The following is a 54,845-nucleotide window of genomic DNA, read 5'->3' on the forward strand; positions in this document are numbered from 1 at the left end:
CAACCCCAGCAGCAGAATGCCGGCCACCGCATAGCGCGCAGTGAAGCGCTTGAGCAGCAGGTAGCAGGCAATCAGCAGCCCGGCCAGCAGCGGATCGATGCTGACGCTGCTGAACGCACCAATGCCAAACTGCAGCAGAATCCCGGCCAGCAGCCCTGCTGCTACCCCGGGTGGAATCAGTGCAATGACCTTGTCGAACCAGCCGGAACAGCCCAGCAGCACGAAGGCCGCGGCACAGACCATGTAGGCGCCTACCGCTTCGGCATAAGGCGTAGTTGCCAGCGCGACGACCAGAAACGCCGCAGCCGGCGTCGACCAGGCGGTGATGATCGGTGCGCGATAGCGCCAGCTCAGGTACATCCCGGTAACGCCCACGCCAATGGACACCGACCAGACCCACGAGGCCGTCAGCTCAGGGCTCAGGCCGGCCACCTTGGCCGCCTGGAACACCAGGATGAAGGTGCCGCCATAGTTGACGATGACCGATACCAGACCGGCAATGATCGGGTGCAGCAGGTCGCTCGGGCGCAGTGACGAGCGAGAGGCATTGAGTGACATGGTGAACAGCTCCAGGCAGTGGCGAGGCGCAGAGTCTACGGATAGACTGGCCTGCCGCTTCAGGCCAATTCATGCAGCCAGGGCAGACCACATGGCAAAAACGTTCGAACTTGAAACCCTGCAGATGCGCTTGGCCGACAGCGAATTTGCCAGCCTCGATCTGCACCAGCGAATCCAGCGTTCACTGCGTGCACTGATTCTCGAAGGCTCGCTGAGTGCCGGCCTGAAGCTGCCCGCCACGCGAGTGCTGGCGCGCTCGCTCGGCGTGGCCCGCGACACCGTCGAGAACGCCTATGTGCAGTTGCAGCGCGATGGCTACATCAACCGCCGAGGAGGCGCTGGCAGCTACGTCGCGCAAACCCTGGGCAGCGAGTTGCATGGCGCCGCACGCCGGCGCATGCAACAACGCGACGCACGCCGTGCTCAAGCCGCCACGCAAGCGGCCGGGCTGAGCCAGCGCGGCCAGCAGATCCTCGCCAGCGGCGGCATCCATGACCAGCAGGCGATCAAGGCCTTCGCTACAGGCCTGCCGGAAACCCGCAGCTTCCCCACTGAGACCTGGGAGCGCCTGCAACGCCAGGTCATGAAGGACTACCGCGGCAACGTCTTGCTGCATGGTGACCCGCAGGGTGCCGAGCCGCTGCGCAAGGCCATCGCCACGTACCTCAACCTTGAGCGCGGCGCCAACTGCAAGCCCGAGCAAATTCTGGTGCTGAGCAGTACCCGCCAAGCGTTGTTCCTGTGCGCGCAGTTGCTGGTAGACGCGGGCAAACCCATCCTGCTGGAAAACCCCGGCTATTTTGGCGCGAAAAAAGCTTTCGAAGCGGCCGAGGCCAAGGTCGTGCCGATCGACGTCGATGAACAAGGCGTGCGCATCGACCTGCTGCGTGCCGATCGCAGCGCTGCCAATTGCCTGTACGTGACGCCGTCGCATCAATACCCCACCGGCGCCACCCTGCCGCTGGCGCGCCGGCTGGAGCTGCTCGGCTGGGCGGCCGAGCACGGCAAATGGATCATCGAGGACGACTACGACAGCGAGTTTCACTACGACGGGCTGCCCACCGCCTGCATGCAGGGGCTGGACCGCTACCAGCGCACGATCTACCTCGGCACCTTCAGCAAGACCCTGTTTCCCGGCCTGCGCATGGGCTACATGATCCTGCCCGAACAACTGGTGCAGCCGTTTGCCTGCGCCCGCAGCATCATCGACGGGCATACCCCGCAGATCCTGCAACTGACCCTGGCGCGCTTCATGGAAGACGGCCATTACAACGCCCACGTGCGCGCCATGCGCAAACTCTACAGCCGGCGCCGCCTGTACATGCTGGATGCCATTGCCAGGCACCTGCCAGGCATTGCCACCGCCCTGCACCCGCAAGGCGGACTGCAGATTCCCTGCCTGCTCGAGGCGGGCTGGAGCGAGCAGGACACCATCCGCGTAGCGGCCAGCGCCGGCGTGCAGTTGCCTGGCCTGAGCCGGCTCTACGCGGGCGAGCACAAGCAGCAAGGCTGGCTGCTGGGCTACTCGTCCCTGACCGAGCATGAAATCGAGACGGCCATGTCGCGTTTGGCCATGGCGTTGAAGTCAGGTGGCTGACCCAGTGCGCTGTCGCCACCTGGGGCGCAAGTCCGATACGGGGTGATTACCCTGCTGCAAGAGGCCTCGATCAGACGAGCACGCCATGCAGTAGCAGTGCAGCAAGCCGTGCCCTGATGAGTCACATGAATGAATATTCATGCAAGGCTGCGGCTCAGTGCTGCCGGGGCTGACGGGCCATCCGGGCAGGCTCGCCGGGGGCGGCTTGCTTGAGCAGCAGCGGGTGCTTGCGTAGCATCGCCGACCCGGTGACCTCTCCACCCCGAAGAACGCGCATGCCCCAACCCATCCCCCTCAAGGATCACGAACAGGAAAAGCAGCTGGTCAACCGCCGTCTGTTGGTCTGCGCCGTGCTGACCTGCAGCCTCGTTGCGGTGCTGATCGCTCGCCTGTACGTGCTGCAGGTGCTGCAGCACGACCAGCAAAGCGCCGTTTCCGAAAACAACCGCGTGCACGTGCTGCCGATCGCGCCTGAGCGCGGCCTGATTTACGACCGCAACGGCGTCGTGCTGGCCGACAACAAGCCCAGCTTCAACCTGACCATGACCCGCGAGCGCGCCGGCGATTCAGCCAAGGTGCTCGACAGCCTGACGCAGATTCTCGGCCTGGCCGACGACGACCGTCAGCAGTTCAACAAGGATCTGCGCCGTGGGCGTAAACCGTTCGAACCGGTGACCTTGATGGTGGGCCTGAGCGAAGAACAGATCGCCCTGATCGCCGTCAATCAGTTCCGCCTGCCGGGGCTTGATGTAGAGCCGCAGTTTATCCGTGAGTACCCGCTCAATGAGCACTTTGCGCACTCGGTGGGCTATGTCGGCCGGATCAACGAGAAGGAAGCCAAGACCCTCGACAGCACCGAGTACCGCGGTACCCAGTCGATCGGCAAGACTGGCGTCGAGCGCTTCTACGAGGATCAGTTGCACGGTCATGTCGGCTACGAAGAGGTCGAGACCAACGCCCAGGGCCGGGTCATGCGCGTGCTCCGCCATCAGGACCCGATCCCGGGCAAGGACATCATCCTCAGCCTTGACGTGCAGCTGCAGCAGGCCGCCGAAAAAGCCCTGGGCGATCGCCGTGGCTCGGTGGTGGCGCTCGACCCCGCCACCGGCGATGTGCTGGCGATGGTCAGCAACCCAAGCTTTGATCCTAACCTGTTCGTCAAAGGCATCAGCTTCAAGCAATACGCCGCGCTGCGCGATTCGATCGACCGGCCGCTGTTCAACCGGGTGCTGCGCGGTTTGTATGCGCCGGGCTCGACGATCAAGCCGGAGGTGGCCATCGCCGGCCTCGACAGCGGCGTAATGACGCCCGCCAACCGGGTGTTCGACCCCGGCTACTACGAGCTGCCCAACTACGACCACAAGTACCGCAACTGGAACCGCAGCGGCGATGGCTGGGTAGACATGTACACCGCGATCATGCGCTCCAACGACACCTACTTCTATGACCTCGCGCACAAGCTGGGCATCGACCGCCTGCATGACTACATGGCCGAGTTCGGCCTCGGCCAGAAGGTCTCGTTGGACATGTTCGAGGAAGCCGCCGGGCTGATGCCGTCGCAGCAATGGAAGCGCGCGACTCGCCGTCAGGCATGGTTCCCCGGTGAAACGCTGATCCTGGGGATTGGCCAGGGCTACATGCAGGTCACCCCGTTGCAGCTGGCCCAAGCCACCAGCCTGCTCGCCAGCAAAGGCGTGTGGCACCGCCCGCACCTGGCCCGGAGCATTGGTGGCGAGCCGCCGCAGGATCCGCACCCGATGCCGGATATCGTCCTGCACGACAAGCGCGCGTGGGACCAGGTCAGCCAGGGCATGCAGATGGTCATGCACGACCCGCGTGGCATCGCCCGCGCCTCGGCGGCTGGCGCCCAGTACCGAATTGCCGGCAAGAGCGGTACCGCGCAGGTAGTGGCGATTCGTCAGGGCGAGCGCTACGACCGCAACAAGACCCTGGAGCGGCACCGCGACAATGCCTTGTTCGTCGGTTTCGCCCCCGCCGAGCATCCCTCGATTGTGGTCGCGGTGATGATCGAAAACGGCGAAGCCGGCGGCCGCGTCGCCGGTCCGGTGGTGCGCGAGGTGATGGATGCCTGGCTGCTGGACAGCCAGGGCCATCTGAAGCCCGAATATGCCGGTGGCGAGCACGCTTCGCCGCATTCCTGACTCGCTGCGCAGACGGCCACGCATACAGAAACCCTATAAAGGAATAAGAGTATTCTTTCTTATTCCTTTTTAAATAACCCCAGTTCTTCTATAACTGTCTGCACTGTACAGCCGCCAACAGCTGGCCAACTGTCTGCAGCGCAGCACCCCATCAACAGTAAGCCCCAACAGCCTCGACGATTGCTCAAGCAAAGTCCCCCGCTCAATTGACCTGGAGACTCGCCCATGAGCAACCCGCTCGACAACGCTGCCCTGGCCGGCGGTATTGCCCGCCCCGCTCGCTCCTCGGCCCTTGGCATTGCCCGCGAGCTGGCTGAGCAGTTTGCTCAAACCGCAGTCGAGCGCGACGAACGCGGCGGCACGCCCAAGCGCGAGCGTGACGCCCTGCGCAGCAGTGGCCTGCTCGCGCTGACCATCCCCACCGCCTATGGCGGCCAGGGCGCCAACTGGCGCGAAACGCTCGAAGTGGTGCGCGAATTCGCCCGGGTCGATAGCTCGATTGCCCATGTGTTCGGTTTTCATCACTTGATGCTGGCCACCGTGCGCCTGTTCTCGCGGCCCGAGCAATGGCAACCATGGTTCGAGCAGACGGCGCGCAAGCATTGGTTCTGGGGCAACGCCCTCAACCCTCTGGACACCCGCACCGTGGTCAAGCACTTCGACGGCTGGTGCGAGTTCTCCGGGCAAAAGAGCTTCTGTTCCGGCGCCAGCGATTCAGAGATGCTGATCGCCTCGGCCGTGGACGAACGTGCCGGCGGCAAGCTATTGATCGCGGCCATCCCCAGCGCCCGCACCGGCATCAGCCTGCACAACGACTGGAACAACATTGGCCAACGCCAGACCGACAGCGGCAGTGCCACCTTCGAACGGGTGCGGGTCGAGCAGGACGAACTACTGCTCGATCCAGGCCCGCTGAGCACGCCATTCGCCGCCTTGCGCCCGCTGATCGCTCAGTTGCACTTCGCCAACCTGTTCCTCGGCATCGCCGAAGGCGCCTTTGCCGAAGCCCGCCAGTACAGCCTCAAGGAAAGCCGCCCCTGGTTCCGCTCCAGCGCGGCACAGGTCAGCGAAGACCCTTATGTGCTGCGCCATTACGGCGAGTTCTGGGTCGGCCTGGAAAGCGTGCGTTTGCTGATCGAGCGCGCCGCCGACCAGCTCGATGCTGCCTGGCAGCAGGAGCATGCGTTGAGTGCAGAGCAACGCGGCGACCTCGCCCTGGCCATCGGCACGGCCAAGGTCGCGGCAACCCGCCACGGCCTGGATATCTGCAACCGCCTGTTCGAAGTCACCGGTGCCCGCGCCACCCATGCCTCACTGCGCTTCGACCGGCATTGGCGCAACCTGCGCACGCAAACCCTGCACGACCCCGTGGATTACCGCATCCACGAGCTCGGCGAGTGGGCCCTCAACGGTAAGCGCCCTGTCCCGTCCTTCTATTCCTAAAGGCACGCCCATGCAATTGCTCACCCTCCCCCCGTCACCGTCACTGGCCACCTCGATCCGGGCGACCGCGCAGGTCTTCGAAGACCCCCGTTCGCAGGCGCTGCTGGCCCACTTGCAACAGGTTGCGCCAAGTGAGGCCAGCGTGCTGATCATCGGCGAGACCGGCACGGGCAAGGAGCTGGTGGCGCGCCATATCCACGACCTCAGCGGGCGCCGCAACGGGCCGTTCATCGCGGTCAACTGCGGGGCGTTTTCCGAGTCGCTGGTCGAGGCCGAGTTGTTCGGCCACGAGAAAGGCGCCTTTACCGGCGCGCTCGCCGCCAAGGCCGGCTGGTTCGAGGAAGCCAACGGCGGCACGCTGTTTCTCGACGAGATCGGCGACCTGCCCTTGCCGATTCAGGTCAAGCTGCTGCGCGTGTTGCAGGAGCGCGAGGTGGTCAGGCTAGGCTCGCGCAAGAGCATCCCGATCAATGTGCGGGTGCTGGCAGCGACCAACGTGCAGCTGGAAAAAGCCATCAATGCCGGGCATTTTCGCGAAGACCTGTACTACCGCCTGAGCGTAGTGACGCTGTCGCTGCACCCGCTACGTGATCGCCCCGGCGATATCATGCCGCTGGTGCGCCATTTCATCCGCCGCTACAGCGAGCGCTTGGGTTATGGCCCGGTCGAGCTCAGCCCACGCGCGCAGGCCAAGCTGGTCGAATACAGCTGGCCGGGCAATATTCGCGAGCTGGAAAACGTCATCCATCACAGCCTGCTGACCTGCGGCAACGGTGAAATCCAGGCGCAGGATCTGCGCATGTCCAACCTGCGCCTGGAGCGCCAGGAGGATGCCGCCGCCAGCCATGGTGGTTCGGCAGAAGAACTGCTGGAGCAAGCGTTCAGCCGGCTGTTTGAGGAGCACTCCGGTGAGTTGTTCGAGAAAGTCGAGAACGCCCTGCTGCGTTCGGCGTATCACTTCTGTCACTACAACCAGGTGCATACCGCGCAGTTGCTGGGGCTGTCGCGCAATGTCACGCGCACCCGCTTGATCGCGATTGGCGAACTGGTGGTGAACAAGCGCCGCAATCAGGAGGAAAGCGTGCATAGCCGTGTGGTGGGTTTGTCCATCTGACCTGCAGCCCGGCCCGCCAGGCTGCAGCCAGGGTCAGTCTGGGCTGACCCGCCCGAGTGAACGACAGACCTTGGCCAGCAGCTCGCCAATCTGGAACGGCTTGATCAGCATATCCATGCCCGAGCCGAGAAACGCCTGCCGATCCAGCGCGGTTTCGGCGTAGCCGGTCATGAACAGCACCGGTAAGCCTGGCCGATAAACCCGGGCCATATCAGCCAGCTCGCGACCGCTGATGCCTGGCAGACCGACATCGGTGAGCAGCAGTTCGATACTGCTGTCGTTGCGCAGATGGTCCAGCGCCTGCTCGATGGTTTCCGCCAGCGTGTAGCGGTAACCGGCGTCGGCCATCACCTCAGCCACCGACAGGCGCACCGAAGCCATGTCTTCGACGATCAGCACATGCTCACCTGCGCCTCTTTGATCGACGTGGGCAACCAGTGCTTCACTGACCGCCTCGCGATTGCTCGCAGGCAGAAGCAAGGTCACTTCTGTGCCCTGTCCCTGCACGCTGCGCAACGCAACATGCCCACCAGACTGACGAGCGAAGCCGTAGATGGTCGACAGGCCAAGGCCGGTGCCCTGGCCCAGCGGTTTGGTGGTGAAGAACGGATCGAAGACCTTCTCCAGCACGTCCGGGGCGATGCCACTGCCGTCATCGCGCACCGTTACGGCGATGTAAGCGCCATCCTGAAGATTGGGGTCGGCGCGGGCCACGACTGCTGAAGTAGTGACCCAGATATGCCCGCCTTTGATCAACGCATCGCGGGCGTTGATCACCAGGTTGAGCACGGCGCTTTCCAGTTGCACCGGGTCGACCAGCGCGGTCGCCGGGCACTCGCTCAGTTGCAACTGCAGATCGATGCGTTCACCGATGGTGCGGGTCAGCAGCTCTTGCAGCGAACGTATGCGCTCGTTGACGTCGACCGGGTGGGTATCCAGCGGCTGCTGCCGAGCGAAGGCCAGCAGACGATGAGTCAGCGAGGCCGCGCTCATCGCCGAGCTCAGCGCGGCATCAGCATAATGGGGGACTTTCTCGAGGCGGTTCTCGCCGACGCGTTTACGGATCAACTCCAGGCTGGTGATGATCCCGGTGAGCAGGTTGTTGAAGTCGTGGGCGATACCGCCAGTCAGGCTGCCCAGGGCGTCCATTTTCTGCAACTGCAGCAGCTGCGCCTCGGTGCGCGCGCGCTGGGCCATCTCGCGGGCCAGCTGAATGTTGGCATCGTCGAGCTTGGCCAGGTGCGAGCGCTCGCGATGGCGATGCTCGGTAACGTCTTCGACAAATACCAGGCACAGGCCCGGCGTGCGGTATGGCGACAACTGCCAGTCGGTGTCGCGCAACTGGCCTTTCACCGTCATGCCCAAGGTACCGCGCCAGCGCTCGCCGTCTGCCAGGTGCTGACGCAAGGCAGCCAGGGCCAGTTCCTGGCCCGGGGTGAAGCATTCCAGCAGCACTTCAGGCTGCTGATTATCCTGAATCAGCTGAGCGAATGCATGGTTGCACTCATGCACTTTGAACTGGGCATCCAGCACCGCAATCGGCGCCGACACGTTGCTGAAGATCTCGCGAAAACGCGCCTCGCTGTCACGCAGTGCACGCTCGGTGTCACGCACCCGCAGCAAGGTGCGCAGAGTCGCCTGCAGCACATCCGGGTCGACCGGGTGCACCAGGTAGGCATCGGCTCCGGCCTCAAGACCGGTAATGATGTCTCCGGTCAGGATCGACGCAGCCGAGACATGGATCACCGGCAGCAGCGCTGTCTCGGGATCGGCGCGCAACAGGCGTACGACATCGAAACCGCTCATGTCCGGCAGGTTCACATCCAGGATCAGCGCATCGATCTGTTCATTGCGGATCATCTCCAGGCCGTCGCCGCCAGTGCCTGCCTCGAGTACCTGATAGCCGTGCAGGGCCAGCCGCCGACGCAGCGCGTAGCGCGTGGTGGCGTTGTCGTCGACGATCAGCAGGCGGATCTCAGAGCTCATCGGCGCTCTCCTGGGCGATGGCAAGCGGGATGATTACAAAGAACGTCGAGCCGACCCCGGGTTCACTTTCTACGCCCACTTCTCCGCCCAACAGCGCAGCGAAGCGTTTACACAAGGACAGGCCCAAGCCAGTCCCGCGCAGGCGTTTCTGCAAAGGCGAGTCGACCTGGGCGAAATCTTCGAACAGGGCGCCGAGCAGTTCCGGGGCAATACCGATACCCGAATCACTGACGGCAAAGCGGACGCGGTCATTACCGTGCAGACGGGCCGACACGCGGATCTCGCCACGCAAGGTGAATTTCAGGGCGTTGGCAATGAAGTTGCGCAGGATCTGCGCCAGCTTCTTGTCATCGGTATACAGCTGCGGCAAGCCTTGCGGCTCCTCGAAGATCAGGTCGACCGCGCCCATGTCGACGATCGGCCGGAACATCCCGCGCAAGGCGGCGAACAGGTCGAGCATATCGAACCAGGCTGGCGAGATATTGATCCGCCCGGCCTCGATCTTGGCCAGGTCGAGCAAGTCGTCGACCATGTCGCTGAGCTCGCGGGTTGCCGAGCTGATAAATCCCACCTGCAACTGCTGTTCCTTGCTCAGCGGCCCGTCGATTTCGTCAGCGAGCAGGCTGGTGATGCTCAGGATCGAGCCCAGCGGCGTACGGAATTCGTGGCTCATGTAGGCCAGGAAGCGGCTCTTGAGGTCGGATGCCTGGCGCAATTGCTCAGCCTGCACGTCCAGCTCGGCATACAGTGCGAGCACGCCCTGATTGGTCTCTTCAAGCTCATCGCGCAACGCTTCGTTGTCGGCTTGCAAGCGGCTGATGAGGGCGGCCTGCTCGGCCGAACCGGGAATCTGTTCAGGCATAAGCAGCCTCCAGGTCAATGACCAATACGGTGACATCATCACGACCGCGGCAAAAATCCCGGTGCAGAATTCCAGCGATGATCGCCGGGTGGCGCGGGGCCAGGCCCGGATAGGCTTGCAGGTTCCAACGCGATTGCAGCCCGTCGCTGTACATGATCAACAGATTTCCCTGTACCTGAGCGTAGTTGAACACCTGACCCTTGCGGTATTGACCGCCGACGATGCCGGGATACGAGGTCAGCCCGCGCGGACGTTCGCCGCCTACCAGCGTCGCACCGATGTTGCCGATACCGATAAAGGCCAGGTTGTCCGCTGCAGCGTCATACTGGGCAATCGCCGCCGCGCCGCCGCGGGTGCCGCCCATGGCGTTGTGCATTTCGGCGAGCAACTGTTCGGGCTCGCTGAATGGGGTCCGAGCAAATTCCGTAGCGCCCGCCATGGCGGCAGAGGCAGCCTCGCTGCCATGACCGAGGCCATCGACCACCAGGGCACTCAGGCGCTGCTGATCGCGGGTGACATACCAGGTGTCGCCACAGGCTGGATCGTTATGCAATGAATGCTGACTGACGCCGATGCGTACGTCAGCGCCCTTGACATCGCGACGATGCAAACGCGCCAGCACTGCCGCGCCGCGCTCGTCCGCATACACGTCGAACACCTGCGCCTGGCGGCTGACAGCGCCAAGGCCGATGCCTTGGGTACCGGCTGTGGAATATCTGTCCGTCAGGCAGGCATGCACGTCAAAGCCAGGGCCTCGGTCGATGGCCAAGATCTCGAGTGCATGTGCCGCGCCATGCGGCAAAACACGCAGGTGCAGTTCGCCGCGTTCGGCATGCTTGAGCACATTGCTGGCAAGCTCAGTGGCAACCAGCGCCGCACGGCCTGCGTCGGCCTGATCAAAACCGTGGTCTTCGGCAAGCTTTTGCACGGTACGCCGGGCATGACCCACCTGGCTGCTGTCATCGAGCGTCAACACCTGGGTCAGGCTGGCCGCAAAAGTCATGTCCATCGAGTTATGGTCACCCGAGTGCCTTGCCCTGGGGCGGTATCCAACTCGAATTCGTCGACCAACCGGCGCGCCCCCGTCAGGCCCAGGCCCATGCCGTTGCCAGAGGTCCAGCCGTCGGTCAGGGCCAGCTTGGTATCGGGGATACCCGGGCCTTCGTCACGAAACACCAGACGCAGACCCACCCGGCCAAGGCCGTCGATGATCTCCCAGTCCATGTCGCCGCCACCGCCATACACCACGGTGTTACGCGCCAGCTCGCTGACGGCGGTGACCATCTTGGTCAGGTCGACCAGGCGCATGCCGCATTCGCTGGCCAGCTTGCGCGCCAGTTGCCGCGCAAGCACCACATCCTGCTCGATGCGTACCGGTTGACTGCCGCTATCGCGGACGTTCATGACTGGCCTACCCGCTGGCGCAGCAGGTGCATGCCGCGATCAACGTTCAGTGCCGTACTGACACCGGGCAAGGTCAGCCCCAGTTCGACCAGGGTGATGGCCACGGCAGGCTGCATGCCCACCAGCACCGTCTCGGCATCAAGAATGCGCGACAGGCCGGAAATGGTGGCGATCATGCGGCCGATGAACGAATCGACCATGTCCAGCGCCGAGATATCGATCAGCACACCGCGGGCGTTGGTCTGGTCGATGCGGCTGGTCAGGTCATCCTGCAGGCGCAGCGCCAGTTCGTCATGCATGTCTACCTGGATGGTCACCAGCAAAAACTGGCCCATCTGCAGGATCGGGATACGCTCCATCGTTTATGCCCGCTCGCCGATGTCGGTGCCCAGGCGCTTGAGCGCGAGTTTCAGTGCATCGGCCAGGTTCGACTTGGTGGTCAGGGTGCCCAGGTCCAGGCCCAGGTGCACGATGGTCTGGGCGATCTGCGGGCGCACGCCACTGATGATGCAATCAGCGCCCATCAGGCGGATTGCGGTGACGGTCTTGAGCAGGTGCTGAGCAACCAGGGTGTCCACGGTCGGCACGCCGGTGATGTCGATGATGGCGATTTCCGAACCGGTATCGACAATGCGCTGCAGCAGCGACTCCATGACGGTCTGGCTGCGGTGCGAGTCGAGTGTGCCGATCAATGGCAGCGCGAGCACGCCTTCCCATAGTTTGACCACTGGAGTGGACAGCTCGAGCAGCTCTTCCTGCTGGCGCTTGATCACTCCTTCACGGGTCTTTTGATAGGTGCGGATGGTGTGCAGGCCAAACGCATCGAACAGCTCGGAAATTTGCCACAGCTGTTCGGCAAGCTCGGCTGGCTGATCGCGGTACTGGGTTTGCAGCAGCGCAAACAGCGGGCCTTTCAGCGAAAAGATGAACGAGGCAGTCTGATGCGACTCCTGGCCGAGCTGGGCACGGCTGGCGGAGAGTTTGTCGAGGAAGCGGCGGGTTTCTTCCCAGCCCGCAGCCGCTGGGTTGTCACTGCCCTCATGGCGCAAGCCATCTACGATCAGTTGCAGAAACTCACGGGTTTGCTGACGCAGGTCCTGCTCTTTGACGTTACGCGAAGCGCCGCTGGCTTCAAGCGCTGTCTGCCAATCATTGAGCAACTTTGGCTGATTGCCGACGATCGCTTCCAGGGTGCTGCCTTGCAGTGCTGCCATATGCGGTTAACTCCGAAAACTTGCTGAGATGCCATCGATCATTCACATCGCATTGAATGACATCCGCGGATATGAATAGTTGAGAAAAACTGCAATAAATCGCTCGCATGCCCGCTGCGCTGCAGCTAACTCTAGGCCATGTTTGCCATTCATGGGCCAGCACGCCATGCCGACAAGCCACTTGCCCTGAACGACACCGCCGTGGCATAGATCTATAGGTGAGCTTTTTAACAGAAACCGCGCATTCTAGGAGAGTTCTTTGTGAGCGACTCACAGTACGTACCGCCCAAGGTCTGGCGCAACGAGCCCGCCAAGGCCGGCAAGTTCTCCAGCACCAACCGTCCGGTGGCAGGCGCCACCCACGAGCAGGCCTTGCCACAGGGCAAACAGCCGCTGCAGTTGTACTCGCTGGCGACGCCCAACGGCGTCAAGGTGACCATTCTCCTTGAAGAATTATTGGCACTCGGCCATAGCGGCGCCGAGTACGACGCCTGGCTGATCCGTATTGGCGAGGGCGAGCAATTTTCCAGCGGTTTTGTGGCGGTCAACCCCAACTCGAAGATCCCGGCACTGCTTGACTGCAGCCAACAGCCACCGGTGCGGGTGTTTGAATCGGGCTCGATCCTGCTGTATCTGGCAGAGAAGTTCGGTGCGCTGCTGCCGAGCGCCCCAGCCGCACGAACCGAGACACTCAACTGGCTGTTCTGGCAGATGGGCGCAGCACCCTACTTGGGCGGCGGCTTCGGCCACTTCTATGTGTATGCGCCGGAGAAGATCGAGTACGCCATCAACCGCTTCACCATGGAAGCCAAGCGCCAGCTGGATGTCCTTGAGCGGCGCCTGGCCGAAAGCCCTTATCTGGGCGGTGACGAGTACAGTATCGCCGACATCGCCGTATGGCCCTGGTACGGCCAGTTGGTGCGCGGCAACCTGTATGACGCGGCGCAGTTCCTCGCCGTCGAGGAATACCCCAACGTGCAACGCTGGGCCGAAGCAATTGCCCAGCGCCCGGCAGTACAACGCGGCACGCGGGTCAACCGCACCTGGGGCGATGAGGCCACGCAGGTTGCACAGCGTCACTCTGCGCAAGACCTGGATTAACCAGTAACCCGTGCCGGGGCTGCGCCCCGGCCAGTTACGTTGAGGACGAAGCTGCTTCGCCCTCGACCTCTTCCTTGCGGCTGGCATAACGCTGGGCCAGCACTGCACAGACCATCAATTGAATTTGATGGAACAGCATCAACGGCAGGATCATCGCGCCGATCCCGCTACCGACGAACAGCACCTGCGCCATGGGCACACCGGTAGCCAGGCTTTTCTTCGAGCCAGCAAACAAAATGGTGATGCGGTCTTCGACACTGAAGCCGAGCGCTCGGCCGAGCACCCGCACGCCCAACAGCACTACCGCCAGCAGTATCCCGCACACGGCGAACAGGCCGGCCAGATGTTGTGGCGACACGGTGTGCCAGAGCCCGGTGACAACCGCTTCACTGAACGCGGTGTAGACCACCAGCAGAATCGAGCCCTGATCGACGATCTTCAGCCAGCGCGCGTTGCGCTTGACCCAGTCGCCGATCCAGCGCCGGGCGATCTGGCCGGCCACGAATGGCACCAACAACTGCAGGGTGATTTTCAGCACCGCGTCCAGGCCCGAGCCGGTATTGCCGTCGGCACCCAGCAGCAGCATCACCAGCAGCGGGGTGAGGAAGATCCCCAACAGGCTTGAAGCCGCTGCGCTGCAGATCGCTGCCGGGACGTTGCCGCGCGCCAGCGAGGTAAAGGCGATTGCCGATTGCACCGTGGCCGGCAAGGCACACAAATAGAGCACGCCCAGGTACAGCTCGTTGCCTACCAACGGCACGAACAGCGGCTTGAACGCCAGCCCCAGCAGCGGAAACAGGACGAAGGTGCAGGAGAACACCAGCAGGTGCAGACGCCAGTGGCCAGCACCCTTGATGATTGCCTCGCGCGACAGCTTGGCCCCATGCAGGAAGAACAGCAGGCCGATAGCCAGGTTGGTCAACCAGCCGAACACCACTGCACCCTGGCCCGAGCACGGCAGCAGCGTAGCGATCAGCACCACGCCGAGCAGGGCCAGGGTGAAGTTGTCGAACAGCATGCGGAGGTACTTCATTACTCATTCCTTGTTGTCATCGTGCAGCGCACGACGATAAGGTCTGCGGCTTATCTGCGCTAACGCTGGAACGCCCGCCAGTGTCGCGCAACGGACACCGCATACGCTGAAGACAGGAATCCCATGCTCACTTCCCGCACACTTCTCACCCTGCTTGGCCTCACCTGCTCGCTGGCCAGTACGCACAGCCTTGCTGATGATCTGCAATCTCGGGTCGATGCCGTGGTCAAACCGTTGATGGAAAAACACGCGATCCCAGGCATGGCAGTTGCTGTGTTCGCCGATGGCCGAGAACATATCTTTACCTATGGCGAAGCTAACAAGGTCGACCACCAGCCGGTAAGCCGCGAGACCCTGTTTGAAGTCGGGTCGTTGAGCAAGACTTACACAGCGACACTGGTGGCGCTGGCCAGTGCCGAGGGTAAAGTCGATCTGGCCGCGCCAGCCAGCCGCTATCAACCTGCGCTGAGCAACACGGCCTTGGGCCAGGCCACCCTGCTGGAGCTGGGCGCGTATAGCGCCGACTGCCTGCCATTACAGTTCCCGGATGACGTCGAGAGCGACGCCCAGGCGCTGGTGTTCCTCCAGCAATGGCAACGCAAGGCTGCGCCAGGCACGCAGCGCTGCTATTCCAACCCCAGCCTCGGCTTGTTTGGCGACCTGGCAGCGCGCGCGCAGAAGCTGCCCTTCGCGAAGTTGATGGAAGAGTCGCTGCTGCCAAAGCTTGGCCTCAACCACACCTACCTGCAGGTGCCTGCCAGCGCACAAAGCCAGTACGCCCAGGGTTATGACGCGCAGCAGCGGCCAGTACGGGTCACGCCCGGCGCCTTCGCTGATGAGGCCTACGGCATCAAGACGACGATCGTCGACGCGCTGCGCTATGTGCGCGTGCAGGTACAGCCCGAGCAATTGACTGCACCACTCAAGCAAGCCATCGCCCTCACCCACCAAGGTTACTTTCAGGTGGGCCGCATGACTCAGGGCCTTGGTTGGGAGCGCTACCCTCATCCCGTGACTCTGCCCACACTACTCGCGGGCAACGGTGCCGGTATGGTCCGCGAGCCGCAGGCTGTAACCCGCTTGAGCCCGGCCAGCCCCGCCGACGCTAGCGCTTGGTACAACAAGACAGGGTCAACCAATGGCTTCGGTGCCTACGTTGCATTTATCCCCAGCAAAGGCCTGGGTATCGCCCTGCTGGCCAACCGCAATTACCCCAATGAAGCCCGTGTCGAAGCGGCCTACCAGATCCTTTCCGGGCAGTGACTGATGGATTGTCGGACATTATGTAGTGAGGGAAAATATTCACTACAAAACTGTTGACGCCGTTGATCGGCGTTGGGCATGATTAAGCCGTCTCCCTGATCGGGAGCGGTGGCAAGGGTATTCCAGACGGCTTGCGCGGTAACGCAAGTCGTTCGTGGAGAGGGAACTGTCCAAAAGGCAGCATGTGAAAAGCCCCTGTTGCAATGCTGCGGTAGCAGCCTTGGTAGCGCGCTACATCTGTAGAGCGCCAAGTGTGAAATCACTAAACGACGGGTAATAGGGGCTTTATGATGAACATGAATTTGAACGACAAACCGACTGTTGACCAATTGGCCGAGCTGTTCGCTGCACGCAAGGACAGCCTTGATGATCACCTGCTGTGGATCAGCCAGACTGGCGAGGTTCGCCTTGATCGTCTGCCGCCGAACAGCCTTGAAGACGAATTTGCAGCGCACCTGCCCAGCACCTGCGCCAGCTTCAGGGTCTACCGCCGCGGCCAGGGCTTTGTTGGCAAAAAGGCTGCAGCCGACACCGAGTTCGTTGGCCGCGTGCTGGAAACGCTGCAACAGGAATGGCCTGCCGCCCGTGAGCGGCAAGCAGCCAAGGTGATCGAGCCACTGAACTGAGCGGCCTCACTGTGGTGTTGAGCCCGGCCTGCAAAGGCCGGGCTTTTTCATGCGCGTAGCCGCTGCGGCTGCGGCGCAGCGTCAAGGCTCATGGCCCGCGCCCGATTGACACCCCACACCATCGCCCGCGTAGTCGTCTCGCCGGGCCGTGTCGGATAGTACTCTTCCAGCAATGCTGTGCCGTTGTCGCTGTACATGCCGATGAACATCTGCGTGGCGCCAAGCCGTGACAGGCGGACCTGCACGTCAATGGTAATACCGTCGCTGAGTTGTTCTTCATGGCTGCGGCTGGGCAGCGGTGACTGGGCCCAATGCCGGTAGGCTTCTTCCCTGATGCGCATTGCAGTCAATCCTCCTTTTCTGAAAGTGCAGCGCAAGCAGACCACAGCATTGTTACATCTGCGAGTGCAACTCACTGTTAACTTGCGCAGAATCAACAAAGCTCATCATAAGTGTGCCGTTGGGCGTAAATCCTGTAGGCCTTCCTGGTTTGGGACCGCTGCACGGTGCCAATGACACTGTTTTACTTGCGCGCCGGAATCCGCGGGGTGAAACGCCCTTTCTTGCAGCGCTGCAACGCCACCGGCTGCATCTGCTCGGAGTCATCCAGGGTCATATGGGCAAAACCCAGGCGAAACGCCGCTTGCCCGCAGCGCACCTGATTGTTGATCGGAAACACGTCATTAAGGTCTTCGACAAAAGCTTCGCTCATCGCCCAACTCCCTGCACAGTTAACCGCGCCGGCAAGCCCCTCGCTTGCCCGATAAAGCCCGGCTGTTGAACTGAGACTAGCCGGTCATTCTCGGACTGCTCGGGCGAAAAGCCCATAACTGACCAGTGGCACTTGGCCTTATCTGAGCCTGACTGCAGTGCCCGTGGCGAACACCACCACCATGCCACCCTGCACCGAGGGCATGCTGATTTCGAAGTCCACGCCAACCACTGCATCGGCATTCATCTGCCGCGCGCGGGCGATCAACTCAGCGGTAGCCTGCTCGCGGGCTTGCTTCAATGCACTTTCAAGGGTCTGCGAACGCCCCCCGAAGAAATCCCGAAAGCGCGCAAAGAAATCGCGGACGAAGTTGATCCCCTGCACCGATTCGGCGCTGACCAAGCCCAGGTATTCACCAATCGGACGGCCATCGAGTTGGCTGGTGGTAGAGATGATCATGCACATACTCCTGCTGCTGCCCGGCCTGCATGGCCGGGGCAAAAGAAGCGATCTTAGCAAAGCGCCGCGCGCAGGCGCTGGCTCAGCCGACTGCCAAACACATTGATCAACAAGCCGACCATTACCAGCAGCGCGCCCCAGCCCTGAATAGCGCTGAGCCGCTCACCCAGCAACCACGCCGATGAGCTCAGGCCAATTACCGGCACTAACAATGAAAACGGCGCAACCTTGCCGGCTGGATGGCGCGACAGCAGCGTGCTCCACAGGGTGTAGCCAAGCATGGTTGCCGCATACGCCAGAAACAGCAGCGCGCCCACTGAACTCCAGCTGATATGGGTCAACGCCTGACTGATTCGCTCGGGGCCCTCAAGCATCCACGACAAGGCCAGAAACGGCAGCGGCGGAATCAGCCCGCCCCACACCACCAGCGCCACCAGATTCACCGAGCCAAAGCGCCGCGTGATGATATTGCCCATGCCCCACATCGCACCGCCACATAGCGTCAGCAACAGCGCAATCAGCGGCACATGGCTGCTGTGCTCACTGCCGATCAATACAAGCCCGCCTGCCGCTACCAGCAAGCCAAGGACACTGGCCGGGCGCAAGCGCTCGCCGAGAAACAGCGCGGCAAAGCCCAGGGTGAAGAACGCCTGCGACTGCAGGATCAGCGACGCCAGCCCAGGCGGCATGCCGCTGTGCATGGCCTGGAACAAGAAGGCGAACTGGCCCAGGGAGATCGTCGCGCCATAGGCGATCAACCAGCGCCACGGCAGGTTCGGTCGCTTCACCAGCAGTACGGCCGGGAACGCCACCAGCAAGAAGCGCAAGGCGCCCAACAGCATCGGCGGCAAGCCATCGAGGCCTACCTTGATCACCACGAAATTGACTCCCCAGATGATGATCACCACCAGAGCGATCAACAGGTCCTTGAGCGGCATCATCAGGTCCTTATCCAAACTGTTATAGACATATTTCGTAACAGCATAAGGGTTTTTCGCCGCTCGTGACCCGCACAGTTGCAGGCCAGGGTTGCGCTACAGTCTGGCGCAGCATGGCTGAGCCAGCACCGTCATCTGCCAGTCATGCAACTGTCGTAATCTGCGGCGCATCACTGTGCCCCAGGTCTCCGGCATGCCGCGTCTGCTCTCACTCCTGCTGTTGTCGCTGCCACTGCTCTGCCTGGCTGAGCCGGTGCAACTGCGTATTCAGGGCTCCAACACGATCGGCACTGCGCTTGGGCCTGCGCTGGTTCAAGGGATGCTGCGCAGCAAGGGCGCGACGGCGATCGAGCATTCCGCAGGGGCTGTGCCCAACGAGATCGCCATTACGGCGCAGGGTCGCGATGGCGAACTCCTCAGCGTGCTGATCGCAGCTCACGGCAGCAGTACCGGTTTCGCTGCACTGGGCAGTGGCGCGGCAGACCTGGTTGCGTCCTCGCGACCGATCAGTGACGTCGAGGTAGATCAGTTGCAGGCGTTCGGCGACTTGCGCAGCGGCCGTTCCGAGCAGGTCATCGGCCTCGACGGTGTCGCCGTGATCGTCCATCCAGACAATCCACTGACCAGCCTCACCACAGCGCAGCTGGCCCAGGTGTTTGCCGGCCAGGTAACCCGCTGGGAGCAACTGGGCGTAACGGGCGGTGCTATCCGACTGTATGCGCGTGATGACCGCTCCGGCACCTTCGAGACCTTCAAGGCATTGGTCCTCGACCCTGTACGTAGCGCACTGAGTGGCGAGGCCCGGCGCTTCGAGTCCAGCGACGCGCTGGTCGAGCAAGTCCAGAGCGACCGCCAAGCGATTGGCTTCAGCAGCCTTGCGGCCGTGCATGGTGCCAAGGTCCTGGCCATTGCTGCCGGCGATGCGCCGGCCCTGCCGCCCAGCCGCGCGCTGGTTGCCAGTGAAGATTATCCGCTGTCGCGGCGCTTGTACTTCTACCTGCCGGCCAGTCCGCAGCCGCTGGCCCAGGCGCTGGCTGATTTTGCCCAAAGCCCGGCCGGCCAGGTCATCGTTGCTGAACAAGGCTTCGTCAATCAGCAAGTCAAAGCTTTGCCGATCCCTACCCAGACAGACATGCCAGCGCGCTACCGCAGCCTTGCTCTGGAAGGGCGTCGGCTGACGGTGAACTTTCGCTTCCAGGAAGGCAGTGCGAGCCTGGACAGCAAAGCGCTGCGCGACGTACACCGCGTCGCAGACTTCCTGCAGCAGGCCGGCCACGAGCAAACCAGGACGCTATTGGTCGGCTTCGGCGATCCCAAGGAAACACCGGGCAGGGCCGCCTTGCTCTCGCGCCTGCGGGCCATGGCAGTGCGCCGCGAACTGGCCCATGAAGGCGTGCAGAACATCGACGTGCTGGGTATGGGCGCCGAGCTGCCGGTAGCGGGCAACGAGCAAGAGCAAGGCCGCCACCGCAATCGCCGGGTCGAGGTGTGGGTGTATTGAGGAATGCAGATGGCCACGCAAAGAAATGTAACAGGCTGCCACTCGGCAGCTCTGGCATCTGGGTCTAGGCTCTAACCCATGTGATACCGGGCCCCTCTGACGGCTGCCACGCCGCCATGTCGGATCACTGTTGCCATGCAACGTCGACAATCAAGGAGGGGCTCATGACAGCTCTACAGACCTACCTCACTACTCCCGTACTCGGTACCAGCGCCTGGCTGTGGCTGGTTTTCGTCGTCATCGTGGTTGGGCTGCTGGTGCTTGACCTTGGCGTCCTGCACCGCAAAGAACGCGAAATCGAAATGCGTGAAAGCCTGCTGCTGTATTCAGGCTATTTCAGCGTGGGCGTACTGTTCGGCGCCTGGGTCTGGTTCGAGTTGGGGGCGCAGTCGGCGCTGGAGTTCTACACCGGCTTCCTGGTCGAGCAATCGCTGTCGATGGACAACGTGTTCGTCATGGCGATGATCTTTAGCTACTTCGCCATCCCACGCCGCTACCAGCACCGCGTGTTGTTCTGGGGCATCCTCGGGGTGGTGGTGCTGCGCGCGATCATGATCGGCGTTGGCGCTGCGCTGGTGCAGAACTTTGCCTGGGTGCTCTACCTGTTCGGCGCGTTCCTGCTGTTTACCGGGGTGAAAATGGCTTTGTCCAAGGAGGATAACCAACCGGACCTGGCCAACAACCCGGTGCTGAGGTATGTACGCCGGCATATGCGCGTCACTGACGACGTGCACGGGGCAAAATTCTTTGTCAGGCTGACGCCGCCCGGTGAAAGCAAAGCGCTGCGTTACGCCACACCGCTGTTTCTGGCGCTGGTGTTGATCGAACTGGCCGACCTGGTGTTTGCCGTCGACAGCGTGCCGGCGATCTTTGCCATTACTCAAGACCCGTTCATTGTCTACACCTCGAACATCTTCGCCATCCTTGGCTTGCGCTCGCTGTACTTCGCGCTGTCCGCCCTGATGCATCGGTTCGTCTATCTGAAGTACGCGCTGGCACTGGTGTTGATCTTCATCGGCTGCAAGATTTTCTATCACGGCCTCATCGGCAAGGTGCCGGCGCTGCTCTCGCTGGGGGTGACCTTTGCACTGTTGCTGGGCGGGGTCGTGCTGTCGTTGCTCAAGACCCGCAATGACGCGACAGCGGTTGGCCAGTCTGGTCATGGACCAGACCCCGTGGCTCATCACCGGCCAACACCACGCCCAACTCAGGAGGGAGCGATCACTGAAGATCCTGACTCGCTGAGGAACCGCTAGCCAAGTGCAGGTTCGGCGCGCTGCCCAGGCGCGTCACCCTCAGCGGCCCATGCGCAGTAACTCCGCCGGCACATACTTGCCGATTTCATATTTGCCGATGGCGGCCCGATGCACCTCGTCCGGCCCGTCCGCCAGGCGCAGGGTGCGCTGCATGGCGTACATATAGGCCAGCGGGAAATCAGCGCTGACCCCTGCCCCGCCATGGATCTGGATTGCCCGGTCGATGACTTTCAGCGCGACATTGGGCGCGACCACCTTGATCTGCGCGATCTCGCTGCGGGCGACCTTGTTGCCAACGGTGTCCATCATGTAAGCCGCCTTCAGCGTCAGCAGGCGGGCCATGTCGATCTCCATACGCGAGTCGGCGATCTTGTCGATGTTGCCACCAAGCCGCGCCAGGGGCCGGCCAAAAGCCGTGCGCTCGACCGAGCGCCGGCACATCAATTCCAGCGCGCGCTCGGCCATGCCCACCGAACGCATGCAGTGGTGAATCCGCCCCGGCCCCAGCCGCCCCTGGGCAATCTCGAAGCCGCGGCCTTCGCCCAGCAGGACGTTTTCATAGGGCACGCGTACATTGTCGAACAGCACTTCGGCGTGGCCATGGGGGGCGTCGTCGTAGCCGAACACCGGCAATGGCCGGACGATCTTCAGCCCGGGCGTGTCGGTGGGTACCAGAATCATCGAGTGCTGTTCATGGCGCTGGCCATCCGGGTTGGACAGGCCCATGAAGATCATCACCTTGCAGCGCGGGTCGCAGGCGCCGGAGGTCCACCACTTGCGCCCGTTGATCAGCCACTGATCACCATCACGCACGGCCGTGGCCGCCATGTTGGTGGCGTCGGATGAGGCAACATCCGGCTCAGTCATGGCGAACGCCGAGCGAATCTCGCCGCGCAGCAGCGGCTCCAGCCACTGACGTTTCTGCGCCTCGCTGGCGTAGCGCACCAGCACTTCCATATTGCCGGTATCGGGCGCCGAGCAGTTGAACGGCTCCGGCCCCAGCAGCGAGCGGCCCATTATTTCCGCCAAAGGTGCGTATTCAAGGTTGCTCAGGCCGGCGCCGTATTCCGAGTCGGGCAGAAACAGGTTCCACAGGCCTTCGGCGCGAGCCTTGGCCTTGAGCTCTTCCATCACCGCCGTCGGCTGCCAGCGGTCACCCTCGGCAACCTGGCGGTCGAATACTGCTTCGGCAGGATAAACATGCTGGTCCATGAACGCAGTGACGCGCTCTCGCAGGGCCTGAACCTTGGGCGAATAGGCGAAATCCATCGGGCTTACCTTCACAGGATGAAGAACATGGGCCTGAGCCTAGAACAAGCGCGCCAATCCACCTAGCCTATTTTCAGCGTGTATAAACATTCATAACCGATATATGATCCAGCGATAACACCACGTCGAGCGGCGCCCAATGAATCTCAGCAAGGTTGACCTCAATCTGTTCATCGTCTTCGATGCGATCTACACCGAAGCTAACCTGACCCGCGCCGGGCAGATCGTCGGCATTACCCAGCCGGCGGTGTCCAACGCATTGTCGCGGCTGCGCGAGACCTTCAACGATCCGCTGTTCGTGCGCACCGCCCAAGGCATGGTGCCGACGCCGATGGCGCAGAACATCATCGGCCCGGTACGCAACGCGCTGGCGCTGCTGCGGGTGTCGGTGCAGGAAAGCCGCATCTTCAATCCGCAGCAGGCCAATAAGACCTTCCGCATCAGCATGACCGACCTGACCGAAGCGGTAGTGCTGCCGCCGCTGTTCCAGCGTCTGCGCCGGCTGGCACCGGCGGTGATGATCGAAAGCTTCCTGTGCAAACGCCGCGAAACCACCAAGGAACTGGCCGCTGGCCGCCTCGATTTCGCCGTCGATGCGCCGCTCAACACCGACCCACAGGTGCGCCACGTCAAACTGATGCAGGACCGCTTCGTCTGCGCAATGCGTCAGGGCCACCCACTGGCCGAGGCCAAGCTGACGCTGGAGCAGTACCTGGGCATGAGCCACATCCATATCTCCAGCCGGCGTAACGGCCTGGGTTATGTCGATCTGGCGCTGGGCAAGATGGGCCTGCAACGCAAGGTTGCGCTGCGCTCGCAACACTACCTGATGGCCTCGCAGGTGTTGCAGCAGACTGACATGGTAATGACCGTGCCAGAGCGTTTCGCCCGCCGTCATCAACTGCGCCACTTGCCACTGCCGGTTGACGTACCGCCGTTGGAAACTCACCTGTACTGGCATGAAAGCACCGATCAGGACCCAGCCAATCGCTGGATGCGCGAACAGATCATCGAGCTGTGTGAGCGGGTTGTAGTGGAAGAGGAAAAAATGTTTGATCCTGCTTGAGAGGCTTTAGGAGAATTTTCTCCTACCAGACCGGGATTAGCGGGAAAACAAGGGAAAAAGTTTTTGGCTGTAGACCGATAGCATGTCGCTAACGTTCGCCACCATCAGGCGACATGCCCGGATCAGTCCATCATGCCCAGCGCCCCACTGTACTTTGACTACGCCGCCACAACCCCCGTCGATGAGCGGGTTATCGAAACCATGCTCGCCTGCCTCGGCCACCACGCCAACTTCGGCAACCCTGCCTCCAGCGGTCACGCCTATGGTCAGGCGGCACGTGCCGTGGTCGAGCAGGCCCGCCGGCAGGTCGCCGAGCGGGTTGGCGCGCAGCCAGATGAGCTGGTCTGGACCTCAGGCGCCACCGAGTCCAACAACCTCGCCCTGAAAGGCATTGCCGATGGCGCCGACAAGCCTGGGCACCTGCTTACCAGCGCGCTGGAACACAAGGCAGTGCTCGACACGGTGGCCGAGCTTGAGCGTCAAGGCTGGGCAGTGACCCGCCTGATGCCCGATCAGGCCGGGTTGATTCAGCCCGATGCGGTTCGCCAGGCGCTGCACGACGACACGCGGCTGGTGTCGCTGATGGCGGTCAACAACGAACTGGGCACCGTCACCGACTATGCCGCGATTGGCGAGATCGTTCGCGCCCATGGCGCGATACTGCATGTAGACGCTGCCCAGGCAGTCGGCAAGGTCGCGCTCGATCTGCGCGAGCAGGCCGTTGATCTGATGTCCTTCTCAGCGCACAAGGTCTACGGCCCGAAGGGCATCGGTGCACTGTATGTCGGCCCGCGAGCGCGGCCACTGATGCGTGCCCAGATGCATGGTGGCGGCCATGAAGGCGGCCTGCGCTCGGGCACCCTCGCGACCCACCAGATCGCCGGCATGGGCAGCGCCTTCGCCTTGGCAGGCGAACCTGCCGAGGCCGAGCAACAGCGCATCCATCAACTCAGCGAACGCCTGCTCAACGGCCTGCTGGCGCTGCCGGGTGTCGCACTCAATGGCTGCCCGCGGCAACGCATCGCCAACACCCTGAACCTGCGCATCGCCACCCCAGGCTTCAACAGCGCAGCGCTGGCCAGCGAGTTGGCGTTGTCGACGACTTCAGCCTGTAACTCCGCCAGCAATGCTGCGTCACATGTGCTGCTGGCGCTGGGCCTTACCGATCAACAAGCTCGCAGCAGTGTGCGCATCAGCCTAGGCCGTTACACCACAGAGACTGATGTGGATGCTGCAATCAAGGTGTTTACCCGCGTGCTGGCGACCGCTGCGCCGACCTTCTGGTAACCACACGCGACATGTTCAGGCGCGCGGCCTCGCGCCTGCCATCAACAGCAGCGTGGCCAATACGGCCAAGCCAGCCACCGCGCTGGCGACGTAGCCCAGCGCTGCAGTGCCGTACCATTGAATCACCAGCCCGCCCAGCGCAGCGCCAACCGCGATGCCACCGTTTGCAGCAGACACGTTCAATGTGCCGGCCAGGGCCTGAGCCTTGGCGCCGGCTTGCATGACGCGCACCTGACACACCGGGAACAACGCCGTGTAGGCAACGCCCCACAGCGCCAGGGCGATCAGCAGCAGCGCTGGATTGCCGACCACGGGAGCAACCGCGCCCATGCCAGTCGCGAGAATGACAAGCAACAGTACCGTCGCCCCGAGCGGGCTACGGTCAACGATGCGCCCGGCCAGGCTGTTGCCAAGCATGCCGACCACACCAAAGCCCATCAGCCACCAACCGACCTGAGCCGCAGGCACGCCCGCCACCTGTTCGAGGATTTCTGCCAGGTAGGTGTAGGCGGTGAACATCGCGGTAAACACCAGCACCGACAACAGCACATGGGCAATAAAGCGCCGGTCACGCAAGATCACTGTCTGCCGTTCGCCTTGCGCCCGCTGCGGCGCGGGCGGCAACTTCGGCAACCAGGCCCACATCAGCAGCGCGACCAGCAGGCACAACCCGGCCAGCAGCCAGAAGCTGCCACGCCAGCCGACCAGCCCGGCGGCGACGGTGCCCAGCGGAATGCCGAAGACAAACGCCGCAGTGATGCCCAGGTAGACCTTGGCCACTGCCCAGCCCTCACGGCCGGGCCCTGCCAACTGCCCTGCACTCTCGCTGGCGGTACCCCAATACACCGGCAACGCCAGTGCGCCGACGACCCGTGCCAGCGCCAGCACCCAGACGTTTGGCGCCACTGCGGCGAGTGCGTTGGAAGCGGCAAACACCAGCACGATGGCAATGAACAGGGTCTTGCGCGGATAGGCTGACAACCAGGCGGTGAGAAACGGCCCGAACAGCATGACAGTCACCGCAAACAGGGTCACCAACTGGCCCGCTGCTGCAATCGACAGGCCCAAGTCGCGGGCCAGCCCCGGCAGCAAGCCAAGGATGATGAATTCAGTGGTCAGCAGGGCAAAGCCGCCGACCGCGAACAACAGAATGGACAGCCCGGTGCGCTGCCCGGAGTCGGCGACTGCGGGAGCAGTCAGGGAAGAATTTTGCATCGTCTATCGCTCGGAAACTTTCAGCCGCGAAGCTTAATATGGAATTACACGCCTATTACGGGTAGATTTTCCGTAATTTGCTGAACCATTTTCACCAATCAAGGCCCTCCTCCATGCCTGTAGCCGAGCATCTCAAGGACATCGACTTCTTCGTCAATGTCGCCAACGCAGGTAGCTTCATCGCCGCCGCCGAGCGCATGAATCTGACCAGTTCAGCCGTCAGCAAGGGTGTGGCGCGCCTGGAGAAACGCTTGCAGGTCAGGCTGTTCGAGCGCACTACCCGGCGCCTGCTGCTCAGCGACAGCGGCGCTGCATACTTGCGAACCTGCAGCCGAGTGCTGGCCGAGATCGCCGAAGCCGAGATGGCCCTGCATGATGAACTGAACGAGCCATGCGGGCCGCTGCGGGTCGATCTGCCCGCAAGCTTCGGCCGCCTGCATGCGCTGCCCGCCGTGCTCGACTTCGCCCGGCGCCATCCGCGCCTGCAGCCGCACATCACTTTGTCCGATCGCTTTGTCGACATGCTCGAGGACGCCATCGACGTCATCGTTCGCATTGGCGGCCCGCAGGTGTGGCCGGCTGGTGTCGAGCATCGCTATCTGGGCAGCCAGCGCACGGTGTTCTGCGCCGCCCCCAGCTACCTCGCCGAGCACGGCACGCCGCATGATGAGCGCGACTTGCAGGCACTTGGTTGCGTGCTGTACGCCTGCGCCGATGGCAGCACGCCGCCCCTGCATTTCGCCAGTGGCCGGCAAGGCGCGACGCAACTGAAAAGCATCAGCGGCCGCCTGGCCATCGGTGACGCCGAAGGCCAGGCGATAGCGATCATGGCCGGCCACGGCATCGCCCAGTTACCGACCTGGCTGGTTCAGCGCCAATTGGATGAGGGCAGCCTGGTCGAAGTGCTGCCAGAGTTCGCCAGCGAGGGCCTGCCGATTCACCTGGCCTGGCGCCGTAATCGGCGCCATTTGCCCAAGGTCAGCGCATTGGTCGAAGCGCTCAGCGCACAGCTGATACCGGTGCTGGACCCGCAGGTCAAAGGAAGGTGAATACACTCGATGCCGGCAAGCGCGACTTGCCCAGCCCAGCGTTGAAGTCGTCGGCACTGCGGTAGCCCAAGCTGAGCAGCACCACACTGGTGAAGCCGCGCTCGCGCAGGCCAAGCTCGGCGTCCAATAGTTTGCTGTCGAAACCTTCGATCGGCGTGGCATCCAGCTCCAGCGCGGCAGCGCCCAACAGCGCAGTGCCGAGGGCAAGGTAGGTTTGTTTTTCCATCCAGTGCTGCAGGTCTTTCTGATCGAAGCGGTGCAGGTCGACATAGCTGCGCCGGGTCAGGTCCTGGCCGGCCTTGGCCTGCTCGGTGTGAAAACGGCCGTCACGGGCTTCCTGCTCCAGCAGGGCCTGCAGATGCGCTTCAGGCATTTCGGTGCGCGCGGCAAATACCAGCACATGCGAGGCATCGCGAATCTTTGCGGTGTTGTAGGCAAACGCTTCGGTGCTCTTGGCTATCCGCGCCTTACCTTCAGCGCTGTCGGCAACGATGAAGTGCCAAGGCTGGGTATTGACCGAAGACGGGCTGTGGCGCAATTGCTCGAGCAAGGTATCGATGGTCGCTTGCGGGATTCTGCGGCTGGCGTCGTAGGCTTTGGTGGTGTAACGGCGCTTGGCCAGGGTAACGGTGTCCATCGAAAAGCTCCTGAGGTGTGCGGATTCGACGCGCATCTTAGCGCTGTTGCAGCCAATAGAAACCGCTGAAAATACAGCAACACTTTCATGCCAATGACGAAAATGCTGCGCAACCTGCTGCACATCCGTTCTAAACCTGACCAGCCCTTGTGGGTTAAGGTAGTGGGCCCACTCACCAGCAGCTGCCGCCCATGACCAACTGGATTGATCTGAGCCAGGACGCCGATACCGGCATCGAGTCGGTGCGCGCGCATTTCACCGGGCACGCCTACGACCCGCACTGGCATGACAGCTACCTGGTCGGCGCCACCGAGCAAGGCGTGCAGCAGTTCAACTGCCGCCGCGCACGCCATGTGAGTACGCCCGGCCAGGTATTTCTGCTCGAACCTGGCGAGATCCACGATGGCCTCGCGCCGACTGCCGACGGCTTCACCTACTTCACCTTGTACCTGGAGCCAGACTGGCTGCAGGCCGAGCTGCCGAGCTTGTTCGAACAAGCGCCGGCCAATAGCCTGCCCAGTTTTGCCGACACCCAATGCAACGATGTGCGCTTGAGCGGGGCGATCATGCGCGCCTTCGACGCCGTGCACAGTCAGGACCTGCGCATCGTGCGCCAGACGGCCATGGACGACATGCTCGCCTGCCTGACCCAGCACCTGCACTGGCGCAAGCGGCTCAATCCCGACCCACGCCTGCCGTTGACTGCGCAGCGCGCGCGGGACTACCTGCACGCGCATATCGATCAGGATATCGGCCTGGTCGAGCTGGCCCAGGCCTGCGGGGTCGATCGTTTTCGTCTGAGTCGCGCGTTCAAGGCGGCCTTCGGCCTGGCCCCGCACGCCTACCTGATTCAGCTGCGCCTGGCTCGGGCGCGGCGCCTGCTGGCCTTGGGCGAGAGCCCCGCTGCAGTGGCCACGGCGCTTGGCTTTGCCGACCAAAGCCACCTCGGCCGCTGGTTCCGCCGGGCCTATCGCCTGACCCCAGCAGCCTACCAGCGGCGCTGCTCAAAGCTTCCAGACTGAGCCGGCGGCGGCAGCGACCATGGTGCTCCATCCCTCTGGAGTTACCGTTGATGCTGCAGTCCCTGTTGCCCTTTACCTTGTTTGCGCTGGTCACCAGCATCAGCCCCGGGCCGACCAACGTGCTGATCCTCGCCCATAGCGCCCGCGCCGGGCTGCGTGCCAGCGTGGCGCCGATTGTGGCGGCCTCCACGGCTGCGGCGGCGATCGTCTGGGCGGTTGGCCTGGGCCTGGGCGAAGTGCTGCTGCGCTATCCGCTGGCGCAGCAAGTGATGAGCTGGCTCGGCGTGATCTGGCTGACGTGGCTGGGCTGGCAGTTGCTGCGCAGTGCCGGCGAGCCGATCCAGAGTGCCGAACAACAGCCCTTCGGCGCGCTCAGTGCCGCGTCGCTGCAACTGATCAACCCCAAGGTCTGGTTGCTGGCCGTGGCGGTGATCGGCGTGTATACAGCGCCGGGCCAGCCGGTCTGGCAGCTGGCGCTGGTGCTGCTGCTGGTGGCCCTGCCGAGCATGACCAGTTGGGCCCTGCTCGGTGCTGGTAGCGCCCGCTGGTTGCAGTCGCCGCAGCGCCTGCGCCGGTTCAATCAGCTGCTGGCGTGCTTGCTGATTGCCTCGGCGTGGTCGGCCCTGCTGCTGTAGCGGCCGATGTAGAGGCCGACTCAGCCGAGCGCAGGCGCCTCGCGCAAGCGCTTGAGGCTGACCAGCGCCAGGATCAGGCCGAGCACAGCCACCGAGCCACCAGCCAGGCCGATGTAAGCCACGCCCAACTGGCCGCTGACGATGCTGCCAAGCAACGCGCCGCCGCCGATCCCGATGTTGTAGATGCCAGAGAACAACGCCATGGCCACATCGGTGGCGTCCGAGGCCAGCTTGAGGGTCTTGGACTGCAACGCCAGACTGAAGCTAAGGATCGCCACCCCCCAGAACATGCTCAATACGGCGAATACAGTGAAGTTGCCCGAGAGTGGCCAGAGCAGCAGCAGGCAAGCGGCCAGGCACCCCATCGAACCGAGCAGGAACAGCTGCGGGAAACGCTCGCTGTAGCGGCTGAACAGCACCGAACCAATCACCCCGGCACCGCCAAACAGCAGCAACAACAAGGTGGTGCGATCGCCGCCGATCTGCGCGACATGCAAGGCAAATGGTTCGATATAGCTGTAGGCGGTGAACTGTGCGGTGATCAGCAAGGTCACCAGCAGGTAGGTAATCACCAAGGCCGGCCGCTTGAACAACACCGGCAAGCTGCGCAGCGAGCCGGAGTTCTGGCTCGGCAGCAACGGCAGCGACTTCATCAGGCAGAGCATGGTCACCAGTGCCACGCCGGCGATGCTCAGGAACGTCACCCGCCAGCCCAGCGCCTCGCCCACCACCCGGCCAAGCGGAATGCCCAGGACCATCGCCAGGGTGGTACCGGTCGCGAGCAGGCCCAATGCCTTGGCCTGCTTGCCTGCTGGCGCCACGCGCACGGCCAACGAAGCGGTAATTGCCCAGAACACCGCATGCGACAAGGCAATGCCGATACGGCTGAGCACCAGCATGGTGAAACTTTGCGCGAGCCACGACAGCAAGTGGCTGACGATGAATACCAGAAACACCCACAGCAGCAAGCGGCGCCGCTCGATATTGCGCGTCAGCAACATCATCGGCAGCGACGCCAGCGCGACTATCCAGGCATAGATGGTCAACATCAGGCCGACCTGAGCAGTGCTCATGTCGAAACTGCGGCCGATGTCACTGAGCAGCGCCACCGGTACGAACTCGGTGGTATTGAAGATAAACGCAGCCAGGGCCAACGCAATGACGCTGAGCCAGCTGCCGCCGCCCACCGGTGCGGGCATGGATGTAGGGATCGGACCATTCATGGATGGGAATTACAGCTCCTGAAAAAAGACGACAAGCACGCAACCCAGCCCGCTGCGAAAGCATGCGGCAGGTGCGGATAGATATGTATCAAGGATGCCGGCCATGGTACGCGCCAAGCCAGGGCCTCACAACCGCAGTGCAGGCGGAGTAACATGTGCACTCTAGAGACAGACCGCGGAACAAGGAGTCCGATCCGTTCATGGACAAGCAGCACGCCCAGCAACAATGGCAGCAGGCCGTAATCGCCTATGCCAAGGCCATCAACCACTACGTCGCGCAAGGCCGCACGCAGGGCTGGGACAACCTCGAGGAGCCGGTCGCGCCTGCCACCGAGCACCTGCTGCCGGCCTGGCAGGCGGCGCTGCAGGCGATCAATCAGCCCTATGTCGATGAGCAGCAACGCCGCGCATTTCGCAGCGACTGGCCGCCCGCCCACCTGCCGCTGGTACCGTTGCTGGAGCAGCACGGCCAAGGCATCGCCAGCGTGCTCATGCTCGATGACGGCAGCCTGCTGGCACGGATTGGCATGCCTCACGAAAAAGGCCAGGTGGTACGCATCGATGGGCGCACGGTGACCCCGGTGATCGGCGTCGAGCACTTTGGCCGCTGCCCGCAGCGGCGTTATTTCGCCCTGGCCAACGCCGAGGGTATCCGCGTCACTGACGGCTGGGGTGGCCCGCAGGTGGCGCGGATGGCCTGGCCCCATGGCCTTGAAGGTTTGCCCAGAGGCTATCCGTTCGAACCGTTCGATTTGCCGCCCACACCGAGCGCGCTGATCCCCTTCCCGGATGGGCAGCGGGTATTGCTGGTCAGCGGCGAAGGGATATTTGTGCTCACCGGCGAACGGGCGACTCGCCTGTTGCCGCAGCAGCAGACGATTCTCGATGATCTGGCAGAAGGGATCGACCCCGACGATATCGCCCTGGGCCTGTCGATGGAGCATGGCGCAGTCTCGCCCGATGGCCGCCTGCTCGTCATCGGCGAACAAGGCGTGCGCCATCTGGTGCTGGATGATCAACTGCAGGTGGTCGCCGAAGTCGGCCCCGTCGGTGAATACCCACACTTTGCCTTGTTCAATCAGCGCGGCGACCATTTGATCCTGAATGCCTGCCATTTCTACAACGGCAACACCCTGGGTGTGCGCACGGCTGACCTGCCCGGGCTCGATACCGACTACTACAGCGAAGACCCGCGCACGCCGCTGGTCGAGGATGGCGCGCGGATCTACGCTGGCGTAGCCCGCGCCGGCGAGTACATCGTGGGTGATGCGCACGGCTATCTGCGGGCATTTGGCGAAGACGGTCAGGAGCACTGGCAGCACTACCTGGGCTCGACCTTGTGCGCCATGGACATCAGCGCAGATGGCAAAACCCTGGTCGCCGCCAGCTATGCCGGCATCATCTCGCTGATCGCCCTCGACAGCGGCCGACCTGACTGGCAGATCGGCACTGGCGAGCACGGCGAGCTACGCCGCTGGCTGTTCTGGAAGGGCCTGGACAAGCCACTGGCCTGGTGAGCCTTCACCTGCCAGTCAGGCTTTCAGCGTGGCCATGTCGATGACGAAGCGGTATTTCACATCGCCAGCGATCACCCGCTCGAACGCTTCGTTGATGCTGCGGATATCGAGCATCTCGATGTCACAGGTGATGCCATGCTCGGCGCTGAAGTCGAGCATTTCCTGGGTTTCAGCGATGCCACCGATCAACGAACCGGCCAGTACGCGACGCTTCAGCACCAGGTTGGCTGCATGCAGTGGTGGCTCGACCGGCTCGATCAGGCCGACCAGGATGTGCACGCCATCAAAAGTCAGGGTGTCGAGGTAGGGGTTGAGGTCGTGCTGCACTGGGATAGTGTCGAGCAGGAAGTCGAAACGCCCGGCGGCGGCGCGCATCTGCTCGGCATCGCTGGACACGATGACGTGATCGGCGCCCTGGCGGCGAGCTTCTTCAGCCTTGGCTGCGGAGCGAGTGAACAAGGTCACTTCAGCGCCCAGTGCCTTGGCGAACTTGATGCCCATGTGGCCCAGGCCACCCATGCCGAGAATGCCGACCTTGTGGCCAGGGCCGACGCCGTGGTGCTTGAGCGGCGAGTAGGTGGTGATGCCCGCGCACAGCAGCGGCGCGGCGCTGGCCAGGTCCAAGCCTTGCGGCATGCGCAGGACGAAATGCTCGCTGACGACGATGCTGTTGGAGTAGCCGCCCATGGTGTTGCTGCCATCGACCCGGTCCGGGGTCGCGTAGGTCATGGTCGGGCCGGCCAGGCAGTACTGCTCGAGGTCCTTGGCGCAGGCCTGGCACTCGCGGCACGAGTCGACCATGCAGCCAACCCCGACCAGGTCGCCGACTTTGTGCTTGCTGACGTTGGCACCGACCGCCGTCACCCGGCCGACGATTTCGTGGCCCGGCATCAGCGGGTACACAGCGATGCCCCACTCGTTGCGCGCCTGGTGAATGTCGGAGTGGCAGACGCCGCAATAAAGAATCTCGATGGCGACGTCATCGGCACGCGGGCTGCGACGCTCGAAGCTCATCGGCAGCAGCGGGCTGGTCGGGGTTTGGGCGGCATAACCGATTGCGGTATACATGGCGAAGACCTCTCTAGTGAAACGATTCAATGCCAGCCATTCTCCTGCCAGATGGCGAGCGAGACCACCGTGAATTCTCCGGCATGCTTGCCTGATTCTCCGAAACCGCCACATCCGATATGGCGCCAGGCTATCAATCTGCGAGAATGCCAGTGTCTGATTCTCTGCCCAGGCCCTTTATGCAGCTTACCCGCCACGTCGACGCCAACGCCCCGCTCTGCGACCTGATTCGCCGCCTGGCAACGCGCCCGGGGTTTGTCCCCACCCATCTGCCGCAGGTGCAGGTGCTCAGCTGGGATCACTACGTCGCCAGCAGCCCGCAGATCTATGAACCGAGCCTGATGATCCTCGCCCAGGGCAGCAAACTGGCAAGGCTGGGGCCGCGTACCCTGGAGTACGGCGCCGGTCATTACCTGGTGCAGGCGCTGTCGGTGCCGTTCATGTGCGAGACCTTCGCGACTGCCGAAGCGCCGCTGCTGGGCGTGGCCGTGGATATCGACCGCAGCGTACTCAGCGAACTGGTGCAGAGCATGCAGCTGGCGCCAGATGCCCGTGTGCAGGCGCAAACCCCGCAGTCGATGACCTCGGCGGCACTCGATGCGGCCATGCGCGATAGCGTCGAGCGCCTGCTGCAGTGCCTGCAGGACCCGCTGGATGCCCAGGTGCTGGGCCCGGCGCGGGTGCGCGAAGTGCTCTACACCGCTTTGCGTGGGCCGCAGGCCGGTGTGCTGAGGGCCTTGGTCGAGCAGCAAGGGCACTTTGCCCGAGTAGCTGCCTCGCTTGCTTATCTGCGCGAGCATTACGCCGAGCCGCTCAGCGTCGAAGCCTTGGCCAGCTGCGCCAACATGAGCGTGTCGACCTTCCATGAGCACTTCAAGCGCTGCACCGACATGGCGCCAATGCAGTACCTCAAGCGTCTGCGCCTGCTCAAGGCGCAGCAGATGCTGATCGGCGAAGGCCTGGGCGTGGCACAGGCGGCGCACCGGGTCGGTTATCAGAGCACCTCGCAGTTCAGCCGCGAGTACAAGCGCCAGTTCGCCCAGAGTCCGGGAGATGAGCAGCCTTATCAACGCTTTGCTCCGGGCAGCCTGAACGATCTGTCCGCTTCGGTCTGAGCAGCTCAGCCAGGCAGCGCGCTGCAAAGCGTTACTGACGCAGGACCATGTCGACAATCGTCGCCTGCAACTCCTGCCTGGCCTGCTCTGGTTCAAGCGCGCCGGTTGCTGCGGCCTGCGACAAGGCATCCGCCGCTCCCACCAGCACGCGCAACCCTGCCGCAGCAATATCGCCACTCGGCGCGAACGGCGCCAGCGCGAGCCTGCATTTGTCCAGAAACGGCGCTTCGCACTGGTTTTTCAGCGCTTCCATCTCGGGCGAACCGGTCAAGGCTGCACTGACGCCGGGAATCTCCCGCCCCTGGCTGATCACGCAATCGATATACGCCGCGGCAATCACCCGTGCGCGATCCGCCAGCGTCGGTTCACAGCTCGCCAGCAATGCATCCAGCATCGTCGACTGACGCGCGTCGTATTCCTGATAGAGCGCAACCAATAAGCCGTTTCGCGATACGAAATGGTCGTAGACCACTGGCTTGGTCACACCGGACTGCTGTGCCAGCCGGCCGAGGCTGAGCGCATCGGTGCCCTCCAGCCTGACTATTTCCCGAGCCACTTCCAGCAATTGGCTCCGGCGCTGCTCCCGCGACAGGCGCTTGCGCGACTGCGGATTTTGCTCACTTGACATCACAACCTACCAAAAGTAACTTACCTGCGGTAACTTACCGAAAGTATATAGCGACACCTGGCGTCTCGCAGCCCTTTGTGGAGAAACTTCATGCACGCACTGATCGTCATCGGCCACCATGATCCTGAGTCCCTTACCCATGCGCTTGCCGCCCAGATCGCGGAGGGCCTTGCCGACGCAGACCACAGCAGCAGCCTTGCTGACCTGGCCACTGAGAGATTCGACCCGCGCTTTGGCCTTGCTGACCACGCCGTGCATCGGCGCCTGGCGACAGCCCCGGCTGATGTCCTGCGCGAACAGGCCCGGATCGACCGCGCCGATGCTCTGGTGCTGGTCTACCCCGTTTATTGGTGGTCGATGCCAGCTTTGCTCAAGGGCTGGGTCGAGCGGGTATTCAGCAACGGCTGGGCCTTCGATTATTTGCCAGACGGGCGGCTGATCAAAAAGCTCAACGGCCTCCCGGTACAGCTGGTTGGCCTGGCTGGCGCCGACGCGGGCACGTTCGTTCGGCATGGTTACGGCCATGCCATGGCGACTCAGATCGAGCATGGAATCTTTGATTATTGCGGTGCTCGGGTGCTTGGCTCGGCGCTTCTGGATGACAGCGAGAGCGGCCAAAGCCTTGCCCATCTGGCGAGCGCTCGCTTGATCGGGAACAAGCTGTTCGACAAGGTTGCGGTAAGCGCCTGACTTCCCAAATCCCGAAATGGCAGTGAGACGCCAGCACTCTGTCTGCGGTTCTGAGTCGTCGCTCAAGCCTCCAGCGGCCACTGCGCCAATGGCCAATAGCGGCCCTTGCGTGACTCGTACAAGGTGAAGTGCCGCGCACTGAGGTAAAAATCCGCCGGCACGCTGGCCTCCGGCACCTGCCCCTGAAAGTCCCGCGCCAGGGTCAGGTGCGCGCGGTACTCACGGCTGCTGCGGGCGATGCCCAGGCCCAGCGCGGCCTGTTCCAGGGCGTACACCAACTGGCGCAGGGCGGGCGGCGCATCACTTGCCTGCAACACCAGCGCTTGCGCCCGTGGCCACACCTGCAATTGATCGAGCAGCACGCGTAACGGCGCGGCCGGCCGTTTGATCTGGTCGACCGCAGCGCACAGAGCGGGTAACTGCGCACTGTCGACATCCCCGAGAAACAGCAGGGTCAGATGGAAGTTGTCGGCGGGCACTGGCTTGCCGCTGCGCAACTCAAGTTCACGGCGCCACTGAGCGACACTGCGGCGCTGGTCATCACTGACTGGCAGGGCAAAAAACAGTCGCTTGAACGGGCTGCCGCTGTGGCGCGTTTCCTTGGCCATGTTCGCTCCGGATTAATGAACGGATTAGTCGAGTGTACCGGCCTCGCGGATCGGAGATGAGCCGAAAATCCTAGCGGAAACGTTTGCGCGACACGTAGGCAATGCCACCAAAGTACCGTCGATCAAATGTAACAATAAGTACAAAGTCGTACGCGGTTTGTTTATGCTGGCGCGCTCTAGCCATGGCTCATGGCCATTCTCTACAAGTGTTTGTCGATGAAAATTGCTTTCGTACTAATCTTCGTCCTCTCGATTGCCTATGTGCATCTGCGTGGTCGTGTGCGCCACAAACTGACGCGCCAGCTGGGCGATCATTCGAGTTTCCTCGCGCCGATCAACAGCTTCCTCTACCTGTTTTCCAGGCTGCCGGCCAAACCCTACCTGCCGGTCGATGCCTTCCCTGAGCTGCAACCACTCAAGGACAACTGGCAGGAAATCCGCGCTGAAGCCCAGCAACTGCTGCACGTTGGCGAAATCAAAAAGTCCGACAACCATGACGACGTCGGCTTCAATTCGTTCTTCAAGACCGGCTGGAAGCGCTTCTACCTGAAGTGGTATGGCGAGACCCACCCGTCGGCGATGACCCTGTGCCCGCGCACCACCGAGCTGCTGCAAGGCATCGGTACGGTCAAGGCGGCCATGTTCGCCACCCTGCCCCCAGGCGCCAAGCTGGTTCGCCACCGTGACCCGTATGCCGGCTCCTATCGTTATCACCTGGGCCTGGACACGCCGAACGACGATGGCTGCTATATCGATGTCGACGGCGAAAAATACGCGTGGCGCGACGGCGAGGCGGTGATTTTCGACGAAACCTACATCCACTACGCCGCCAACACCACCGAGCACAACCGCATCATCCTCTTTTGCGATGTCGAGCGGCCGCTCAAGTACCGCTGGGCTACCGCCTTCAACCGCTGGTTCAGCCGCAAGGTGATGGCCGCGGCTGCAGCGCCCAACAACGCCAATGACAAGACTGGCGCGATCAACCGCCTGTTCACCCGCATCTACAAAATCCGCGAGCGTGGCAAGGCGTTGAAAAAACGCAACCGCATGCGCTATTACCTGGAAAAGTGGCTGGTGGTAGCGGCCCTGGTGCTGGTGTTCATCTACATCTGAGGCAGCCTGGCAAGGCGCCGTCATGCCGGCGGCGCTGAATGCTTGCTACCTAAGTGCAACACGCTTTCGACTATTATCCCGCTCGCCAACGCTCTCCACTCGACTAGCCTGAAAGCTCCTGCCGCAACCCTACAAGGTGAAGACAATGAGCATGATGGACTGGGACGCCTACCGTAAGCAGCTGATGGCTGGCATCGGCGACCTCAAGCAACTCTCACCGGACACCGTCGCGGGCTACATGACCGCCAGCGGCGCCGGGGCCAAGACCAACCACCTGGATGCCAAGACCCGCGAATTGATCTCGCTGGCGGTTGCCGTCACCACCCGCTGCGACGGCTGCATTGCCGTGCACTCCAAGGAAGCCCTCAAGCAGGGCGCGACCCGCGAGCAGATCGCCGAGGCGCTCGGTGTCGCCGTGGCGATGAACGCTGGAGCTGCGCTGGTCTATTCGACCCGAGCTCTGGATGCGCTGGGCACAGCCGACGAGTAAGCCTGTCGGCGTCGCCGCACTTGCGCGGCGGCGCCTGCACCACCAGACTTGCCGGCTCAGCCCGTGCAGGTACCGCCATGATCCACATTCGCCCCATGACCGCCGCCGACTTCGAGGCCTTCTGGCCCACTATGCAAAACATCGTCCAGGCCCGCGAAACCTACGCCTTCGACCCGCAGATCAGCTTCGAGCAGGCGCGCCAGCTGTGGCTGGAAGCACCGCTGCATACGCTGGTGGCGGAGCAGGACGGCGAGCTGCTTGGCTCGTATTACCTCAAAGCCAATGCCGCCGGACCCGGCGCCCATGTGGGTAATTGTGGCTACATGGTCTGCCCGGCTGCACGCGGGCGTGGCGTGGCCAGGTTGATGTGCGAGCACTCACAGAAGCTTGCCCGCCAGGAAGGGTTTCTGGCGTTGCAGTTCAATTCGGTGGTGGCGAGTAACGAGGTGGCCGTGGCGCTGTGGCGCAAGCTTGGCTTCGATGAGGTCGGCCGCCTGCCCAAGGCCTACCGGCATGCCCGGCTGGGGCTGGTGGATTGCCTGGTGATGTACAAATGGCTGGCGGATGAGCCAGTGGTGGAGAAACCTGCGCTGCTGATCGGGCGCAAGAACATTGAAGCGCGGGTGTCGCGGCGGCGTGGCAAGTAGCCGCGGATCTGCGTAGTAAACGGGGACCGCTATGCGGCCCCCTGCTAACGCGCTGAATCAGAACGCCAGACCTACCTTCACGCCGAACTCATCACGCTTGAGCTTGGTATTGTCGGCTGCATCCGACTCTTCATCGAGTTTGTACTCGGTGCGGGTGTAGTAGACGCTGCCGTAAATGGGCATACCGCCCTGCTGGTTCATCAGCAGGCTGACTTCGGCATAAGGGTTGGTGCGGTCTTTCATATCGACGGTGTCGCTGCCGAAATCGTCGACCTTGAGCTTGGCGCGGCCGTCGAGGGTGCGGCGGGCACCGACTTCCACGCGCAGCGTCGAAGCATCGAACTGGTGGTTGTAGCCGACGGCAGCCTTGGCGAACGGCGACTTGTAGGTCAGCTCGGTATCCAGGTCGTTGAGCTCCGGTTCGAAGCGCGACCAGTCATAACCACCGCCCACGGTGAAGTCGAGGAAGTTGCGCGCGTCCATCGCAGCACGCCAGCCCAGGTCCAGATCAACCTTGGCCTCCTTGAGCTTGTTGTCGCTCTTCTTGCCATACTTGGCGTCCGCGCCAATCTGGTAGATGAAACCGGATTCGGCGGTCATCTTGTTGCCATAGTTGGCGAACAGGCCACCTTGACCGAGGTGATCGGTCTCCGATTCAGAACCGCCTTCGAACTTGAATTTGTCGTAGCTGCCGAGCAGGCCGAAAGTGAACAGCGGATCGGTACTTGGCGCAGCGCTGGCAGCAAGCGGGGCAGCGATCAGGGCCAGCAGGCAAGAATGACGCAACAGGTTACGGGTGGACATTGGTAAAGGTCTCCATGACGTGGGTGTTTCTGTGACAATCGAGCGGTTCGATGCACACCAAATGTGAAAAGTTCGAAAAAGAATCAGTAAAAACTCGCAAACCTCTAATGCGTCACAAATTTTTCTTAGCGCCAAGGTTTGACTAAGGCCACTTTCGATGCTCAGATGCGCGCCAGTTTCAGGTGTCCTGCGCCGCCGTGCGCAGGGTGAAACGGGAAGCCGGTGCGTCATCTGCATGACTAGTCCGGCGCTGCCCCCGCAACGGTAAGCGAGTGAAACCTTCGACAAACCACTGTGCCCGTGCACGGGAAGGTGAAGGTTTCCAGCCCTCGCAAGCCCGGAGACCGGCCTGCAACTTTACAGTTGGCAAACCCGCGGTGGGCGGGCGCAGGCCGGTTTGCGCGTGCGCCCAGCGTTCGTGCCCGCTTGTCTTTGCGTTGTTTCCACCGGGATCCTTACTTCCTGCATCAGTGGAACGACATGTCCCGTACCAATACCTTTACTCTTCTGGCGGCCTGCATTGCCGCCGCTTCGCCAGCCGTGGCCGCAGAGCCGACGAGCAAGGTCGTCGCCCTGCCCTCTATCGCGATCAGCGAACGCCGCGACGCAAGCGCCGACCTCACCAGCAGCAGCGAGACCGGCTCGCGCCTCGGCCTCACTGCCTTCGAAACACCAGCCAGTGTCAGCAGCCTTAGCGCCGAACAGATCCAGCAGCGCAGCAACCTCACCGTGCAGGATGCGGTCACCCGCACCCCGGGTATCACCTCCATCGGCACCCCAGGCGATGGCGGCACTGGCCTCAGCGCACGCGGCTTCAACGGCCATGGTTCGGTGATGACCCTGTTCGACGGCGCGCGCCTGTACACCGGTGCCGGCACCCAGACTTTCCCGGTCGACCCATGGCTGGTCGAACGTATCGAAGTGCTGCGCGGGCCGGCTTCGGTGTTGTACGGCGAAGGCGCCACCGGCGCGGTGGTCAACGTCATCCCGAAAAAGCCCGTGCAAGGCGAGATCCACAACCAGCTGCGCCTGGGCTACGGCTCATGGGACCGCCAGCAACTGGGCCTGGACAGCGGCGGCAGCCTGAGCGAGCGCCTCAGCTACCGTGCCACCATCAACCAGCAGCAAGGCAATGGCCATATCGACCGCGGCGACTCACGCAGCATGGCCCTGAGCCTGGCACTGCGCTTCGATGCCAACGAAGACCTGAGTTTCACCCTCGCCCACGAACGCGGCGACGCCGAGCCGATGAACTACTTCGGCACACCGCTGATTGCCGGGCACTACCGTGACAGCCTGCGCGACAAGAACTACAACGTGCGTGACGCCGAATTGCGCTACCACGATGAATGGACCCGCCTGAGCAGCGAGTGGGCTATCAGCGACAACGTCAGCGCCAGCAACCAGCTCTATTACATCAAGAGCCGTCGCCACTGGCGCAACGCCGAAAACTACAACTGGGACGCAGACGTCGGCCAACTGCTGCGCAATGGCTTTCTCGAGATCAAGCACAACCAGGAGCAGATCGGTGATCGCCAGAGCTTCACCTTCCAGCACAGTCTGTTTGGCCTGGCCAGCACGACCGTGGTGGGCGCCGAATACAACAAGATCCGTTTCCGCCTGACCAACAACTGGCCCTACAACGATATCGGCAACGACTACATTGACCCGTGGCAGCCCGCGCCCGGCCAGTTCGTCAGCGCCACGCCGCTGCAACCGCGCTCGTTCAGTACCACCCACAGCGCAGCGCTGTTCGCCGAAAACCGCACGCAGTTGACTGAGCAGCTGTCGCTGGTCACCGGTATTCGCCGTGATCAAAACCACATCGAGCGCGATAACCTGGTCGACGGCAGCCGCACCGACCGCAGTCTCAGCGGCGGCAACTGGCGCGCAGGGCTGGTCTATGCGCTGACGCCGGACCTGTCGCTGTACGGCCAGTACTCGACCAGTGAAGACGGTGTGGAAAACCTGGTCAGCCTCAGCCCGGCACAGATGAACTTCGACCTGACCGAAGCGCGCCAGACCGAACTTGGCGTCAAGCAGCGCTTTCTTGATGGCCGTGGCGAGTGGACCTTGGCCGCTTATCACATCGTCAAGAAAAAGCTGCTGGTCGACGACCCTGTCAGCCATCAACCGCAACAGGCCGGCCAGCAGACCTCCGATGGCCTGGAAGCGACCCTCGAATTCGCCCTGGCCAACCAGTGGCAGCTGTCGGCAAACGCCGCCCTGCTACGGGCCAAGTACGACGACTTCAATGAAAGCGTGGCAGGCGTTGCCACCGACCGCAGCGGCAAACGCCCGGCCAATGTGCCGCGACGCAGTGCCAACCTGTGGCTGAGCAAAGGCTTTGGCCAGAACGTCGACGCGGGCGTCGGTCTGCGTTATGTCGACACACGTTACGCCGACACCGGCAATAGCCAGAGCATCCCCAGCTACACCGTGGTCGATGCCAACCTGGGCTGGCAAGTGCTGCCTGATGTGCGCCTGGGCCTGCAGTTGAACAACCTGTTAAACCGCAACTACGTGACGGCCGCCTACAGCGGCGAGCAGTGGCTGCTGGGCGCACCACGCTCGTATTTCGCCACGCTGGACTACAGCTTCTAAACCCGATTTACCCTGGCTGGCCGCGCAGCAACGGGCTAGCCAGGGCCTTCATGGGCACTACGCTCACCGACAAAAGACTTTCAACAGGAAAACCAATAGTTATAAGATAACGTTACACAAAACTTCACCAGCGAAATTTCATGACAAGCGCTCTGACCTCCCCCACCCTCGTCAGCCAACGCCTGCAGAGCATCGATGCCCTGCGCGGGCTGGTCATTCTGTTCATGCTGCTCGATCACGTACGCGAGACCTTCTTCATGCATCATCAGGTGGTTGACCCGATGACCATCGAAAGCACCGAACCTTCGCTGTTTTTCAGCCGCACCCTGGCGCATCTGTGCGCCCCGGTGTTCGTCCTGCTGACCGGTCTTTCGGCCTGGCTGTATGGCGAGAAGTATCAAGGCCGCGGCGCCACCTCGGCGTTCCTGTTCAAGCGCGGGCTGTTTCTGGTGGTGCTGGAATTCACCCTGGTCAACTTCGCCTGGACCTTCCAGTTGCCCCCGACGGTGATCTACATGCAGGTGATCTGGGCGATCGGCGTGAGCATGATCGCGCTGTCACTGCTGGTCTGGCTGCCACGCCCGGCGCTGATCGCGCTCAGTGCGCTGATCATCGCCGGGCATAACCTGCTCGACGGCGTGCACTTTGCGCCCGGCTCGGTCATGCATGTGCCGTGGGCGATCCTGCATGACCGCGGCTGGCTGGAGGTGTCCGACAGCCTGCGCATGCGCACTTCCTACCCAGTGCTGCCGTGGATTGGCGTGATTGCCCTTGGCTACGCCCTCGGCCCCTGGTTCGCCCGCAGCAGCGTCGCCAGCGTGCGCCAACGGCGCTTGCTGCTGGCGGGTGTAGCGGCCCTGCTCGGCTTCGTCGGCCTGCGCCTGCTCAATGGCTACGGCGAAGCGCCCTGGAGCAGCTACCCGAGCCTGATGCAGACCGTGATGAGCTTTTGCAACATCACCAAGTACCCACCGTCGCTGCTGTTCCTGGCGCTGACGCTGGGCGCCGGGCTGCTGTTGCTGCGCGGTTTCGAACGCGCCGGCCAGGCGCGCTGGATCAGTGTGTTGGCAGTGTTCGGCGCGGCGCCGATGTTTTTCTACCTGCTGCACCTGTATGTGCTCAAGCTGCTGTACCTGGCCTGTGTCGCGCTGTTCGGGCTCAATCAGGGTGGTTATTTCGGCTTCGACAGCATCGGCTTCATCTGGCTGACTGCAGGCTTGCTGGCGGCGGCGTTATACCTGCCGGTGCGCCAGTTTGCCCAACTCAAGGCGCGCCGCCGCGACATCAGCTGGCTCAAGTATCTCTGAAAAGCGTTTTCCCCCGGCGGCGTGATGGTCTACCATGCCGCCCGCCGGTTTCCATCACGGAACTAACAGGGAATCCCAGGCCTGCCCTTGAATGCAGGCGAAACGGAACTGCCCCCGCAACTGTAAGTGCCGAGCCTGCTCCATCGATGCCACTGGGTTGCTGACCCGGGAAGGCTGGAGCCAGGCCATGACGCACCAGTCAGGAGACCTGCCGGCAAACATTTACCAACCGGCGGGGTGTCCGGGCTGGCCATCTCCACCCTTCCCAGGGTGCTGCCTATTGCCGTGCGCAATGGGCAAGGCGATGCCTGTCCGTGGGTTCATTCCCCGCATTGTTCGATAGGAGATCGCCCACCCATGCTGCCCCGTTTCGTGACCCTGCTGGCAGGCCTGAGCCTGTCTGGCCTGGCCCAGGCCGCCGCCACCCACTATCCGCTGACCATCGACAACTGCGGCGCGGTGCAGACCTTTGCCCAGGCGCCGCAGCGCGCAGTGACCATCGGCCAGGCCGGTACCGAAATGCTCTATGCACTGGGCCTGGGCGACAAGCTGGTGGGCACCTCGCTGTGGTTCAACAACGTGCTGCCCGAGTTCAAGGCGCAGAACGACCAGGTCGAGCGCCTCGCTGACAACGACCCAAGCTTTGAAGCAGTGGTCGGCAAGCGCCCGCAACTCGTAGCTGCGCAGTTCGAATGGATGATCGGCGCACAGGGTGTGGTCGGCACCCGTGAGCAGTTCAACGAGCTGAACGTGCCGACCTATGTGCTGCCGTCCGATTGCGAAGGCAAGGACAACCTGGTCGGTGCCGACGGCACCCGGCTGCAACCGTTCCAGATCGCCAGCATCTACAAAAGCGTCAGCCAACTGGCCGCGATCTTCGACGTGCAGGCGCGTGGCGAAGCGCTCAACAATGAGCTCAAGCAGAGCCTGGACACTGCCCGCAAACAACTGGCCGGCCACGACCTGTCGCAGACCTCCGCCCTGTTCTGGTTCTCCAGTGCCGACCTCGACATCGACCCCTATGTCGCCGGCCGCCAGGGCGTGGCCGACTTCATGCTGCAGACCCTGGGGGTGCGCAACGTGGTCGAGTCCAGCGAAGAGTGGCCAACGGTTGGCTGGGAAACCCTGGCCAAGGCCAACCCGACCTGGCTGATCATCGCCCGCATGGACCGCCGCCGCTTCCCTGCCGATGACTACCAGAAGAAGCTCGAATTCCTCCGTAGCGACCCCGTCACCAAACACATGGACGCCGTTCGCGAGGGCCGCATCATCGTCCTCGATGCCGACGCGATGCAGGCCGGTATTCGCCTGTTCCGTGGCCTGGAAACGCTGTCCAACGCGTTTGTTTCGGGGAAAGCCGAGCAACCATGATGCGTCTGCTGCCCTACTGCGCCGCTGCCCTGCTCGCCTTGCTGGGGGCGATGCTTGCCGGTATCGCCATTGGTGAAACGCCAGTGGCGCCCAGCGTGGTCGTGCAGGTCCTGGCCAACCACCTGTGGGACGCCGGTTACCCAGTCGACCCGATCGACGCGGGCATCATCTGGAACTATCGCCTGACCCGTACCCTGGTGGCTGCCGCATGCGGCGCGGGGCTGGCGACCTGCGGGGTGATCCTGCAGGCGCTGCTGCGCAATCCGCTGGCCGAGCCGTATCTGCTTGGGTTGTCGGCGGGTGCTTCGACGGGTGCGGTCGCGGTAGCCCTGCTCGGGCTTGGTGGCGCTGCGCTGTCGATGTCGGGCGGCGCGTTCATTGGTGCACTGGCAGCGTTCGGCCTGGTCCTGTTGCTGTCGCGGGCCAGCAGTGCTGGCGGCGGCAATGCCCAGGTGATTCTGGCCGGGATCGCTGGCTCGCAGTTGTTCAGCGCGCTTACGGCATTCTTGATCACAAAGTCGGCGACTGCCGAACAGGCGCGCGGCATTCTGTTCTGGCTGCTGGGTAACCTCAGCGGCGTGCGTTGGCCGTCGGTGTGGCTGGCGGTGCCGGTGGCGCTGTTGGGTTTGGCGGTATGCCTGTGGCATCGGCGCACCCTCGACGCCTTTACCTTCGGCGCCGACTCGGCGGCCTCGCTGGGTATTCCGGTGCGCCGCAGCCAACTGCTGCTGATCAGCTGCGCGGCGCTGGTTACGGCAGTGATGGTATCGATTGTCGGCGCCATCGGTTTTGTCGGCCTGGTCATTCCGCACGCACTGCGCCTGCTGCTCGGCACCGGTCACAGCCGCCTGCTGCCGGCCAGTGCCCTGGGAGGTGCGCTGTTCCTGATCAGCGCCGATATCCTCTCGCGGACCTTGATTCCTGGGCAGGTGATTCCGGTCGGCGTGGTCACTGCGCTGATTGGCGCGCCGCTGTTCGCCTTGATTCTGGTAAGCCGCCGGGGGCGCGCATGAGCAACCTCAACAGCGTGAGTCTCGCGCCGCTCAGTTGCCGAGGCCTTGGTCTGCGTCTGGGTGGCAACGATGTGCTCGAAGCGGTCGAGCTTGAGGTGATCGCCGGGGAAACCCTCGGCGTGGTTGGCCCAAATGGCTCCGGCAAATCGACCCTGCTCAAACTGCTTGCCGGCCTGCTCAAACCGAGCAGTGGTGAAGTGCAACTGCTCGGCCAGCCACTGGCGCGCATGCCCCGGCGGCAGATCGCCCAGGCCTTGGCTCTGGTCGAGCAGCAAGCCGACACCAGCGATGCCATCAGTGTGTATGACGCCGTGGCCCTGGGCCGCACACCATGGCTGTCGGCGCTGGCGCCGTACTCCCCCGAGGATCGGCGCATCGTCGAGCAGGCCCTTACCGATCTTGACGCCCTGCACTTGCGCCAGCGCCTCTGGCACAGCCTGTCCGGCGGCGAGCGGCAGCGCGTGCACATCGCCCGCGCCCTGGCCCAGCGGCCGGGCGTATTGCTGCTCGATGAGCCAACCAACCACCTCGATATCCAGCACCAACTGAGCCTGCTGCAACAGGTCCAGGCACTGCCGGTGACGACCTTGGTGGCTTTACATGATTTGAACCAGGCGCTGACCTGCGACCGCCTCGCGGTGCTCGATCAAGGCCGCTTGGTAGCCCTCGGCAAGCCGCATGACGTGCTGACCCCAGAGCGCCTGCTGCTGACCTTCGGCGTGTACGCTCACTACCTGACCGATCCTTATGACGGCGCCCGCATACTGCGTTTTCGCGCCCCTTGAACACGGATGTTCCCACTATGTTTTCGCGCCCTCTCGCCTTGCTGCTGTGCAGCGCCCTGCTCGCCCCGCTGGCTCACGCCGAAGTCCACGAAGTAAAGATGCTCAACCGCGGCAGCGACGGCGCCATGGTCTATGAACCGGACCACCTGCACATCGCTCCCGGCGACAGCGTGCGCTTTGTGCCGAGCATGAGCGGGCACAATGCCGCGACCCTGGCCGAGCTGCTGCCAGCCGGCGCCGAAGCCTTCAAGAGCAAGCTCAATCAGCCCCACGAGCAGCAGTTCAGCGTGCCGGGGTTGTACGCCATTCAGTGCATACCGCACCTGGCGATGGGCATGGTCATGTTGATCCAGGTTGGCGAACCGGCGGTCGATATGCCGGCCCTGCCGGCGACCTTGCCAGCCCGGGCCAAGGCCCGTCTGCAGGCACAGTTGGAGAAACTGGGAGCAGGTCAGTGAGCCATTTCAAGCGCGCTGTTGCTCTGCTCCCGCTGATCACTGTCTCCCCTCTGGCAGTCGCCGAGTCTGCCCAGGCGAAGGCCAACGGGCTGATTGAAGACAGCAGCTGGAGCCTGCTCAACCGCAGCGTATTCGACCAGCGCGATTATCGTCACGGCGCCAGCAACAGCGGCGCACGCAACGCCTCCAAACCGCGTAGCGAGCGCAGCGGCAAAGCCGAAGAGTGGGGCTATGGCCTGATGGGCACCTTGCAGTCAGGTTTCACCCAGGGCCTGATCGGGGTTGGCGTCGATGCCCACGCTTACCTCGGCGTGCAACTCGACAGCGGCGGCGGCCGCGCAGGCAAGGCGCGCTTGCTCAGCGTGGACAATCAAGGCCACCCGAAAACCGAGTACAGCCGCGCTGGCGCCGCACTTAAACTGCGGATGGCCGATACGGTGCTGAGCTACGGTGAACAACGGGTAAAAACGCCGGTATTCAACGCCTCCGACAGCCGCCTGCTGCCAGAGACTGCAACCGGGTGGTTGTTGACCAGCAACGAAGTTGACATCTTGAAACTGGTTGCCGGGCACTTCACCGAGAGCGCCGACCGTAACGCCAGCAGCCACAACCAAGGCCTGGTGGTGAACTACTCGAATGCCCTCAAGGGCGACAGTTTCGACCTCGCCGGCATGGTCTGGAACCCGAGCGACTCCGTCAGCGCCAGCCTGTACACCTCGCGCTATGAAGACACCTGGAACCAGCACTACCTGGGCAGCACCCTCAGCCACGCGTTGAGCGACCAACGCAGCGTCAGCCTCGACCTCAACCTGTACCGCACCCGCGACACCGGCAAGGCCTTGTCCGGGCAGATCGACAACACCACCTGGAGCCTGGTCTCGCGCTACAACCACGGGCCACACGGTTTCAGTCTCGGCTGGCAGCAAGTGCACGGCGACACCCCGTTCGACTACGTCAGCCGCGGCGCCATTTTCATCAGCAACGCGGTGCAGCTGTCCGACTTCAACGCCCCCAATGAGAAGTCCTGGCAGGCGCGCTACGACCTGGACATGGGCGCCTACGGCGTGCCTGGGTTGAACCTGACGGCGCTGTATGTGCGCGGTTTCGATATCGACGGCAGTCGTGTCGATCCACGCGGCGGTTATGCCTATCTCGGTTATGGCCGCGGCGGCAAACATTGGGAACGCGACCTGGAAGCGCGCTATGTAGTACAGAGCGGCAAGGCCAAAGGCACGGTGTTCTCTCTGCGGCATGACCTGCATCGTGGGAACACGGCGCAAGCTGAGCTGGATGCGGATCAGATTCGGGTAGCGGTGGAGTATCCGCTTACGGGTGGGTTTTGAGGCAGGCAGAGCGAAGCTGATCAGAACGAGAAACTCTGACTGCGTCTGCGCTTATCTACCTCAGTCGGTTCGCCAAACGGTCCCGGCAACCTGCCGACGGCGACGCCTTAGCTCAACCCCCACAGTGCCTTCTCACCCACTACACCAGCAGCAACTGCATATGCGTCGTTTGCCATACAGGGTCCTGTTCAATATCGGTGACGACAAACCCTTGCCGCTCCCAGAAGCGAATCGCTCCTGGCAGAAACGGATGCGTATGCAGATACAAACATTCGATTCCAGCAGCCTTGGCCCGCAACCGCAGCTCTGCAAACAGCGCTGCGGCCAGGCCACAGCGGCGGTACTCGGGCAAAACGAACAGCCGCACCACTTCCACCACAGTGAAGTCGTGATAATTCAGCTGGCTAAAGCGGTGGTCGTAAGGCAGGAAGCCGATGGCTGCGACCAGCCGGCCGTTGTCGCGCGCGGTCAGGAAACAGCCGCCACCTTGCAGGTAGGTATCGCTGAACCGGGCAAGGTCAGCAGGCAGCGGTGCGTCAGCCAGCAGCGGAAACAGCTCCCGCCGCGAGTCGTTGACGAACGCGACCACCTCGTCGATGGCATCGGCGGCTACCGAAGTGATGATCCAGTCTGTCATTGCGCTCAGGCCTTGAAGCGAGGTGAAAGCCAACTTCTACCCGATCGCCAGCCCGTGCGCAATTGCACGGGAGTGCTCAAGCTGACTGGCGAAACGGCAGGCGCTGCGGATCAGTCCGCAACGTCGCGGCAAAACTGTTCTTGAGGGGGTATTCAGCTGCAGCTGGGCAGCCGCTGTCAAAAACGATGTGTTTACCTTCCGGACATCTGTGCAGGCCGTTTCCCACGCAGCGCAACTGCCACGCAGGCCCTGGAAAAACGGTAAACTTGCCACCCCACTGTGCCCAAGGGCTGCTCGATGAATCGCTTGCTCAACCTGCTGCTGCCCGTGCTCTTGCTCGGTGCCCTCGCTGCCTGCGACCAGCAGCCCAGCCGCGAACAACAGATCCTCGCCAAGCTGCCCTTGCAAGCCGCCTACGAGCACAACATCGGCAGGATGGCCTCACTGCTGGCCATGACCCACCCGCAGGTCCCCGAAGAGCAGATCAAGCAGGTACTGCGCAAACACCTCACCGTCGAGGACCAGCGCAACGACCTGTTCAAGCTGTACAGCACAGCCAACTTCAGCGATGCCGAATTCGAGACCATCGTTGAGGCAACGCAAAATCCCGAGAAAGCCAAGGCACTCGGCGATACCGAGCAGGGCAAACGCCTCAGCGAGAAGCTCACCGGTCTGATGCGCGCCAGCGCCCAGGACAAAGCGGTACAGGCCCTCGCCGCGCAACGTATGCAGCAGGTCGAGGACGATCTGCAAGCACTGCCTTGAACAGCCCGGTTTAGCTGTAGCTGTAATCACGCGAAACGCATAAGGTATTTCGCAGTAACCCGTCAGTGAGGTCAGGATTGCCACACGCCAAGAAAGGACTGCGCCTGGATCTGCGCACACTCATCCTCGTACTCTCGGCGCTGACTGCAGTGACCATGCTGCTGACCAGCTATTTCGCCAGTTACCGGGTACAACGCCAACTGCTGATCGACCATTCACTGGAAGCCAACCGGGTCTACGCGGCAAAACTTGCAGCAATCACCGATACGTTTCTGGGCAACGCGCTGCAGCAACTGGGCTTCAGTGCCGGGGTGCAGGCGCACAACCTGAACGATGCGCCCTCGCTGCTGGCCGAGACCGAGCGGGTGCTGCAGCAGAGCATCGCCTTCAACTCGACCTTTCTGGTCGATGCGCAGGGGTTTCTGCGCGCCGTGTCGCCCGCGCCACTGCGCCACCTGATCGGCACGCATGTGCAGACGCCAGGCTCGCAAGAGGCCCTGCGCGAACGCCGCCCGCTGGTATCAACACCTTTTCTGTCGGCAGCCAATAATCTGGTGGTGGTGCTGTCACAGCCGATCTTCGATGGGCAAGGCCAATACCTGGGCTATGTCGGCGGCAGCGTGTACCTGCGTGAACGCAACTTCCTCAACAGCATGCTCGGCGAGCACTACTACAAGGATGGCTCGTACCTGTACGTGGTCGACCGTAACCGGCGTCTGCTCTATCACCCAGACCCGGAGCGGGTCGGGACAGTGGTCGAGGGTAATTCCCTGATCGATCAGCTCCCCGCCCTGTCTGAGGGCACTCGGCAGATCCACAACAGTGCCGGCGTGGAGATGCTCGCCGGTTTTGCCACAGTGCCAAGCACGGGCTGGGGCGTTATCGCGCAGCAGCCGCTGAGCCAGACAGTAGCGCCAATGCGTCAGCTGATTCTGAATGTGGTGCTACTGTCGGCGCCGTTGGCATTGCTTGGTTTTCTCGCCCTGTGGTGGTTTGCCCTGGCCATCACCCGGCCCCTGTGGCAACTGGCGGCGGGCGCGCTGGCGCTGGACCGCCCTGGCACGGCCGAACATCTGCACAAGGTGCGTGCTTGGTACTTCGAAGCGGCCGAGTTGAAGCGCGCTTTGCTGTTTGGCCTCAATCTGCTGCAGGAGCGCATCGGCCGGCTCAACCGGGACGCGCAAACCGACCCCTTGACCGGGCTCGGTAACCGCCGCAGCCTCGAATACAACCTGTCGCTGCTCAAGGCCGAGGAGCGTAACTTCGCCGCTGTCGTGCTCGACATCGATCACTTCAAACGGATCAACGACACTTACGGCCATGCAGTGGGTGATCAGGCCCTGCGCCAGTTGGCCGAGCTGATGCGCAGCTGTTGCCGTGAAGTCGACGTGCTCTGCCGCACCGGTGGCGAGGAGTTCATCATGATCCTGCCTGGCGCCAGCCTGGAGATCGCCATCGTGGTTGCCCAGCGGTTGCGCATTTGCGTGCAGGACACACCGCTCGCTGCGGTCGGTGCGATCACCGTGTCGCTGGGCGTAGCCCATTGGCAGGCCAACTCTGGCAGCCTGCCGGCCGAGGTGCTCAGCGAGGCCGACGCTGCGTTGTATGTGGCCAAGCAGAACGGGCGCAATCAGGTCCAGGTCGCGCACAGTGGCGAGGCGGCGCACAGCTGAACTGAGCGTTTGCCGCGGCGCTGATGTCCAAGCTGCAGCCCCATCGACCCGGAGATGACCATGCCCCGTCTGGGCTTTGCCTGTATGTACCGCCACCCGCATCGCAGCCTGGCGATCAAGGAACTGGAGGCCATCGAAAAGGCCTTCAATCCACGCACCACGACCTTGCGCTGGCTCAACAGCGCCAGCGTCGAAGCCGCTGCGGCAAAGCTGCTGGAGCTGGTCGAGCACAATCTCGATGCCCAGTTGCGCCTGCTGGCGTACGTGGCGGAGCTGCCGCCAACCCTGCGCATGGTGCGTTTGAGCAGCGACCTGCTGCCGCTCTACAGCCACCCGCAAGTGGCGGAGTTCTACCGTAACCCGAACGTTCAGGCTGACCTGCAGACACGCCTCGGCGCGATTGGCGCGTTTGCCCGCAGCGCGGATCTTCGCCTGTCGTTTCATCCCGGCCAGTACTGCGTACTCGGCTCGGACCGCCCCGACGTAGTCGAAAACAGCCTGGCCGAGTTCGAGTACCACGCCGACATGATCCGCATGATGGGCTACGGCCAGCGCTTTCAGGACTTCAAGTGCAACGTGCACATCGCCGGGCGTTTGGGTGCCGCTGGCGTGCGTGCCGTATGGCCGCGCCTGTCGCAGGAAGCGCGTAATGTCATCACCTTCGAGAACGATGAAAAGACCTACGGCGTCGACGATTGCCTGGGCCTGGCCGACCTTGCGCCGGTGGTGCTGGATATCCATCACTGCTGGATTCACGAGAACGACTACATCGCCCATGACGACCCACGGCTGGCGCCGATCATCGCCAGCTGGCGCGGCGTGCGCCCGGTGATGCACTACTCGCAGCCGCCCGAGCGCCTGCAGGAACTGGGCTTTACCGCGCAGCAGAAGCTGGAGATTCCAGCCTTGCTGGAGCAGGTCAACAAGCGTGATCTGTACCAGCACAGCGAGCGCATGTGGAACGACTGGACCAACCGTTACGCGCTGGGCTTCATGGGCGACTTCGACATCATGTTCGAGGCCAAGCACAAGAACCTCGCCACCCTCGACTTCTATCAGCGCTACGTTGATGGCGCTGCCGCCGGCATTTGATTGGAACACCGTCCGTCAGTCCCGGGGCACCCTCATCGACGAGGCAAGGCCCAATGCATGTACTCACATGAACGGGAGATACACCATGAAGCGGATGCATGCACTTTGTCTCGCAGTCTGCCTGGGCGCCACCGCGCCACTGGCCATGGCCGCGACCAACATGAATGGCAACGACGCGCCAAGCACTCAGACCGGCGGCGCTACCGGCGTTGGCCCGGGCACCATGAACAGCGACGGCACGGGCACCGGCACCATGCAGCGTGACGGCACTGGCAGTGGCACCATGAACGGCAGCGGTACCGGTGGCATGGGCGGCAGCACCACTGACAGCGATGACAACCAAGGCGGCACCGGCGGCAGTGGCATGGGCGGCTCAGGCAGCGGCACTGGCTCGGGCAGTTCCGGTAGCGGCAGCTCCGGCGGTGCAGGCGGTGCAGGCGGCGGTGGCGGCGGCTAATTCACTGGCCGTTGCACGTTAAACGCCGGCATGTTCGAATTGCGATTCGTGCGTGCCGGCTTCGCTCAGGATGCGGGTTTCAAGCACCGGGCAAAATGTAACAACCCTTGTCTTAATACTGTCATGTTTACTTCATAGGATTGTCTCTGAACTGCCATCTATGGCCCCACGGCTTATTTCAGGGATGAACCGCAGCATGCGTCGAGTCGTATTCAATCAAAAAGGTGGCGTGGGCAAATCGAGCATTGCCTGCAATCTCGCCGCCGCCAGTGCTGCAGAGGGTTACCGCACGCTGCTGGTCGATCTCGATCCCCAGGCCAATGCCACCTACTACCTGACCGGTTTGAGCAACGATCAGATCCCCCCCGGCATTGCCGACTTCTTCAGGCAGACCCTCAGTACCAGCCCTGAAGGCAAGAAGAACCGTGTGGCCATCAGCGAGACACGCTACGCCAACCTGCATCTGGTCACTGCCAGCCCTGAGCTGGCCGATTTGCAGACCCGTCTGGAAAGCAAATTCAAGATCAACAAGCTGCGCAAGCTGCTGGTCGCGCTGTCGGAAGATTACGAGCGGATCTATATCGACACCCCGCCTGCGCTGAACTTCTATACCTTCAGCGCCCTGCTTGCCGCCGAGCGCCTGCTGATTCCGTTCGACTGCGACAGCTTCTCGCGCCAGGCGCTGCTCAACGTCATGGCCGAAGTTGCAGAGCTGCGCCACGACCACAATGCCGAACTTACCGTCGAGGGCGTGGTGGTCAATCAGTACGCCGGGCGTACCGCACTGCACCAGACCCTGGTCGAGCAACTGCGCGGTGAAGGCCTGCCGATTCTGCCGGTGTACCTGAGCGCCTCGATCAAGATGCGCGAGTCGCACCAGGCGGCCGTGCCGCTGGTCCATCTGGCACCCACGCACAAATTGGCCCGCGAGTTCGTCGACCTGCTCGATGTATTGGAACGCGCCGCCTGACACCCAGGTGCGACAATCCACCACAGCCAGTCAGCACTCAGGCGATGCTGAGCTGATGGTAGATTCACCGCCATGAAAATCCCCCGCCAGAGCCGTGCGCTGACTGCCTGGGCGCTGTATGCCAGCGTCCTCTTCAGCCTATTGATCTGCGGTTTGCACCACGGCCAGATGAGCGGCCTGCAACTGTCCGGGCTCAACGGTGGCTTCTGTTCGCTGTCCAGCGAGCACGGGCCGGCGGTCGACCTTGGCGACTCCAGCGGTGATCAGCACATGGCGCAGCTGGACTGCCCGGTGTGCTCATCGTTTGTTCAAGCGGTGGCACCGAGCAGCACCGGCTGGTGGTTCGAGCGCCAACGCGGCAGCGCGCCGTCGCCGATGGTCCAGCGCAGCTGGGCCCAACCGCCGCCACGCTATGTGCGCCCTGCCCTCAACCCACGCGCCTCCCCTGCCATCCACGCAGCGCCAGCAACCTTCGTCTGAGCCGCCCGGGCCACTTGCCCGCAGGTGTGTGCTCAGCCATGACTTTTGCGTGGAAACCACAACAACATGATCCGTCAGACTTCCCTGGTGCTCCTGGCGAGCACCTGCAGTATCGCCTGGGCCGACCACTCGGCCATCGAACTCACCGCCACCAGCATCGACGCCAGCCGCGCAGCGCCCTCGGGCGTGCAACTGGACGAGCCGATCCGTACCGGCTCCAAGCTCGGCCTGACCGCGCGGCAAACGCCCGCCTCGGTCAGTGTTTCCGACCGCAGCGTGATCGAACAACGCGGGGCCAAGGACACCCAGGACGTGATCAACGCCATGACCGGCGTAAATGCCTCGGCCAACCCCGGCTACGGCGGCTTTGTCAGCTACCGCGGCTTCACCCAGAACCAGGTCACCCAGCTCTTCAACGGCATCAACCTCGGCTATAGCAGCGCTACTCGCCCGGTGGACGCCTGGGTCATTGATCGCGTCGAACTGATCGGAGGGCCGTCGTCGTTCCTGCATGGTGCCGGTGCAGTCGGCGGCTCGATCAACTACATCAGCAAGCTGGCCAGCCGTGATCAGCA

General features: G+C 62.9%; 55 protein-coding genes and 2 riboswitches (2 of these 57 running past the window's edge). Of the genes, 34 read left to right on the forward strand and 21 right to left on the reverse strand.

Features of this window, described 5'->3' with window-relative positions; genetic code table 11:
• Window positions 1-558, reverse strand: the start of a protein-coding gene (locus CXQ80_RS12525) for a benzoate/H(+) symporter BenE family transporter (RefSeq protein ID WP_101319898.1). It extends 672 nt beyond the left edge of the window; the window shows 558 of its 1,230 coding nt (coding positions 1-558); it begins with the start codon at window positions 556-558; the stop codon falls past the left edge of the window.
• Between the two features lie 91 nt (window positions 559-649).
• Between CXQ80_RS12525 and CXQ80_RS12530 the strand changes: the two genes are divergently transcribed.
• The 4 genes from CXQ80_RS12530 to CXQ80_RS12545 all read left to right on the forward strand — a co-directional run bounded on the left by CXQ80_RS12530 (window position 650) and on the right by CXQ80_RS12545 (window position 6,874).
• Entirely contained in the window at window positions 650-2,155 is a 1,506-nt protein-coding gene (locus tag CXQ80_RS12530) for a PLP-dependent aminotransferase family protein (protein WP_101319900.1), read from the forward strand.
• Window positions 2,156-2,430: 275 nt separating this feature from the next.
• The gene (mrdA, locus tag CXQ80_RS12535; protein ID WP_101319902.1) at window positions 2,431-4,317 is read left to right on the forward strand and encodes a penicillin-binding protein 2; all 1,887 of its coding nucleotides are present in this window, start codon (window positions 2,431-2,433) and stop codon (window positions 4,315-4,317) included.
• A gap of 225 nt (window positions 4,318-4,542) precedes the next feature.
• Window positions 4,543-5,760 carry an acyl-CoA dehydrogenase family protein gene (locus tag CXQ80_RS12540; protein ID WP_101319904.1) on the forward strand — a complete coding sequence of 406 codons (1,218 nt, stop codon included), beginning with the start codon at window positions 4,543-4,545 and terminating at the stop codon, window positions 5,758-5,760.
• Window positions 5,761-5,770: 10 nt separating this feature from the next.
• Entirely contained in the window at window positions 5,771-6,874 is a 1,104-nt protein-coding gene (locus CXQ80_RS12545) for a sigma-54-dependent Fis family transcriptional regulator (protein ID WP_101319906.1), read from the forward strand.
• Between the two features lie 33 nt (window positions 6,875-6,907).
• On the opposite strand, the gene CXQ80_RS12550 is transcribed toward CXQ80_RS12545, so the two are convergent.
• Genes CXQ80_RS12550 through CXQ80_RS12575 form a run of 6 tightly spaced genes read right to left on the reverse strand, consistent with a single transcriptional unit; the run spans window position 6,908 to window position 12,340 of the window.
• The gene (locus CXQ80_RS12550; protein ID WP_101319908.1) at window positions 6,908-8,860 is read right to left on the reverse strand and encodes a response regulator; all 1,953 of its coding nucleotides are present in this window, start codon (window positions 8,858-8,860) and stop codon (window positions 6,908-6,910) included.
• The gene (locus tag CXQ80_RS12555) at window positions 8,850-9,722 is read right to left on the reverse strand and encodes a sensor histidine kinase KdpD (protein WP_101319910.1); all 873 of its coding nucleotides are present in this window, start codon (window positions 9,720-9,722) and stop codon (window positions 8,850-8,852) included. The genes CXQ80_RS12550 and CXQ80_RS12555 overlap by 11 nt, the downstream gene beginning before the upstream one ends.
• On the reverse strand, window positions 9,715-10,731 hold the full coding sequence (locus CXQ80_RS12560; RefSeq protein ID WP_371918872.1) for an ATP-binding protein: 1,017 nt from the start codon (window positions 10,729-10,731) through the stop codon (window positions 9,715-9,717). The genes CXQ80_RS12555 and CXQ80_RS12560 overlap by 8 nt, the downstream gene beginning before the upstream one ends.
• The gene (locus tag CXQ80_RS12565; protein WP_101319912.1) at window positions 10,722-11,126 is read right to left on the reverse strand and encodes an anti-sigma regulatory factor; all 405 of its coding nucleotides are present in this window, start codon (window positions 11,124-11,126) and stop codon (window positions 10,722-10,724) included. The genes CXQ80_RS12560 and CXQ80_RS12565 overlap by 10 nt, the downstream gene beginning before the upstream one ends.
• Entirely contained in the window at window positions 11,123-11,485 is a 363-nt protein-coding gene (locus tag CXQ80_RS12570) for an STAS domain-containing protein (protein ID WP_101319914.1), read from the reverse strand. The genes CXQ80_RS12565 and CXQ80_RS12570 overlap by 4 nt, the downstream gene beginning before the upstream one ends.
• Window positions 11,486-11,488: 3 nt before the next feature.
• On the reverse strand, window positions 11,489-12,340 hold the full coding sequence (locus CXQ80_RS12575; RefSeq protein ID WP_101319916.1) for an STAS domain-containing protein: 852 nt from the start codon (window positions 12,338-12,340) through the stop codon (window positions 11,489-11,491).
• Window positions 12,341-12,601: 261 nt separating this feature from the next.
• Between CXQ80_RS12575 and yghU the strand changes: the two genes are divergently transcribed.
• Window positions 12,602-13,441: a glutathione-dependent disulfide-bond oxidoreductase gene (yghU, locus tag CXQ80_RS12580; RefSeq protein WP_101319918.1), complete on the forward strand. Its 840-nt coding sequence runs from the start codon at window positions 12,602-12,604 to the stop codon at window positions 13,439-13,441.
• A 34-nt stretch (window positions 13,442-13,475) separates the two neighbouring features.
• On the opposite strand, the gene CXQ80_RS12585 is transcribed toward yghU, so the two are convergent.
• Window positions 13,476-14,474 (reverse strand): bile acid:sodium symporter family protein, encoded by a 999-nt coding sequence (locus tag CXQ80_RS12585; RefSeq protein ID WP_101319920.1) that lies wholly within the window; start codon window positions 14,472-14,474, stop codon window positions 13,476-13,478.
• A 123-nt stretch (window positions 14,475-14,597) separates the two neighbouring features.
• On the opposite strand from CXQ80_RS12585, the gene ampC reads away from it, so the two are divergent.
• Window positions 14,598-15,737, forward strand: coding sequence for a class C beta-lactamase (gene ampC / locus CXQ80_RS12590; RefSeq protein WP_101319922.1), 1,140 nt, complete (start codon window positions 14,598-14,600; stop codon window positions 15,735-15,737).
• A gap of 296 nt (window positions 15,738-16,033) precedes the next feature.
• Complete coding sequence (locus tag CXQ80_RS12595) at window positions 16,034-16,363, forward strand: hypothetical protein (protein WP_101319924.1); 330 nt, start codon at window positions 16,034-16,036, stop codon at window positions 16,361-16,363.
• A gap of 47 nt (window positions 16,364-16,410) precedes the next feature.
• Here the strand turns inward: CXQ80_RS12595 and CXQ80_RS12600 are convergent, their stop codons facing one another.
• From CXQ80_RS12600 to CXQ80_RS12615, 4 genes are all read right to left on the reverse strand, one after another.
• On the reverse strand, window positions 16,411-16,704 hold the full coding sequence (locus tag CXQ80_RS12600; protein WP_101319926.1) for a hypothetical protein: 294 nt from the start codon (window positions 16,702-16,704) through the stop codon (window positions 16,411-16,413).
• Between the two features lie 182 nt (window positions 16,705-16,886).
• The gene (locus CXQ80_RS12605; protein ID WP_101319928.1) at window positions 16,887-17,075 is read right to left on the reverse strand and encodes a hypothetical protein; all 189 of its coding nucleotides are present in this window, start codon (window positions 17,073-17,075) and stop codon (window positions 16,887-16,889) included.
• A gap of 138 nt (window positions 17,076-17,213) precedes the next feature.
• Window positions 17,214-17,534: a YbjQ family protein gene (locus CXQ80_RS12610; RefSeq protein WP_101319930.1), complete on the reverse strand. Its 321-nt coding sequence runs from the start codon at window positions 17,532-17,534 to the stop codon at window positions 17,214-17,216.
• Window positions 17,535-17,587: 53 nt separating this feature from the next.
• Window positions 17,588-18,472, reverse strand: a complete 885-nt coding sequence (locus CXQ80_RS12615; protein WP_101319933.1) for an EamA family transporter — start codon at window positions 18,470-18,472, stop codon at window positions 17,588-17,590.
• A gap of 193 nt (window positions 18,473-18,665) precedes the next feature.
• Here CXQ80_RS12615 and CXQ80_RS12620 point away from each other — a divergent pair, with 193 nt between their 5' ends.
• A complete protein-coding gene (locus CXQ80_RS12620) occupies window positions 18,666-19,973 on the forward strand; it encodes a substrate-binding domain-containing protein (RefSeq protein ID WP_101319935.1) in 1,308 nt (435 codons plus the stop codon).
• 164 nt (window positions 19,974-20,137) lie between these two features.
• A complete protein-coding gene (locus CXQ80_RS12625) occupies window positions 20,138-21,229 on the forward strand; it encodes a TerC family protein (protein WP_256585561.1) in 1,092 nt (363 codons plus the stop codon).
• Window positions 21,230-21,268: 39 nt separating this feature from the next.
• Here the strand turns inward: CXQ80_RS12625 and CXQ80_RS12630 are convergent, their stop codons facing one another.
• Window positions 21,269-22,498 (reverse strand): acyl-CoA dehydrogenase, encoded by a 1,230-nt coding sequence (locus CXQ80_RS12630; RefSeq protein ID WP_101319938.1) that lies wholly within the window; start codon window positions 22,496-22,498, stop codon window positions 21,269-21,271.
• 139 nt (window positions 22,499-22,637) lie between these two features.
• Here CXQ80_RS12630 and CXQ80_RS12635 point away from each other — a divergent pair, with 139 nt between their 5' ends.
• Together CXQ80_RS12635 and CXQ80_RS12640 are read left to right on the forward strand one after the other, a co-directional pair.
• The gene (locus CXQ80_RS12635; protein ID WP_101319940.1) at window positions 22,638-23,564 is read left to right on the forward strand and encodes a LysR family transcriptional regulator; all 927 of its coding nucleotides are present in this window, start codon (window positions 22,638-22,640) and stop codon (window positions 23,562-23,564) included.
• A gap of 132 nt (window positions 23,565-23,696) precedes the next feature.
• Window positions 23,697-24,851 carry a cysteine desulfurase family protein gene (locus CXQ80_RS12640; protein WP_101319943.1) on the forward strand — a complete coding sequence of 385 codons (1,155 nt, stop codon included), beginning with the start codon at window positions 23,697-23,699 and terminating at the stop codon, window positions 24,849-24,851.
• 15 nt (window positions 24,852-24,866) lie between these two features.
• On the opposite strand, the gene CXQ80_RS12645 is transcribed toward CXQ80_RS12640, so the two are convergent.
• Window positions 24,867-26,066 carry an MFS transporter gene (locus CXQ80_RS12645; protein ID WP_101319945.1) on the reverse strand — a complete coding sequence of 400 codons (1,200 nt, stop codon included), beginning with the start codon at window positions 26,064-26,066 and terminating at the stop codon, window positions 24,867-24,869.
• A gap of 113 nt (window positions 26,067-26,179) precedes the next feature.
• Between CXQ80_RS12645 and CXQ80_RS12650 the strand changes: the two genes are divergently transcribed.
• Window positions 26,180-27,115 carry a LysR family transcriptional regulator gene (locus tag CXQ80_RS12650; RefSeq protein ID WP_101319948.1) on the forward strand — a complete coding sequence of 312 codons (936 nt, stop codon included), beginning with the start codon at window positions 26,180-26,182 and terminating at the stop codon, window positions 27,113-27,115.
• Here the strand turns inward: CXQ80_RS12650 and nfsB are convergent.
• A complete protein-coding gene (nfsB, locus tag CXQ80_RS12655; protein WP_101319950.1) occupies window positions 27,102-27,752 on the reverse strand; it encodes an oxygen-insensitive NAD(P)H nitroreductase in 651 nt (216 codons plus the stop codon). The two genes, CXQ80_RS12650 and nfsB, sit on opposite strands and share 14 nt — an antisense overlap.
• Before the next feature lie 191 nt (window positions 27,753-27,943).
• Here nfsB and CXQ80_RS12660 point away from each other — a divergent pair, with 191 nt between their 5' ends.
• Both CXQ80_RS12660 and CXQ80_RS12665 read left to right on the forward strand, forming a co-directional pair.
• On the forward strand, window positions 27,944-28,774 hold the full coding sequence (locus CXQ80_RS12660) for an AraC family transcriptional regulator (RefSeq protein WP_101319953.1): 831 nt from the start codon (window positions 27,944-27,946) through the stop codon (window positions 28,772-28,774).
• A gap of 50 nt (window positions 28,775-28,824) precedes the next feature.
• A complete protein-coding gene (locus CXQ80_RS12665) occupies window positions 28,825-29,409 on the forward strand; it encodes a LysE family translocator (RefSeq protein WP_101319955.1) in 585 nt (194 codons plus the stop codon).
• A gap of 20 nt (window positions 29,410-29,429) precedes the next feature.
• On the opposite strand, the gene CXQ80_RS12670 is transcribed toward CXQ80_RS12665, so the two are convergent.
• Entirely contained in the window at window positions 29,430-30,632 is a 1,203-nt protein-coding gene (locus CXQ80_RS12670) for a sugar transporter (RefSeq protein WP_101319957.1), read from the reverse strand.
• Between the two features lie 200 nt (window positions 30,633-30,832).
• Here CXQ80_RS12670 and CXQ80_RS12675 point away from each other — a divergent pair, with 200 nt between their 5' ends.
• Window positions 30,833-32,149, forward strand: coding sequence for a hypothetical protein (locus tag CXQ80_RS12675; RefSeq protein ID WP_101319960.1), 1,317 nt, complete (start codon window positions 30,833-30,835; stop codon window positions 32,147-32,149).
• Between the two features lie 15 nt (window positions 32,150-32,164).
• On the opposite strand, the gene CXQ80_RS12680 is transcribed toward CXQ80_RS12675, so the two are convergent.
• Window positions 32,165-33,217: an NAD(P)-dependent alcohol dehydrogenase gene (locus CXQ80_RS12680; RefSeq protein ID WP_101319963.1), complete on the reverse strand. Its 1,053-nt coding sequence runs from the start codon at window positions 33,215-33,217 to the stop codon at window positions 32,165-32,167.
• A gap of 179 nt (window positions 33,218-33,396) precedes the next feature.
• Between CXQ80_RS12680 and CXQ80_RS12685 the strand changes: the two genes are divergently transcribed.
• On the forward strand, window positions 33,397-34,332 hold the full coding sequence (locus CXQ80_RS12685; protein ID WP_101319965.1) for an AraC family transcriptional regulator: 936 nt from the start codon (window positions 33,397-33,399) through the stop codon (window positions 34,330-34,332).
• 31 nt (window positions 34,333-34,363) lie between these two features.
• Here CXQ80_RS12685 and CXQ80_RS12690 read toward each other — a convergent pair whose 3' ends face one another.
• A complete protein-coding gene (locus tag CXQ80_RS12690) occupies window positions 34,364-34,960 on the reverse strand; it encodes a TetR/AcrR family transcriptional regulator (RefSeq protein ID WP_101319968.1) in 597 nt (198 codons plus the stop codon).
• A gap of 90 nt (window positions 34,961-35,050) precedes the next feature.
• On the opposite strand from CXQ80_RS12690, the gene CXQ80_RS12695 reads away from it, so the two are divergent.
• Window positions 35,051-35,650 (forward strand): NAD(P)H-dependent oxidoreductase, encoded by a 600-nt coding sequence (locus CXQ80_RS12695; protein WP_101319970.1) that lies wholly within the window; start codon window positions 35,051-35,053, stop codon window positions 35,648-35,650.
• Window positions 35,651-35,712: 62 nt separating this feature from the next.
• On the opposite strand, the gene thpR is transcribed toward CXQ80_RS12695, so the two are convergent.
• Window positions 35,713-36,258: an RNA 2',3'-cyclic phosphodiesterase gene (thpR, locus tag CXQ80_RS12700; protein ID WP_101319972.1), complete on the reverse strand. Its 546-nt coding sequence runs from the start codon at window positions 36,256-36,258 to the stop codon at window positions 35,713-35,715.
• A gap of 216 nt (window positions 36,259-36,474) precedes the next feature.
• On the opposite strand from thpR, the gene lpxO reads away from it, so the two are divergent.
• The 3 genes from lpxO to CXQ80_RS12715 all read left to right on the forward strand — a co-directional run bounded on the left by lpxO (window position 36,475) and on the right by CXQ80_RS12715 (window position 38,511).
• On the forward strand, window positions 36,475-37,374 hold the full coding sequence (gene lpxO / locus CXQ80_RS12705) for a lipid A hydroxylase LpxO (protein WP_101319974.1): 900 nt from the start codon (window positions 36,475-36,477) through the stop codon (window positions 37,372-37,374).
• 145 nt (window positions 37,375-37,519) lie between these two features.
• Window positions 37,520-37,864: a carboxymuconolactone decarboxylase family protein gene (locus CXQ80_RS12710; protein WP_101319976.1), complete on the forward strand. Its 345-nt coding sequence runs from the start codon at window positions 37,520-37,522 to the stop codon at window positions 37,862-37,864.
• Between the two features lie 77 nt (window positions 37,865-37,941).
• Entirely contained in the window at window positions 37,942-38,511 is a 570-nt protein-coding gene (locus CXQ80_RS12715) for a GNAT family N-acetyltransferase (RefSeq protein WP_101319978.1), read from the forward strand.
• A gap of 57 nt (window positions 38,512-38,568) precedes the next feature.
• Here the strand turns inward: CXQ80_RS12715 and CXQ80_RS12720 are convergent, their stop codons facing one another.
• Window positions 38,569-39,315 carry an outer membrane beta-barrel protein gene (locus CXQ80_RS12720; protein WP_101319980.1) on the reverse strand — a complete coding sequence of 249 codons (747 nt, stop codon included), beginning with the start codon at window positions 39,313-39,315 and terminating at the stop codon, window positions 38,569-38,571.
• A 163-nt stretch (window positions 39,316-39,478) separates the two neighbouring features.
• A riboswitch (cobalamin riboswitch) is annotated at window positions 39,479-39,683 on the forward strand.
• 112 nt (window positions 39,684-39,795) lie between these two features.
• On the opposite strand from CXQ80_RS12720, the gene CXQ80_RS12725 reads away from it, so the two are divergent.
• The 7 genes from CXQ80_RS12725 (at window position 39,796) to CXQ80_RS12755 (ending at window position 48,196) form a co-directional block, all read left to right on the forward strand.
• Window positions 39,796-41,919 carry a TonB-dependent siderophore receptor gene (locus tag CXQ80_RS12725; RefSeq protein ID WP_101319982.1) on the forward strand — a complete coding sequence of 708 codons (2,124 nt, stop codon included), beginning with the start codon at window positions 39,796-39,798 and terminating at the stop codon, window positions 41,917-41,919.
• A 140-nt stretch (window positions 41,920-42,059) separates the two neighbouring features.
• Window positions 42,060-43,226, forward strand: coding sequence for a DUF1624 domain-containing protein (locus CXQ80_RS12730; protein WP_101319984.1), 1,167 nt, complete (start codon window positions 42,060-42,062; stop codon window positions 43,224-43,226).
• Between the two features lie 28 nt (window positions 43,227-43,254).
• Window positions 43,255-43,457: riboswitch (cobalamin riboswitch) on the forward strand.
• A 126-nt stretch (window positions 43,458-43,583) separates the two neighbouring features.
• Complete coding sequence (locus tag CXQ80_RS12735; RefSeq protein ID WP_101319986.1) at window positions 43,584-44,597, forward strand: ABC transporter substrate-binding protein; 1,014 nt, start codon at window positions 43,584-43,586, stop codon at window positions 44,595-44,597.
• Complete coding sequence (locus tag CXQ80_RS12740) at window positions 44,594-45,610, forward strand: iron ABC transporter permease (protein ID WP_101319989.1); 1,017 nt, start codon at window positions 44,594-44,596, stop codon at window positions 45,608-45,610. The genes CXQ80_RS12735 and CXQ80_RS12740 overlap by 4 nt, the downstream gene beginning before the upstream one ends.
• Window positions 45,607-46,395, forward strand: a complete 789-nt coding sequence (locus CXQ80_RS12745) for an ABC transporter ATP-binding protein (protein ID WP_101319992.1) — start codon at window positions 45,607-45,609, stop codon at window positions 46,393-46,395. Before CXQ80_RS12740 ends, CXQ80_RS12745 begins: the two co-directional genes overlap by 4 nt.
• 17 nt (window positions 46,396-46,412) lie before the next feature.
• Window positions 46,413-46,853: a pseudoazurin gene (locus CXQ80_RS12750; RefSeq protein WP_101319994.1), complete on the forward strand. Its 441-nt coding sequence runs from the start codon at window positions 46,413-46,415 to the stop codon at window positions 46,851-46,853.
• The gene (locus CXQ80_RS12755) at window positions 46,850-48,196 is read left to right on the forward strand and encodes an OprD family porin (RefSeq protein ID WP_256585563.1); all 1,347 of its coding nucleotides are present in this window, start codon (window positions 46,850-46,852) and stop codon (window positions 48,194-48,196) included. The genes CXQ80_RS12750 and CXQ80_RS12755 overlap by 4 nt, the downstream gene beginning before the upstream one ends.
• 139 nt (window positions 48,197-48,335) lie before the next feature.
• Here CXQ80_RS12755 and CXQ80_RS12760 read toward each other — a convergent pair whose 3' ends face one another.
• Window positions 48,336-48,833 (reverse strand): GNAT family N-acetyltransferase, encoded by a 498-nt coding sequence (locus CXQ80_RS12760; protein ID WP_101319996.1) that lies wholly within the window; start codon window positions 48,831-48,833, stop codon window positions 48,336-48,338.
• 297 nt (window positions 48,834-49,130) lie between these two features.
• On the opposite strand from CXQ80_RS12760, the gene CXQ80_RS12765 reads away from it, so the two are divergent.
• The 7 genes from CXQ80_RS12765 to CXQ80_RS12795 form a co-directional block, all read left to right on the forward strand.
• Window positions 49,131-49,598, forward strand: a complete 468-nt coding sequence (locus tag CXQ80_RS12765) for a hypothetical protein (RefSeq protein WP_101323038.1) — start codon at window positions 49,131-49,133, stop codon at window positions 49,596-49,598.
• Between the two features lie 77 nt (window positions 49,599-49,675).
• Window positions 49,676-51,271, forward strand: coding sequence for a sensor domain-containing diguanylate cyclase (locus CXQ80_RS12770; RefSeq protein WP_101319998.1), 1,596 nt, complete (start codon window positions 49,676-49,678; stop codon window positions 51,269-51,271).
• A gap of 60 nt (window positions 51,272-51,331) precedes the next feature.
• Window positions 51,332-52,363, forward strand: a complete 1,032-nt coding sequence (locus tag CXQ80_RS12775; RefSeq protein ID WP_101320000.1) for a UV damage endonuclease UvsE — start codon at window positions 51,332-51,334, stop codon at window positions 52,361-52,363.
• 85 nt (window positions 52,364-52,448) lie between these two features.
• A complete protein-coding gene (locus CXQ80_RS12780; protein WP_101320002.1) occupies window positions 52,449-52,820 on the forward strand; it encodes a hypothetical protein in 372 nt (123 codons plus the stop codon).
• A 196-nt stretch (window positions 52,821-53,016) separates the two neighbouring features.
• Window positions 53,017-53,790, forward strand: coding sequence for a ParA family protein (locus tag CXQ80_RS12785; RefSeq protein WP_101323039.1), 774 nt, complete (start codon window positions 53,017-53,019; stop codon window positions 53,788-53,790).
• A 72-nt stretch (window positions 53,791-53,862) separates the two neighbouring features.
• A complete protein-coding gene (locus tag CXQ80_RS12790) occupies window positions 53,863-54,270 on the forward strand; it encodes a DUF2946 family protein (RefSeq protein ID WP_101320004.1) in 408 nt (135 codons plus the stop codon).
• Between the two features lie 66 nt (window positions 54,271-54,336).
• Window positions 54,337-54,845 carry the 5' portion of a TonB-dependent siderophore receptor gene (locus CXQ80_RS12795; protein WP_101320006.1) on the forward strand. It continues 1,642 nt past the right edge of the window, so only the first 509 of its 2,151 coding nucleotides appear in the window; it begins with the start codon at window positions 54,337-54,339; its stop codon lies off the right edge, out of view.

The organism is Pseudomonas sp. 02C 26, assembly GCF_002843585.1.
Taxonomy (GTDB): domain Bacteria; phylum Pseudomonadota; class Gammaproteobacteria; order Pseudomonadales; family Pseudomonadaceae; genus Aquipseudomonas; species Aquipseudomonas shirazensis.

Bases quoted from the DNA above. Each gene is read 5' to 3' on its own strand.
- CXQ80_RS12530 (WP_101319900.1), top strand. From the start codon at position 650: ATGGCAAAAACGTTCGAACTTGAAACCCTGCAGATGCGCTTGGCCGAC.
- mrdA (WP_101319902.1), top strand. From the start codon at position 2,431: ATGCCCCAACCCATCCCCCTCAAGGATCACGAACAGGAAAAGCAGCTG.
- CXQ80_RS12540 (WP_101319904.1), top strand. From the start codon at position 4,543: ATGAGCAACCCGCTCGACAACGCTGCCCTGGCCGGCGGTATTGCCCGC.
- CXQ80_RS12545 (WP_101319906.1), top strand. From the start codon at position 5,771: ATGCAATTGCTCACCCTCCCCCCGTCACCGTCACTGGCCACCTCGATC.
- CXQ80_RS12550 (WP_101319908.1), bottom strand. From the start codon at position 8,860: ATGAGCTCTGAGATCCGCCTGCTGATCGTCGACGACAACGCCACCACG.
- CXQ80_RS12555 (WP_101319910.1), bottom strand. From the start codon at position 9,722: ATGCCTGAACAGATTCCCGGTTCGGCCGAGCAGGCCGCCCTCATCAGC.
- CXQ80_RS12560 (WP_371918872.1), bottom strand. From the start codon at position 10,731: ATGGACATGACTTTTGCGGCCAGCCTGACCCAGGTGTTGACGCTCGAT.
- CXQ80_RS12565 (WP_101319912.1), bottom strand. From the start codon at position 11,126: ATGAACGTCCGCGATAGCGGCAGTCAACCGGTACGCATCGAGCAGGAT.
- CXQ80_RS12570 (WP_101319914.1), bottom strand. From the start codon at position 11,485: ATGGAGCGTATCCCGATCCTGCAGATGGGCCAGTTTTTGCTGGTGACC.
- CXQ80_RS12575 (WP_101319916.1), bottom strand. From the start codon at position 12,340: ATGGCAGCACTGCAAGGCAGCACCCTGGAAGCGATCGTCGGCAATCAG.
- CXQ80_RS12585 (WP_101319920.1), bottom strand. From the start codon at position 14,474: ATGAAGTACCTCCGCATGCTGTTCGACAACTTCACCCTGGCCCTGCTC.
- ampC (WP_101319922.1), top strand. From the start codon at position 14,598: ATGCTCACTTCCCGCACACTTCTCACCCTGCTTGGCCTCACCTGCTCG.
- CXQ80_RS12595 (WP_101319924.1), top strand. From the start codon at position 16,034: ATGAATTTGAACGACAAACCGACTGTTGACCAATTGGCCGAGCTGTTC.
- CXQ80_RS12600 (WP_101319926.1), bottom strand. From the start codon at position 16,704: ATGCGCATCAGGGAAGAAGCCTACCGGCATTGGGCCCAGTCACCGCTG.
- CXQ80_RS12605 (WP_101319928.1), bottom strand. From the start codon at position 17,075: ATGAGCGAAGCTTTTGTCGAAGACCTTAATGACGTGTTTCCGATCAAC.
- CXQ80_RS12610 (WP_101319930.1), bottom strand. From the start codon at position 17,534: ATGATCATCTCTACCACCAGCCAACTCGATGGCCGTCCGATTGGTGAA.
- CXQ80_RS12615 (WP_101319933.1), bottom strand. From the start codon at position 18,472: ATGCCGCTCAAGGACCTGTTGATCGCTCTGGTGGTGATCATCATCTGG.
- CXQ80_RS12620 (WP_101319935.1), top strand. From the start codon at position 18,666: ATGCCGCGTCTGCTCTCACTCCTGCTGTTGTCGCTGCCACTGCTCTGC.
- CXQ80_RS12625 (WP_256585561.1), top strand. From the start codon at position 20,138: ATGACAGCTCTACAGACCTACCTCACTACTCCCGTACTCGGTACCAGC.
- CXQ80_RS12630 (WP_101319938.1), bottom strand. From the start codon at position 22,498: ATGGATTTCGCCTATTCGCCCAAGGTTCAGGCCCTGCGAGAGCGCGTC.
- CXQ80_RS12635 (WP_101319940.1), top strand. From the start codon at position 22,638: ATGAATCTCAGCAAGGTTGACCTCAATCTGTTCATCGTCTTCGATGCG.
- CXQ80_RS12640 (WP_101319943.1), top strand. From the start codon at position 23,697: ATGCCCAGCGCCCCACTGTACTTTGACTACGCCGCCACAACCCCCGTC.
- CXQ80_RS12645 (WP_101319945.1), bottom strand. From the start codon at position 26,066: ATGCAAAATTCTTCCCTGACTGCTCCCGCAGTCGCCGACTCCGGGCAG.
- CXQ80_RS12650 (WP_101319948.1), top strand. From the start codon at position 26,180: ATGCCTGTAGCCGAGCATCTCAAGGACATCGACTTCTTCGTCAATGTC.
- nfsB (WP_101319950.1), bottom strand. From the start codon at position 27,752: ATGGACACCGTTACCCTGGCCAAGCGCCGTTACACCACCAAAGCCTAC.
- CXQ80_RS12660 (WP_101319953.1), top strand. From the start codon at position 27,944: ATGACCAACTGGATTGATCTGAGCCAGGACGCCGATACCGGCATCGAG.
- CXQ80_RS12665 (WP_101319955.1), top strand. From the start codon at position 28,825: ATGCTGCAGTCCCTGTTGCCCTTTACCTTGTTTGCGCTGGTCACCAGC.
- CXQ80_RS12670 (WP_101319957.1), bottom strand. From the start codon at position 30,632: ATGAATGGTCCGATCCCTACATCCATGCCCGCACCGGTGGGCGGCGGC.
- CXQ80_RS12675 (WP_101319960.1), top strand. From the start codon at position 30,833: ATGGACAAGCAGCACGCCCAGCAACAATGGCAGCAGGCCGTAATCGCC.
- CXQ80_RS12680 (WP_101319963.1), bottom strand. From the start codon at position 33,217: ATGTATACCGCAATCGGTTATGCCGCCCAAACCCCGACCAGCCCGCTG.
- CXQ80_RS12685 (WP_101319965.1), top strand. From the start codon at position 33,397: ATGCAGCTTACCCGCCACGTCGACGCCAACGCCCCGCTCTGCGACCTG.
- CXQ80_RS12690 (WP_101319968.1), bottom strand. From the start codon at position 34,960: ATGTCAAGTGAGCAAAATCCGCAGTCGCGCAAGCGCCTGTCGCGGGAG.
- CXQ80_RS12695 (WP_101319970.1), top strand. From the start codon at position 35,051: ATGCACGCACTGATCGTCATCGGCCACCATGATCCTGAGTCCCTTACC.
- thpR (WP_101319972.1), bottom strand. From the start codon at position 36,258: ATGGCCAAGGAAACGCGCCACAGCGGCAGCCCGTTCAAGCGACTGTTT.
- lpxO (WP_101319974.1), top strand. From the start codon at position 36,475: ATGAAAATTGCTTTCGTACTAATCTTCGTCCTCTCGATTGCCTATGTG.
- CXQ80_RS12710 (WP_101319976.1), top strand. From the start codon at position 37,520: ATGAGCATGATGGACTGGGACGCCTACCGTAAGCAGCTGATGGCTGGC.
- CXQ80_RS12715 (WP_101319978.1), top strand. From the start codon at position 37,942: ATGATCCACATTCGCCCCATGACCGCCGCCGACTTCGAGGCCTTCTGG.
- CXQ80_RS12720 (WP_101319980.1), bottom strand. From the start codon at position 39,315: ATGTCCACCCGTAACCTGTTGCGTCATTCTTGCCTGCTGGCCCTGATC.
- CXQ80_RS12725 (WP_101319982.1), top strand. From the start codon at position 39,796: ATGTCCCGTACCAATACCTTTACTCTTCTGGCGGCCTGCATTGCCGCC.
- CXQ80_RS12730 (WP_101319984.1), top strand. From the start codon at position 42,060: ATGACAAGCGCTCTGACCTCCCCCACCCTCGTCAGCCAACGCCTGCAG.
- CXQ80_RS12735 (WP_101319986.1), top strand. From the start codon at position 43,584: ATGCTGCCCCGTTTCGTGACCCTGCTGGCAGGCCTGAGCCTGTCTGGC.
- CXQ80_RS12740 (WP_101319989.1), top strand. From the start codon at position 44,594: ATGATGCGTCTGCTGCCCTACTGCGCCGCTGCCCTGCTCGCCTTGCTG.
- CXQ80_RS12745 (WP_101319992.1), top strand. From the start codon at position 45,607: ATGAGCAACCTCAACAGCGTGAGTCTCGCGCCGCTCAGTTGCCGAGGC.
- CXQ80_RS12750 (WP_101319994.1), top strand. From the start codon at position 46,413: ATGTTTTCGCGCCCTCTCGCCTTGCTGCTGTGCAGCGCCCTGCTCGCC.
- CXQ80_RS12760 (WP_101319996.1), bottom strand. From the start codon at position 48,833: ATGACAGACTGGATCATCACTTCGGTAGCCGCCGATGCCATCGACGAG.
- CXQ80_RS12765 (WP_101323038.1), top strand. From the start codon at position 49,131: ATGAATCGCTTGCTCAACCTGCTGCTGCCCGTGCTCTTGCTCGGTGCC.
- CXQ80_RS12775 (WP_101320000.1), top strand. From the start codon at position 51,332: ATGCCCCGTCTGGGCTTTGCCTGTATGTACCGCCACCCGCATCGCAGC.
- CXQ80_RS12780 (WP_101320002.1), top strand. From the start codon at position 52,449: ATGAAGCGGATGCATGCACTTTGTCTCGCAGTCTGCCTGGGCGCCACC.
- CXQ80_RS12785 (WP_101323039.1), top strand. From the start codon at position 53,017: ATGCGTCGAGTCGTATTCAATCAAAAAGGTGGCGTGGGCAAATCGAGC.
- CXQ80_RS12790 (WP_101320004.1), top strand. From the start codon at position 53,863: ATGAAAATCCCCCGCCAGAGCCGTGCGCTGACTGCCTGGGCGCTGTAT.